At 67.5% G+C, this 51038-nt stretch carries 44 protein-coding genes, 1 rRNA gene and 1 pseudogene (1 of these 46 running past the window's edge); 29 read left to right on the top strand and 17 right to left on the bottom strand.

Going from position 1 to position 51038, the window contains the following annotated elements:
* Positions 1-2 precede the first annotated feature (2 nt).
* From rrf to NOV65_RS08950, 12 genes are all read left to right on the top strand, one after another.
* A 5S ribosomal RNA gene (gene rrf / locus NOV65_RS09005) occupies positions 3-118 on the top strand.
* Positions 119-197: 79 nt separating this feature from the next.
* Positions 198-2111 (top strand): threonine--tRNA ligase, encoded by a 1914-nt coding sequence (gene thrS, locus NOV65_RS09000; RefSeq protein WP_257305992.1) that lies wholly within the window; start codon positions 198-200, stop codon positions 2109-2111.
* 74 nt (positions 2112-2185) lie between these two features.
* A complete protein-coding gene (gene infC / locus NOV65_RS08995) occupies positions 2186-2770 on the top strand; it encodes a translation initiation factor IF-3 (protein ID WP_341849962.1) in 585 nt (194 codons plus the stop codon).
* A gap of 10 nt (positions 2771-2780) precedes the next feature.
* Positions 2781-2984: a 50S ribosomal protein L35 gene (gene rpmI, locus NOV65_RS08990; RefSeq protein ID WP_257305990.1), complete on the top strand. Its 204-nt coding sequence runs from the start codon at positions 2781-2783 to the stop codon at positions 2982-2984.
* Positions 2985-3172: 188 nt separating this feature from the next.
* Positions 3173-3520 carry a 50S ribosomal protein L20 gene (gene rplT, locus NOV65_RS08985; protein ID WP_026853513.1) on the top strand — a complete coding sequence of 116 codons (348 nt, stop codon included), beginning with the start codon at positions 3173-3175 and terminating at the stop codon, positions 3518-3520.
* Positions 3521-3603: 83 nt separating this feature from the next.
* Positions 3604-4674 carry a phenylalanine--tRNA ligase subunit alpha gene (locus tag NOV65_RS08980; protein ID WP_257305987.1) on the top strand — a complete coding sequence of 357 codons (1071 nt, stop codon included), beginning with the start codon at positions 3604-3606 and terminating at the stop codon, positions 4672-4674.
* Positions 4674-6596 (top strand): phenylalanine--tRNA ligase subunit beta, encoded by a 1923-nt coding sequence (locus NOV65_RS08975; protein ID WP_257305985.1) that lies wholly within the window; start codon positions 4674-4676, stop codon positions 6594-6596. Before NOV65_RS08980 ends, NOV65_RS08975 begins: the two co-directional genes overlap by 1 nt.
* A gap of 34 nt (positions 6597-6630) precedes the next feature.
* A complete protein-coding gene (gene zapB / locus NOV65_RS08970; RefSeq protein WP_257305983.1) occupies positions 6631-6867 on the top strand; it encodes a cell division protein ZapB in 237 nt (78 codons plus the stop codon).
* Positions 6864-7223: a cell division protein ZapA gene (gene zapA / locus NOV65_RS08965; RefSeq protein WP_257305981.1), complete on the top strand. Its 360-nt coding sequence runs from the start codon at positions 6864-6866 to the stop codon at positions 7221-7223. Before zapB ends, zapA begins: the two co-directional genes overlap by 4 nt.
* 232 nt (positions 7224-7455) lie before the next feature.
* Positions 7456-9090, top strand: coding sequence for a ribonuclease Y (gene rny, locus NOV65_RS08960; RefSeq protein ID WP_425250847.1), 1635 nt, complete (start codon positions 7456-7458; stop codon positions 9088-9090).
* Positions 9091-9145: 55 nt separating this feature from the next.
* The gene (locus NOV65_RS08955; protein ID WP_257305976.1) at positions 9146-11797 is read left to right on the top strand and encodes a hybrid sensor histidine kinase/response regulator; all 2652 of its coding nucleotides are present in this window, start codon (positions 9146-9148) and stop codon (positions 11795-11797) included.
* A 3-nt stretch (positions 11798-11800) separates the two neighbouring features.
* On the top strand, positions 11801-12130 hold the full coding sequence (locus tag NOV65_RS08950) for a DMT family protein (protein WP_257305974.1): 330 nt from the start codon (positions 11801-11803) through the stop codon (positions 12128-12130).
* A gap of 22 nt (positions 12131-12152) precedes the next feature.
* Here the strand turns inward: NOV65_RS08950 and NOV65_RS08945 are convergent, their stop codons facing one another.
* Together NOV65_RS08945 and NOV65_RS08940 are read right to left on the bottom strand one after the other, a co-directional pair.
* The gene (locus NOV65_RS08945; RefSeq protein ID WP_257305973.1) at positions 12153-12797 is read right to left on the bottom strand and encodes a response regulator; all 645 of its coding nucleotides are present in this window, start codon (positions 12795-12797) and stop codon (positions 12153-12155) included.
* On the bottom strand, positions 12794-15778 hold the full coding sequence (locus NOV65_RS08940) for a sensor histidine kinase (RefSeq protein ID WP_257305971.1): 2985 nt from the start codon (positions 15776-15778) through the stop codon (positions 12794-12796). Before NOV65_RS08940 ends, NOV65_RS08945 begins: the two co-directional genes overlap by 4 nt.
* Positions 15779-16118: 340 nt before the next feature.
* Here NOV65_RS08940 and NOV65_RS08935 point away from each other — a divergent pair, with 340 nt between their 5' ends.
* The 4 genes from NOV65_RS08935 to NOV65_RS08920 are packed head-to-tail and all read left to right on the top strand — an operon-like array spanning position 16119 to position 20295.
* Positions 16119-18032 (top strand): CxxxxCH/CxxCH domain-containing protein, encoded by a 1914-nt coding sequence (locus tag NOV65_RS08935; RefSeq protein ID WP_257305969.1) that lies wholly within the window; start codon positions 16119-16121, stop codon positions 18030-18032.
* A gap of 42 nt (positions 18033-18074) precedes the next feature.
* Positions 18075-18428: a c-type cytochrome gene (locus NOV65_RS08930; protein ID WP_257305967.1), complete on the top strand. Its 354-nt coding sequence runs from the start codon at positions 18075-18077 to the stop codon at positions 18426-18428.
* A 13-nt stretch (positions 18429-18441) separates the two neighbouring features.
* Positions 18442-19311: a DUF5777 family beta-barrel protein gene (locus tag NOV65_RS08925; RefSeq protein ID WP_257305965.1), complete on the top strand. Its 870-nt coding sequence runs from the start codon at positions 18442-18444 to the stop codon at positions 19309-19311.
* 12 nt (positions 19312-19323) lie between these two features.
* A complete protein-coding gene (locus tag NOV65_RS08920; RefSeq protein WP_257305963.1) occupies positions 19324-20295 on the top strand; it encodes a DUF2231 domain-containing protein in 972 nt (323 codons plus the stop codon).
* Positions 20296-20319: 24 nt separating this feature from the next.
* Here the strand turns inward: NOV65_RS08920 and NOV65_RS08915 are convergent, their stop codons facing one another.
* The 3 genes from NOV65_RS08915 to purH form a co-directional block, all read right to left on the bottom strand.
* Positions 20320-22656 carry a hybrid sensor histidine kinase/response regulator gene (locus tag NOV65_RS08915; protein ID WP_257305961.1) on the bottom strand — a complete coding sequence of 779 codons (2337 nt, stop codon included), beginning with the start codon at positions 22654-22656 and terminating at the stop codon, positions 20320-20322.
* Positions 22657-22731: 75 nt separating this feature from the next.
* Complete coding sequence (gene alaS / locus NOV65_RS08910) at positions 22732-25353, bottom strand: alanine--tRNA ligase (protein ID WP_257305959.1); 2622 nt, start codon at positions 25351-25353, stop codon at positions 22732-22734.
* Positions 25354-25449: 96 nt separating this feature from the next.
* The gene (gene purH / locus NOV65_RS08905) at positions 25450-26994 is read right to left on the bottom strand and encodes a bifunctional phosphoribosylaminoimidazolecarboxamide formyltransferase/IMP cyclohydrolase (protein ID WP_257305957.1); all 1545 of its coding nucleotides are present in this window, start codon (positions 26992-26994) and stop codon (positions 25450-25452) included.
* Positions 26995-27277: 283 nt separating this feature from the next.
* Here purH and NOV65_RS08900 point away from each other — a divergent pair, with 283 nt between their 5' ends.
* Positions 27278-28726: an NADH-quinone oxidoreductase subunit G gene (locus tag NOV65_RS08900; RefSeq protein ID WP_257305955.1), complete on the top strand. Its 1449-nt coding sequence runs from the start codon at positions 27278-27280 to the stop codon at positions 28724-28726.
* A 19-nt stretch (positions 28727-28745) separates the two neighbouring features.
* A complete protein-coding gene (locus tag NOV65_RS08895) occupies positions 28746-29522 on the top strand; it encodes a YiiX/YebB-like N1pC/P60 family cysteine hydrolase (protein ID WP_257305954.1) in 777 nt (258 codons plus the stop codon).
* 10 nt (positions 29523-29532) lie between these two features.
* Here NOV65_RS08895 and NOV65_RS08890 read toward each other — a convergent pair whose 3' ends face one another.
* From NOV65_RS08890 to efp, 4 genes are all read right to left on the bottom strand, one after another.
* Positions 29533-30282, bottom strand: a complete 750-nt coding sequence (locus NOV65_RS08890) for a hypothetical protein (protein WP_257305952.1) — start codon at positions 30280-30282, stop codon at positions 29533-29535.
* Between the two features lie 103 nt (positions 30283-30385).
* Complete coding sequence (locus NOV65_RS08885; protein ID WP_257305950.1) at positions 30386-31330, bottom strand: lysophospholipid acyltransferase family protein; 945 nt, start codon at positions 31328-31330, stop codon at positions 30386-30388.
* 324 nt (positions 31331-31654) lie between these two features.
* On the bottom strand, positions 31655-32794 hold the full coding sequence (gene rsgA, locus NOV65_RS08880) for a ribosome small subunit-dependent GTPase A (RefSeq protein WP_257305948.1): 1140 nt from the start codon (positions 32792-32794) through the stop codon (positions 31655-31657).
* A gap of 16 nt (positions 32795-32810) precedes the next feature.
* A complete protein-coding gene (gene efp / locus NOV65_RS08875) occupies positions 32811-33386 on the bottom strand; it encodes an elongation factor P (protein ID WP_257305946.1) in 576 nt (191 codons plus the stop codon).
* A gap of 75 nt (positions 33387-33461) precedes the next feature.
* On the opposite strand from efp, the gene NOV65_RS08870 reads away from it, so the two are divergent.
* Positions 33462-34676: a serine/threonine-protein kinase gene (locus tag NOV65_RS08870; RefSeq protein ID WP_257305944.1), complete on the top strand. Its 1215-nt coding sequence runs from the start codon at positions 33462-33464 to the stop codon at positions 34674-34676.
* Between the two features lie 25 nt (positions 34677-34701).
* Here NOV65_RS08870 and NOV65_RS08865 read toward each other — a convergent pair whose 3' ends face one another.
* Together NOV65_RS08865 and NOV65_RS08860 are read right to left on the bottom strand one after the other, a co-directional pair.
* Positions 34702-36048 (bottom strand): type II CAAX endopeptidase family protein, encoded by a 1347-nt coding sequence (locus NOV65_RS08865; RefSeq protein ID WP_257305942.1) that lies wholly within the window; start codon positions 36046-36048, stop codon positions 34702-34704.
* 9 nt (positions 36049-36057) lie between these two features.
* Positions 36058-36426, bottom strand: coding sequence for a thiol-disulfide oxidoreductase DCC family protein (locus tag NOV65_RS08860; RefSeq protein WP_257305940.1), 369 nt, complete (start codon positions 36424-36426; stop codon positions 36058-36060).
* Positions 36427-36478: 52 nt separating this feature from the next.
* Between NOV65_RS08860 and NOV65_RS08855 the strand changes: the two genes are divergently transcribed.
* The 3 genes from NOV65_RS08855 to NOV65_RS08845 all read left to right on the top strand — a co-directional run bounded on the left by NOV65_RS08855 (position 36479) and on the right by NOV65_RS08845 (position 38154).
* Positions 36479-36874, top strand: coding sequence for an acyl-CoA thioesterase (locus tag NOV65_RS08855; protein ID WP_257305938.1), 396 nt, complete (start codon positions 36479-36481; stop codon positions 36872-36874).
* A 4-nt stretch (positions 36875-36878) separates the two neighbouring features.
* Positions 36879-37628, top strand: a complete 750-nt coding sequence (locus NOV65_RS08850) for a hypothetical protein (RefSeq protein WP_257305937.1) — start codon at positions 36879-36881, stop codon at positions 37626-37628.
* Between the two features lie 79 nt (positions 37629-37707).
* Positions 37708-38154 (top strand): SRPBCC family protein, encoded by a 447-nt coding sequence (locus NOV65_RS08845; protein ID WP_257305935.1) that lies wholly within the window; start codon positions 37708-37710, stop codon positions 38152-38154.
* A gap of 2 nt (positions 38155-38156) precedes the next feature.
* On the opposite strand, the gene NOV65_RS08840 is transcribed toward NOV65_RS08845, so the two are convergent.
* From NOV65_RS08840 to nadA, 4 genes are all read right to left on the bottom strand, one after another.
* Positions 38157-39485, bottom strand: coding sequence for a class II 3-deoxy-7-phosphoheptulonate synthase (locus NOV65_RS08840; protein WP_257305933.1), 1329 nt, complete (start codon positions 39483-39485; stop codon positions 38157-38159).
* A gap of 24 nt (positions 39486-39509) precedes the next feature.
* Positions 39510-40220 carry a response regulator transcription factor gene (locus NOV65_RS15555; RefSeq protein ID WP_257305931.1) on the bottom strand — a complete coding sequence of 237 codons (711 nt, stop codon included), beginning with the start codon at positions 40218-40220 and terminating at the stop codon, positions 39510-39512.
* A gap of 91 nt (positions 40221-40311) precedes the next feature.
* On the bottom strand, positions 40312-41880 hold the full coding sequence (locus NOV65_RS08830) for a sensor histidine kinase (protein WP_257305930.1): 1569 nt from the start codon (positions 41878-41880) through the stop codon (positions 40312-40314).
* A 51-nt stretch (positions 41881-41931) separates the two neighbouring features.
* Positions 41932-42900: a quinolinate synthase NadA gene (gene nadA / locus NOV65_RS08825; RefSeq protein ID WP_257305928.1), complete on the bottom strand. Its 969-nt coding sequence runs from the start codon at positions 42898-42900 to the stop codon at positions 41932-41934.
* Positions 42901-43218: 318 nt separating this feature from the next.
* On the opposite strand from nadA, the gene NOV65_RS08820 reads away from it, so the two are divergent.
* Complete coding sequence (locus NOV65_RS08820) at positions 43219-45378, top strand: glutamine synthetase III family protein (protein WP_257305926.1); 2160 nt, start codon at positions 43219-43221, stop codon at positions 45376-45378.
* A 63-nt stretch (positions 45379-45441) separates the two neighbouring features.
* Here NOV65_RS08820 and NOV65_RS08815 read toward each other — a convergent pair whose 3' ends face one another.
* Positions 45442-46017, bottom strand: a complete 576-nt coding sequence (locus NOV65_RS08815) for a porin family protein (protein ID WP_257305924.1) — start codon at positions 46015-46017, stop codon at positions 45442-45444.
* A gap of 83 nt (positions 46018-46100) precedes the next feature.
* Positions 46101-46523: pseudogene (rfaE2, locus tag NOV65_RS08810) on the bottom strand (D-glycero-beta-D-manno-heptose 1-phosphate adenylyltransferase); the annotation flags it as partial.
* A 131-nt stretch (positions 46524-46654) separates the two neighbouring features.
* Here rfaE2 and NOV65_RS08805 point away from each other — a divergent pair.
* From NOV65_RS08805 to rplC, 6 genes are all read left to right on the top strand, one after another.
* Positions 46655-46918 (top strand): FmdB family zinc ribbon protein, encoded by a 264-nt coding sequence (locus tag NOV65_RS08805; protein WP_257305921.1) that lies wholly within the window; start codon positions 46655-46657, stop codon positions 46916-46918.
* Between the two features lie 179 nt (positions 46919-47097).
* A complete protein-coding gene (rpsL, locus tag NOV65_RS08800; protein ID WP_243303169.1) occupies positions 47098-47496 on the top strand; it encodes a 30S ribosomal protein S12 in 399 nt (132 codons plus the stop codon).
* Positions 47497-47508: 12 nt separating this feature from the next.
* Positions 47509-47979, top strand: a complete 471-nt coding sequence (rpsG, locus tag NOV65_RS08795; RefSeq protein ID WP_243303170.1) for a 30S ribosomal protein S7 — start codon at positions 47509-47511, stop codon at positions 47977-47979.
* A 105-nt stretch (positions 47980-48084) separates the two neighbouring features.
* Positions 48085-50193 carry an elongation factor G gene (fusA, locus tag NOV65_RS08790; RefSeq protein ID WP_257305916.1) on the top strand — a complete coding sequence of 703 codons (2109 nt, stop codon included), beginning with the start codon at positions 48085-48087 and terminating at the stop codon, positions 50191-50193.
* Positions 50194-50546: 353 nt separating this feature from the next.
* On the top strand, positions 50547-50873 hold the full coding sequence (rpsJ, locus tag NOV65_RS08785; protein ID WP_043483643.1) for a 30S ribosomal protein S10: 327 nt from the start codon (positions 50547-50549) through the stop codon (positions 50871-50873).
* Between the two features lie 14 nt (positions 50874-50887).
* Positions 50888-51038: the beginning of a 50S ribosomal protein L3 gene (rplC, locus tag NOV65_RS08780; protein ID WP_257305912.1), read on the top strand. Its footprint extends 476 nt past the window's final position; only the first 151 of its 627 coding nucleotides appear in the window; the start codon lies at positions 50888-50890; the stop codon falls past the right edge of the window.

Here is a 51038-nt window from a genome sequence, read left to right as displayed (position 1 = left end):
TTCGTCGTGGCTTTTCCCCAAGGGTCACACCCGTTCCCATCCCGAACACGGCAGTTAAGACTTGGAGGGCCGATGATACTGCTCCTCACAGGAGTGGAAAAGTAGGTCGCTGCGACGTTAAATCCCCTCCGGGCCATCACATTTGATGGCCCGGAGCTGTTTTACTGATAAAATTCTTCTCCTATTTCGAGGAATCCATGCCCATCGAGGTCCGACTTCCCGACGACTCCCTCCGGCAGCTGGCCGAGGGTGCCACCGGAACCGACCTGGCGGCCGGTATTGGGGCTCGACTCCTGGAGGCGGCCCTGGCCGTCAAGGTGGATGGCCACCTGGCGGATCTGAAGGCCCCCCTGGCGAATGGGGCCAAAGTCGAAATCGTCACCAGCAAGACGCCGGAAAGCCTGGAATTGATCCGGCATTCCACGGCCCACCTGCTGGCCCACGCAGTGAAGCGCCTCTACCCGTACGCCCGGGTGGGCATCGGTCCGACCATCGAGGACGGTTTCTACTACGATTTCTGGGTGGAGAAACCCTTCACACCCGAGGATCTGCCGGTCATCGAGGCCGAGATGCGGAAGATCGTGGCCGAGGGCGTCGAGGTCGAACGGGAGGACCTGACGCGGGATGCCGCCGTAGCGCGGTTCCAGGCCATGGGCGAACCCCTGAAGGTCGAGGTCGTGTCGGGCATCCCGGCCGGCGACACCATCAGCGGCTACAAGCAGGGGGACTTCTACGACCTCTGCCGCGGCCCCCACGTGCCCAACACCTCGAAGCTGAAGGCCTTCAAGCTGCTCAGCATCGCGGGCGCCTATTGGAAGGGTGACGAGAAGAACCAGATGCTCAGCCGCATCTACGGCACCGCCTTCCATACCCAGAAGGAATTGGACGAGCACCTGAAGCGCCTTGAGGAGGCCAAGGCCCGCGACCACCGCAAGCTGGGCAAGGAGCTGGGGCTCTTCTCCTTCCATCCGGAGGCGCCGGCCTCCCCCTTCTTCCACCCCAAGGGCACCCAGGTCTACAACGAGCTGGTGACCTACATCCGCGAGCTGTACTTCAAGTACGGCTACGACGAAGTGATTACCCCCCAGATCCTGGATGTGGCCCTATGGAAGACCAGCGGTCACTACGAGAATTACGCTGAGAACATGTACTTCACCACCGCCGAGGAACGCGAATACGCGGTGAAGCCCATGAACTGCCCCGGCCACTGCCTCATGTTCGGCGCCCAGAAGCACAGCTACCGCGACCTGCCCATCCGCTACGCGGACTTCGGTCGCCTGCACCGCTACGAGCGCAGTGGCGTCACCCACGGGCTGACGCGCGTCCGCACGTTCTGCCAGGACGATGCCCATATCTACTGCACCCCCGACCAGATCAAGACCGAGATGGCCGCCTTCCTGGCCCTGCTGAAGGAGGTCTACGACACCTTCGGCTTCGAGGGCATGCGCGTGGCCCTCTCGACCCGCCCGGAGAAACGCCTGGGTTCGGACGAGATCTGGGATGCGGCCGAAGGCGCCCTGGGCGAGGCTCTGGACGAGGCCGGCATGCCCTATACCCTGAATCCGGGTGAAGGCGCCTTCTACGGGCCCAAGATCGAGTTCCAGATCCTGGACGCCCTCAAGCGCCCTTGGCAGCTGGGCACCCTCCAGGTGGACTACATGCTGCCCGAGCGCTTCGACCTGAACTACACCAAGGCCGACGGCACCGAGGGGCGCCCCGTCATGCTGCACCGGGCGATCCTGGGCAGCCTGGAGCGCTTCATGGGCATCCTGGTGGAGCACACCGGAGGGGCTTTCCCGGCCTGGCTCGCGCCCACGCAGGTGGCCATCCTGCCCATCACCGATCGGGCCAATGCCTTTGCCACTGAAGTCGCCGCCCGCGCGAAGGCCCTGGGGCTCCGGGCCGAGTTGGACCAGCGCAACGAAAGCCTGAAGGCCAAGATACGCGATGCCCAGTTGGCCAAGGTGCCCTACATGCTGGTGATCGGGGATCGCGAGGCCGAGGCGGGCACGGTGTCCGTCCGGCACCGGCACCGGGGTGACCTGGGCGTGCAGCCCCTGGACGGGTTCCTGACGGCCCTCGCGACCGAAGTGCAGGGACGGCAGCGTTGAACCTGTTTTCCTTGCTTGGCGAGAATCCATCCAAGTGGTAGACTTTTTGTCCTTGTGCAACTAGGGGAGGAACCATTCGTCCTAACGAGACCCGCATCAACGACGGCATCCGGGCCCCCGAGGTCCGCGTCATCTCCGAAGATGGCGAACAGCTCGGCTTGATGCCCCCCAACCAGGCCATCCGGATCGCAGAAGAACGTGGTTTGGATCTGGTGGAAGTGGCCGGAAATGCCAACCCGCCCGTCTGCAGGATCATGGACTACGGCAAGTACAAGTTCATGGAAGCGAAGCGGGAACACGCTGCCCGGGCCAAGCAGAAGAACATTGTGGTCAAGGAAGTGAAGTTCCGCCCCAAGACCGATGACCACGACTTCGACTTCAAGGTGAAGCACATCCTGCGGTTCCTGGAGGAAGAAGACAAAGTCAAGGTGGTGGTCATGTTCCGCGGACGCGAAGTCGTCCATCGCGACATCGGCTACCGGATCATTGAGGAAGTCATCCAGCGAGTCGGGGACAAGGCCATCGTCGAAAAGGGCGCCGGCATTGATGGACGCGACATGCACGCCATCCTCGCTCCCCGGATCATCGAAGTCCCCAAGGCGCCCAAGAAACCCAAGCCTGCCACACCCGAAACGCCAGCCACCGAAGCTCAAATCTAGCGAGGAACCCATGAGCGGTTACAAGATCAAGACCCACAAGGGCGCCCAGAAGCGCTTCAAGAAGACCGCCGGCGGCAAGTTTAAGCGCGGCTGCTCGCACCAGCGCCACATCCTGACCAAGAAGACCGCGAAGCGGAAGCGTCAGCTGGACATGGGCGCGATGGTGGCCAAGGCCGACCAGAAGGCCGTCGCCGCGATGCTGCCGTACGCGTGATGTCGTTTGGGGGTTCCGCGCTGCGCGCACACCCCCAAGCCCCCGCGCGCCGCGCAGGCATAGCCTGCTTCGCGCTTGTTCTCCCCAGCCACCGGTCCTAGAATCAGTGGTTCAACCCGGTGGCTGAGGCCACCCCCGATGAGGCCTTCAAACGCTCGTTCTGAGCTGCCTCGAGGAAAGGAAAGCACATGACTCGTGTAAAACGCGGTTTCAAGCGTGCCCAGCGCCGCAAGCGCATGATGAAGTTCGCCAAGGGCTTCTACGGCGCCAAGTCCCGCCTGTACCGGTCCGCCAAGGAAGCCGTCGAGAAGGCCCTCGGCTACGGCTACCGGGACCGCAAGGTCAAGAAGCGCGACTTCCGCCGTCTCTGGGTGGTGCGCATCAGCGCCGCCTGCACGCAGAACGGCACCAGCTACTCCAAGTTCATGGGCGGCCTGAAGAAGGCCTCCGTGGATCTCGACCGCAAGATCCTCGCGGATCTGGCCGTGCGCAATCCTGAAGCGTTTACCAAGCTCGTGGCCGTGGCCAAGGGCTGATCGCGAACGCAGCACATCGCAGACACCCGAAAGGCCGCGTGAGCGGCCTTTCTTTGTTTCGAGACACCTGCTCAGAGGGATCCATGGACCACCTGCTCCCAGTCGAGATTCTCGAGGCGGGCCACGCCTTTCCACAGGCCCTGGCTGCCTGTGGCGACCTGGATGCCCTGCTGCGCCTGAAGGGTGCCTACGTGGGCCGGGAGGGCAGCCATGCGGCCCGCCTGATGGAGCTGCTGAAGGGCGCGCCCAAGGAGCAGAAGCGGGACCTGGGTGCGGCCATCAACGCCCTCAAGCAGCAGTGGGAGGAGGGCCTCAAGGCCCGCCAGGCGGAGCTGGAGGCGGCGAAGAAGAACCTGAACGCGCTGGCCTCAAGCTGGGACCCTTCGCTGCCTCCGCCGGTGCCGGCCCGCGGCGCGCTCCATCCCCTGAACCGCCTCATGGACCGGCTGGTGGAGGTCTTCCGCCCCCTGGGTTTCCATGTGGAGGAGGGCCCGGAGATCGAGACCGAGGCTCACAACTTCGACGGCCTGAACATCCCCGAGGATCATCCGGCCAAGGCTTCGTCAGACACCTTCTACCTCGCTGCCCATCCGGAGCTGCTGCTCCGCACACACACCAGTCCCGTGCAGGTGCGCACCCTCCTGCGCGTGGCGCCGAGCCTGGAACGGCACGGTGGCATCCGGTTTTTGGCACCGGGCCGCGTCTACCGCAAGGATGAGATCGACCCCACCCACAGCCCCATGTTCCACCAGGTGGAGGGCATGCTTGTGGGCCACGACATCGGCATGCAGCACCTCAAGGGCACGCTGGAATACGCCCTGCGCGCGCTGTTCGGCCCCCACACGGAGATCCGCCTGCGGCCTTCGTACTTCCCCTTCGTGGAACCAGGCTGCGAGGTGGACGTGAGCTGCCCGCTGTGTGACGCCAAGGGCTGCCGCGTGTGCAAGGGCTCCGGCTGGGTCGAGATTCTGGGTGCGGGTCTCCTCCACCCGAACGTGCTCCGGTATGCCGGCATCGACCCCGAGGAGTGGTCCGGCTGGGCCTTCGGCATGGGCGTGGAGCGCATGGCCATGATGTTGAGCCAGACACCGGACCTGCGCCTGTTCTTCGAGAACGACCAGCGCTTTCTCAAGGCCATGGGAGGGCTCGACTGATGTGGATCGAACGCAAGGCCCTCGCCGCTGAAATCCCCGCCGCCGCGGCCCTGGACACCCGCCAGCTCTGCGAGCTGCTGGCCGCCCTGGGCTTCCCCGTGGATGGCGTCGCGTCCCGGGAAGGCACCGAGGTGGTGGATGTGGATATCACCGCCAATCGTGGCGACGCCATGTCCCACCGCGGCATGGCCCGCGAAGTGGCCGCGAAGCTCCAGCAACCCCTGGCACCCGTGGCCCCGCCCTCGGTGCACGAGGGTGCGCCCAGGGTTCCCGTGCGCCTGGAAAGCCCCGCCTGTCCCCTCTACGCCACGGCCCTGCTGAGCCTCGGGAAGGGCACCACCCCACTGGAGGCCCAGGCCTTCCTGCGGGCCCTGGAATCGTCTCCGAAATGCCTCCCCGCGGTGGACGCGTCCAATGAGCTGCTGCACCGCTACGGGCATCCCACCCACGCCTTCGATGCGGACCGCATCCAAGGCGCGGTGTCCGTGCGCTGGGCTAAGGCCGGAGAAACCCTGGTGACGCTGGATGGCGTGACCCGCTCGCTGGCAGCCCAGGATCTCGTCATCGCCGACGAGGCCGGCCCCATCGCCCTGGCTGGCGTCATGGGCGGCGAGGGCACCAAGGTGACAGAAACCACCCGCCGCGTGCTGCTGGAGAGCGCCTGGTTCGACCCGAAGACCGTGCGCGCCACGGCCCGCCGCCACAACCTGCATACGGACGCCTCCCATCGCTTCGGTCGGGGCGCGGATCCCGGCATGGCCGTGGTGGCCCGGGACCTCCTGGTGGATCGCCTCCAGACCTGGGCTGGCGCCACCCTGGAAGGAGCCTGGACCGCGGGTTCCCTGCCCGCGCCCGATGCCTCCGTGCTGCTGCCAGAGGCCATGTTCATGCGCGTGGCGGGCGAGCCATTGACCCTGGCCGAAGCCTCCGGAATCCTGCGCCGCCTGGGCTGCGAGGTGACGGTGAAGGCCGGGGCCCTGATCGTCCAGCCGCCCACCTGGCGCCACGACCTGACCATCCCGGATGATCTGGCGGAAGAGGTGCTGCGCCTCCGTGGTTACGAGCACATTCCTTCGGTGCTCCCGGCCCTGGAGGGTCCCCCCCGGCCCCTCGCCGCGGGGTACCTCCAGCGGCAGGCGCTGGCCCGTCGTCTGGCGCACCTGGGCTTCCACCAGACCGTGACCTACGGCTTCATCAGCCCGGAGGCAGACGCCGCCTTTGCGGCGCAGGACAACGCCCCCGAAGGGCGCACCCTGGCCAATCCCCTCGGGCAGGAGTATTCGGTGATGCGGGGGACCCTGCTGTCCAGCCTCCGGGCGACGGCGGAGCAGAACCTCCGCCAGGGCGCTCGGGAAGTCCGCCTCTTCGAGGTGGCCCCCACCTACACCAGTGGCCCGGAGGGGCCCACCGAGCGGTATACCCTGGGCCTCGCCTGGGGCGGCACCCTGGGGGGCGAGGACTACCTGAGCCCCGCCCGGCCCGTGCGGGAAGCCGACCTCGTCGGCATGGCTCTCGATCTGGGTCTGACCTCGCGGCCCGAGGTGCGCTCCCTGGGCGAAGGCCTGTTCGGGTTCGAGCTCCCCGTGTCGGATCTGCCCCAAGCCGGGGCGCGGATCATCCCTACCTTCCGCCCCTTCAGCCGCTTCCCTGCCGTGGAGCGCGACTTGTCCCTCCTGGTGGACCTGGGCCAGTCCCACGAGGCCCTGGCGGCGGCCATGCGGGCGGCCGTGCCGGGGGACACGCTCCAGGATCTCCGCTGCGTGGACGTGTTCCGGCACAAGAGCCTGCCCGAAGGCCGTCAGGCCTGGCTGATGCGCCTGCGCTTCCAGGCGGACCGGACGCTGGTCGGAGGCGAGGTGGACGAGTGGATGGCCTCGGCCCTGGCTGCGGCGGAATCCCTCGGCGCCAAGCTGCGGGCCTAGGGGTTGCGGGCGTAGAATCCCCAGAGAGGCATCCATGGACCTGCTGAAACAACTCGAATCGAAGATGCAATCCCTCGTCCAACAGCGTAACCAGCTGAAGGAAGAGCTAGATGCACTGAAAGCCGCCGGGGCGGCCGGAGACCAGGAATTGCAGTCCCTCCGGGCCCGGTTGGAGGAGGCCTTGGCCGAGAAGACGGCCCTGGAGAAGGACCGCGAGGCGGTGAAGACGCAGGTGGCCGCCATCCTGCAGGCCCTGGAGGCCCTGGGATGAAATCCCAGCCGCCCCTGCCGGGCGTCCAGACCGCCTCGGTGTCGGTCCTGGGGCGGGAGCTCCAGGTCCAGACGGAGCGGCCCGAGACCCTGGCGGCCGCCGTCCGGATCCTGGAAGAGACCTTCCGCGACATGGATTCGCAATGCCAGTTAAGATGGGGGAGCGTCCCGAAGGGCCTCGACACCCCGTCCTGGTACCTCCTGGGCGCCCTGAACTTGGCGCACCGCGTGGCGCGCCTGGAACAGGAAGCCAACCAGCACAACCAGAACCTGGAACAGACTCTTTCGAAGTTGCTGAACGATGTTCCGGACGAACCTTCCGCCCCCGTGCCATTCCTCGACGAGGACGGAGACTGATTTTCCCTGCGAGGCCCGTGATCATGGCCAAGCGCTTGTTCCGTAAGTCGACCTGGGAGACCTTCCCCCTGTCCTGTGCGTTCCGCGCGTCGGCGCGCCTTAGCCAGGGATTCTGGTCTCCCCCCTACTAACTAGGGAACTCGGCAAGCCTCCACGACTGAGCGGGGATTTTCTTTCACATTCTGATGCTGGTGGCTCTTCGGATCCTCATTCCCTGGAGTCGCCCATGAACCTGATCAGCTGGATTTTTCTCCTCCTCTTCTTCGCCGCGGCCGGCGTCGGCCTGCTGATGGCCCTGCGGGCGCAGAAGGCCACGGTGGACGCCTCCCAGGCCCAGGCCCGCGCCGAAGCCGACGTCAAGGTCCAGCGCGAGAAGCTGCTGGAAGAGGCCAAGCGCGAGGCCCAGCGGCTTCGGGAGCGGGGCGAGCAGGAGGCGGAGGCCCTCCGCAAGGAATCCGATCTGAAGGCCAAGGAGCAGGCGCTCCATGCCCGGCAGGAGGCCGAGAAGCTGCTGGCCGAACGCCAGTCCAATCTGGAAAAGCAGGAGCAGCGGCTCCAATCGAAGGAAACCGGCCTCCAATCCAAGGAAGAGGGCCTGGACAAGAAGCTTCAGCAGGTGGAGCAGAAGGCCAAGGATCTCGAGACCCTGGCCGAGAAGCGCAAGGCCGAACTCGAGAAGCTGGAAGCTCAGCAGGCGGAGGCGAAACTGCTCGTGGAGGCCCAGGCGAAGCGCCTCGAGGAGGTGGCTGGTCTCACCCGCGAGGACGCCAAGAAGGAACTGATCAGCCAGCTCGAATACGCCGCGAAGATGGATGCCGCCAAGCTGGTGCGGCGCATCGACGAGGAGGCTCAGGAGGAGGCCGCCAAGAAGGCGCGCTGGACCATCGGCGCCGCCATCCAGCGCGTGGCCTCGGATGTGGTGGCAGAGCAGTCTGTGAGCTCGGTCCAGCTGCCCAGCGACGACCTCAAGGGTCGCATCATCGGCCGCGAGGGCCGCAACATCCGCGCCCTGGAGAAGGCCACGGGCTGCGACCTCATCGTGGATGACACGCCGGAGAGCATCGTCGTCTCCAGCTTCGACCCCATCCGCCGAGAAGTGGCCCGGCAGGCCATCCTCAAGCTGCTGGCCGATGGCCGCATCCACCCCGCCCGCATCGAGGAGGTGGTGGAGAAGGTCAAGGTGGACATGGACCAGCACCTGAAGGAGATCGGCGAGGCCGCCTGCATCGAGCTGGGCTTCCCGGATGTCCACCCCAAGATGCACAAGCTGGTGGGCCGCCTGAACTACCGCACGTCGTACGGCCAGAACGTGCTGGAGCACACCAAGGAAGTCGCCCGCATCGCCGAGTACATGGCCGGCGAGATGGGCGCGGATGCCCGGCTGGCCCGGCGCGCAGGGCTCTTCCACGACATCGGCAAGGCCATTGACCGCGAGGTGGAGGGCACCCACATCGAGATCGGCATGCAGCTGATGCAGCGCTATGGCGAGAAGGAAGAGGTCATCCACGCCATGAGCTGCCACCACGGGGACTTCGAACCCCGCACGGTGGAGGCCATGCTCATCACGGCCGCCGACGCCCTCAGCGCCGCCCGCCCCGGGGCCCGCCGCGAGATGCTGGAGACCTACGTCAAGCGCCTCGAGAAGCTCGAGGAGATCGCCGGCAGCTACAAGGGCGTGCAGAAGAGCTACGCCATGCAGGCCGGGCGCGAGATCCGCATCCTGGTGGACGCCGGCTCCGTCAACGACGACCAGGCCTACTGGATCGCCAAGGATGTCAGCCGCCGCATCGAATCCGAGATGCAGTACCCCGGCCAGATCAAGGTCACGGTCATGCGGGAACTCCGGGCGGTGGAAATCGCACGATAGGGATGGGACGCGTCTGATAGAGTCCTGACAGACATCTCCTGTCGGTCAGCCGCCCGTGGACGCCACCCCGCCCCAGCCCCCTGATTCCACCCCTTCCGGTGAGGCTGCGGGTGCGGCGGAACTGAGGCGACACCACGCGGAGGGAATCTATTCCCTGGGCCTCGCCCGCACCCGCGAGGAGGTCTCCCGGGTGCTTCTCGGCCGCGCGTCGGAGATCCTGCCGGGCGCCCATTGGTTCCTGGGCAGGGTCGACGAACGCGAGGACCGGAGAGTCTTGGACCTGGCCGCTCTCACCCCGGTCCTGAAGGCACGCCTCGGGCCGGTGCTCCAGGCCTCCGGCCTCTCCCTCCTCGACACGGGGCTGGTGCGGGAGATCTGCGATCACCATCGGCTGGGCTGGGTCACGGACGCCCTGGCCTCGCCGGGAATGGTGCCGCCGCCCCTGGTAGAGGCCACAGCCCTTCGGAGCCTGCTCGGCGTGCCCCTGGTCTTCGAGGGGCGCCTCACGGGGGTGCTCTTCGCGGCCACCTTCCAGGAGGAAGGGGCCTTCTTCCCGGACGAGGAAATGCGGGCCGTCCTCCAGAGCCTCGCCCGGATCAGCGCCCTGGTCCTGGAGCGCATCCAGGCGGAGGCCCGTCTCGCGGAAACGGCCCTCCTGTTCCGGGATCTGGCCCGGGCCGTGCACGATCTGGCCGAGGCGGCAGACGAGGACGTCCTGGTCGCCCAGCTGTTCCAATGGGCCAGAAAACTCGCCCCCCTGCCGGAGTGGTGGTTCAACCGGTACGATCCCTCGACCCGCACCTGCCGCACCACCCATTGGACCCCCGGCCTGGAAGCCTTTGGCACGGTCGAAGCCATCCGGAGGCCCGATCCCGTGGATGGAGATCCCATCCTCGAGCGGGTCCACCTCCGGCAGAAGGCGGTCCACATCCGCCGCTGGGAGGATCTCCCGGCCCGGCCGGGTTGGCAGGCTTGGCCGGGGCCCCTCCGCACCTGGGTGGGGCTGCCCCTGGCCCATGAGCACACCGTGGTCGGATCGCTCAGCGGGGGATCCTACGGAGATCAGGGCCACGTGGCGATCTCTGAAGAGCAGTTCGAGGCCATTCAGGGCCTGGCGGAAACCGCCGGCCTGGTGCTGAACCGTCTCCACGCCCTGAAGGCCTTGGAGGCGCAGGAGAACCGATTCCGACTGCTGTTCGAGCAATCGCCGGACCCCACGGCCCTCCTGGCCCGGGGCCTGATCCTGGACGTGAACAAGGCCGCCGAGGATCTGCTCGGGCACCGGAGGCAGGCCCTGATGGGGCTCGATCCCATCCACCTGAGCCCGGCCCTGCAACCCGCGGGGGCGCCCAGCCGAGAGGCGGCCCTGGCCTTCCTGGCGGAAGTGAAGACGGGACTCCGCAACCGGTTCGAGTGGACCTTCCTTCATGCGAGTGGCCGCGAGATCCCCTGCGAGGTGGCCATCACCCAGTACCTCCTGGATTCTGAGCGCATCTACCACGCCGTGTTCCGCGACCTCACGGAGCAGAAGCGGACCGAGGCGGAGCGCGCCCTCCTTGAGCGGCAGCTGTTCCAGGCCCAAAAGATGGAAAGCCTGGGGGTCCTGGCGGGGGGCATCGCCCACGACTTCAACAACCTGCTCATGGGCGTCCTGGGGCATGCAGGCCTGGCGCTGGAGCAGCTCAACCCCCTCCACCCCGTCAAACGCAACCTGGAGGCCATCCAGAAGGCGGGCCAGCGGGCCGCGGACTTGACCCGCCAGATGTTGGCCTATTCGGGCCGCGGGCGGTTCGAGGTGCGGAATCTGGACCTCACGGTCCAGGTGGAGGAGATGCTCCACCTGCTGGAGGTGAGCCTCCCGAAGACCGTGGTGCTCAACCTCAGACTGCAGAAGGGGCTGCCCGCGGTATCAGCGGATGCCTCCCAGATCCAGCAAGTGATCATGAACCTGGTCATCAATGCCGCGGAGGCCATCGGCGAGGCCTCTGGGTCGATCACCCTCACCACCGGGGCCCAGCGCGTGAACGAGGTCGCGGCCCAGACCATGCTCGTAGGCCAGGACGTGGTCCCGGGCATCTACGTGTATCTGGAGGTGGCGGATACCGGCTGCGGCATGGACCAGGACACCTTGAGCCGCATCTTCGAACCGTTCTTCACCACCAAGTTCACGGGCCGGGGCCTGGGTCTCTCCGCCATCATGGGCATCGTCCGGGGCCACAAGGGGGCTCTGCGCGTGTACTCGGAGCCGGGCCACGGAACCACCTTCAAGGTGCTCCTGCCGGCCCTGGGCATGGGCACCGAGGGCGAGGCCGCCCAGATGGAGGAATCGCAGTGGACGGGCAGCGGCCTGGTCTTGGTGGTGGATGACGACGAGACCGTGCGGGCCGTGGCCAGGCAGACCCTGGAGATGAAGGGCTTCCAGGTGCTGGAGGCCCAGGATGGCCAGGAGGCTGTGGACCTGGTGCGGGCCCGGGGGTCGGCCATCGGTGTCGTCCTCCTGGACATGACCATGCCCCGGATGGGCGGCGAGGAGGCCTTCCGCGAGATGCGGCTGCTCCAGCCCGACCTCCGCGTGGTCCTGAGCTCGGGCTACAACGAAGTCGAGTCCATGGGCCGCTTCCGGGGCAAGGGACTGAAGGGATTCATCCAGAAGCCCTATGGCCCCAGGGAACTGCTGGCCAAGATCCAGGACATCCTGGAAAGTTGATCCATGCGCACGGTCCTGCTGCTCGTCCTCAGCAATGTATTTATGACCTTCGCCTGGTACGGGCATCTGAAGCACCATCGGGACAGCCCGCTGTGGTTGGCGATCCTGGCCAGCTGGGGCATTGCCTTCTTTGAATACTGCCTCATGGTCCCCGCGAACCGCGTGGGCTTCGGACGCTTCACCCTTCCGCAGCTGAAGGTGATCCAGGAGGTGGTGACGCTCCTGGTGTTCGCCGTGTTTGCGGTGGCATGGATGCGGGAGCGGCTGCACCTCAACCATCTCTGGGCGGGGCTCTGCCTGGTGGGCGCCGTGTTCTTCATGTTCCGGAAGTAGCCAGAAGCAGCGGACCCCCCCTTCATGGCTCCATGTGGATGATGCCCCGCCGAAGGGCGACCATGGTGGCCTCGGTGCGGTCCTTCACCTGGAGTTTCCGCAGCAGGTTGTTCACGTGGATTTTCACCGTGGGTTCCGCGAGGCCGAGTTCGTCGGCGATCTCGCGGTTCCTTTGCCCCTGGGCGAGGAGGCGCAGAACATCCAGTTCCCGGGCGGTGAGCCGCTCGGATTCCATCCCCTCCACCAGCCGCGCGGCAGTGGCGGGCGGCAGGTACCGCTGCCCTGCGGCCACGGCGCGGACGGCCTCGATGAGGGTGCCCCGCCGCATGTTCTTCAGCAGGTAGCCCCGGGCCCCGGCTTCCAGGGCGCGCTGGATGTCGGCGTCACCATCGAAAGTGGTCAGCACCAGGACGCGCGCGTCCGGGTCCTCCCGCCGGATGGCGGTGATGGCCTCTACACCCGTCTGCCCGGGCAGTTGGAGATCCATGATGGTGACCGTGGGACGCAGGGTGCGCCAGGCCGTCACGGCCTCCTTGCCGTCGCCCGCCTCGCCGACCACTTCGAGGTCGGGTTCCGCCTGATGGAGGATGGCGACGAGGCCATCACGCACCACCGGGTGGTCGTCCACGATGAGCAGACGAATCGGAGCGGAAGGGATCGTGGTCATGGGCGCCACCTCCGAAGGGGCAGGATGATGGTGATGCGAGTTCCCCGGCCGAGTCCACTGTCGATATCGATGTGGCCGTGGAGCTGCTTCAGGGTTTCACGAATGCTGCGAAGGCCATAGCCCGCAGCGCCAGCGGCGGGGTCGAAGCCCCGGCCGTCGTCCTCGATGCGGAGGCCCACCTGGCGCGCCCCGTGCTGGACGGTGACGCGCACCCACTGCGCCTTGCCATGGCGGAGGGCATTGGTGAGGGCCTCCTGGGCCATGCGCAGCAGTTCCTCTTCCAGGCGGGAATCCAGGCGCCTCGGTTCCCCCGACTGGGCCAGTTCCACCCGGATGCCCGTGCCTGCGAGCAGGCGATCGGAAAGGATGCGGATGGACTCCAGCAGGTCGGTGCCTTCGGGCTTGCGGGGGCTCAGGGCCATCACGGAGCGGCGGGCCTCCTGGAGGCTGGCGGCAGCCAGTTCGCGGGCATGGCCGATGCGCGTGAGCACCGGCTCGGGGTCGCCTTCCATGCGGGCCAGCCTGGCTTCGGCGGCCTCGAGTTGCAGCAGGACGCCCGTGAAACCCTGGGCCAGATGGTCGTGGATCTCCCGGGCCATGCGGTTGCGTTCATCCAGGACGGCAGAGCGGGCCTCGACCTGCTGGAGGCGGAGGCGCAGCAACCACCACCCGAAGAGCCCGGCGCCGGCGGCGCACAGGACCCAGAATACCGGGCGCTGGTGGAAGAAGGGCTGGACCGCGACCTCCAGGGACACCTCCTGGGCGGGGGCGAGTTCGCCCGGCCGCCAGGCCTGGAGGAGGAAGCGGCGCTTGCCCGGGGGCAGGTTCGAGTACACCGCGAACCGGCGGTCCCCGACTTCGTTCCAGCCCGGGTCGATCCCCTCCATGCGGTATCGGAATCGCACTTTCTCGGCGCCCGTGAGGCTGATGCCCGTGTAGTGGATCTCCAGCCGGTGGCTGCCCGGCGCCAGGTTCAGGGGGCCTTGGACCGGAAGCGCCGATTCGTCGCTCAGCACTTTCACCAGGCGCAAGCGGAGGGGTGGAGAAGCAGGGGGCAGATCGTGGCAATCGGCGTGGGCCATGCCCCGGCTGGTGGGCACCCAGATCTCCCCCTCCTGCGTGAGCCAGGCGGCAGGCTGGGGACCCCCGTGCGTTTCCCGGGCCGGCAGGCCGTCCCAATGATCAAAGGCGGCGAGGGGAGAGGGGCCGGAGGCCGGGAGGCCCTGGATCAGGGCGGATCGCGACACCCGCAGCACCCCCTGGCTGGTGCTGAGCCAGAGGTTCTGATCCGCGTCCTCCAGAATGGCGTGGATGCTGGTCTTCAGCAGTCCCTCCGGGCTGGCGAACCCACGGAACGAGTCGTTCTGAAAGAGGCGCAGGCCGTCCGCGGTGCCCACCCAGAGGGCGCCCGCGGCATCCAGATGCAGCGCCTGGACCCCGGCGGATCCCAGCCCCTGAGCTGGCCCGAACCAGTGCAGCCCTTCGTCGTCCAGGATCCCGAGACCCTGCGAAGGGCTGGCCAGATAGAGGGGGACGGCACCGCCGCCAGCCATGGCGGCCACGCCCCGGGCCAGGGGAAAGATCCGCGGGGCCCCGTTGGGCGGAAGCTTCAGCAGGCCCTGGCGGGGTGTGGCGATCCACAGGAGGCCGGCAGGATCTTCGTAAAGGGAGAGGATCCCATCGGGCCGGGGCCCGTCTTGCCAGGCCACGGCCTGGGCCTTCCCGCGCTCCAGGAAGAACAGCCCACCGCCTTGGGTGCCCAGCCAGAGGCCCCCGCTTCGGCGGGGCCACAGGGCGGAGATGGGGCCGGGGCCCGGCATTCCGGCGATGTTGACCGGCTCGATGTGACCCTCGCGGACTTGGCCGAGGGACTGGTCCCCCGTGAGGCACCACACCGTGCCAGCCGAGTCCTGGCAGACCATCCGGGCCGCCGCCTCAGGTTCCGGACCCTTCACCGGCACCGCTTTGAACGGCACGGCAAAGGTGGCGCGAAGGCCGCGGTCCTCGCTCCCCACCCACAGCGTGCCCGCCCGGTCCTCCAGCAGGCAGAGCACGGTCCAACGAACCTGCGGTCCGTCGGGAGCCGCCTCCACCCGGCCGTCGCGGGTCCGGTGGAACAGGCCCGCATGCTCCGTCCCGATCCACAGGCCTCCGCCCCGGTCGGCCCGGAGAGTGGTGATGGATCTGGCGGGCAGGGCTCCGTTTCCAGCCGAGGGCTCCAGATGGCCCTCCACGAGGGTGAGCAGCCCCTGAGTCCGGGTTCCCACCCACACGGTTCCGCTGGCATCCAATTCCAGGGCCGTGATGTCCCCGGCGGACAGGGTGACGAGTTCCAGCCGCCGGTTGCGGAAGCGCCAAAGCCCAGAACCGGCGGCGCCGATCCAGAGATTGCCCTCGCGGTCGGCGGCCATGGCCTGGATCCGCAGCTGGGCGGCATCGCACGGGACCGGCTCGAACCGTTCACCGGTCAGACGCAGGAGCGGGCCCTCCGCCGGGGCCGCCCAGACGGTGCCCTTGGAGTCGGCAAGCAGGTGGAGGATGGGGCGCTCGGGCAGACCTTCCGCCGAACCGAGTGCGATGAAGGTGCCGTTCTTCAGGCGGAAGAGCCCCGGTTCCGAGGTCCCGATCCACAGGCTGCCATCCGGGGTTTCAGCCAGCCCTCGCACATCATCGTGGGAAAAGACGGGTGCCTCGGTTCGGGAGAAGCGGTCGAACCGGGCCCCATCGAACCGGAACAGGCCGTCCTCGGTGCCGATCCACAGGTACCCGTCGCGGCCTTCCAGCAGGGTCGTGACGGTGTCCTGCGCCAGGCCCGCCTCGCCGCGCCAGATCCGATGGATCTGCCCCTGGGGCCGGGGTGGGATCGAAGCCAAGGCGATGAGCGGGCCGGATAGGGTGCTCCAAAGCGACAGGGCGACGGCAAAGTGCCATCCAGCCCAGCCCCGGCGGAGGCGGTGGAAGTCGGCCCATATGATGGTCATGGAAGCAGCAGGTTAGGCCATCCAGCGCCCGTGGGCAATGAGGATCTCTTAGGCAGAAAGGTTTAAGAACAAGGTTCATTCGGTGTATCGACAAGTGGCGTACCCCTGGGAGATCGTGTCTTTCAACCCCCACCAGTCCACAGCTCCTGCAGCTCAGGGACGTTGAGGTACCAAAACCCCATCTCGGTCGCTTGACGCCTTTTCCTAGGTGCTCAAGCATGCGTGGATTCGTGCGGATAACCCGGCCGCCTCTCACGCCGATCCCGAGCTCCCTCGCTCCGCCAGCTCCCCGCCCCCAACGCCCCGCCCCAGGGGCCAACTGTCTTCCCGAGGTGCCGCCATGAACAGGACCTCCGCTTGGCTGACTGGATGGTCTGGCCTTCTTCTCGCCGCCTTCGCCTTGGCGGTGGCCCTGGTCGGGTGCGGGAGGGGAAAGGGTGCCTCCGGCGCGGTGCAGTACTACGGGAACTATCACCTCGCCGGTTGGGTGGATGTGCACGGCGGGAAGGCCCTGGCCGATCTAGCCAGCTGCACGACGTGCCACGAACTGACGGTCCTAAAGGTCGGCAGCGGCGTGCCCTCGTGCATGACGTCGGCCTGCCACCATGGGACCCAGCCCGGCTGGGCGAACGCGGATATCCACGGGCTCCGGGCGAAGGCGGCGGCGGGGCCTTCCGGCGGGAGCTTCGCCTCCTGCCAGATCTGCCATGGGAAGGACTTCTCGGGCGGCGGTTCGGCGAACGCCTGCGCGACCTGCCACGGCGTCCAGGCGCCGCATCCCCCCAAACCCTGGCGCCTCTCCGCGGGATCGTCCCACACGCACACCACGGCGGACCCCTCCAATGCGGCGGTCTGCGCCCAGTGCCACTATCCAGGCTCCCCCAACAACCCCGTTGGGCATCCTTCCACACCGGCCCCGGCGGGCACGCAACCCGGCTGCTACAACGCGACGCTGTGCCACGCCAACGCCGGTGCCCCCCACCCGCTCGGTCCCATCTGGACAGACGCCACCAGCACCGCTTTCCATGGCATTGAGGCCAAGAAGGATCTGCTCTATTGCCAGAGCTGCCATGGCGCGCCCGGCACTCCGAAGTTCGATGGTGGCACGGCCGCAACGGCCTGCTCCACCTGCCACACGGCGGCCTTCGCCCACTCCACGACCTGGTACCAGGACCCGGTCCAGACCTTCCCAGGCTATGTGCCCTCCCACCGCAACGCGGGCAACCTGGGTGCCTGCGGGACTTGCCACGACGGTCTCACTAAGGGCCGGACGGCGCCCCTGCCTGCGGCTCCAAGCTGCTACTCAGCCTCGTACGACAACGGTGTTCACGGCACGGTCGGCTGCCACTCGAATGGTCCCGCCGCTGCCAACCACCCGATTCCCTTCACCGACGCCAATCACACCACCGTGACCCAGGCGCAGTTCACTGCGAACTGCGCCTCGTGCCATGCCGTATCCGGCACCTCCCCGGTGGGCGCGGCCCCTGCCTGCGCCATCTGCCACCAGGCGGCCTCGCCCCTGGCTGCGGGCAGTGGCCCGGGAACGTGCCTCTCGTGCCACACCGGACCCGCGGGACTCCCCGCCGGTCCCACCGGCACCGCCTTCCCCAGCATCGCCGGGGCCCATGCCAAGCACCTGGGGCTGCCCACGGCCCTGACCTGCAATACCTGCCACAACGGCGTCGGTGCGGGCAGCCTTACGCACTACAACAGCGCCAACGCCCGGGTCGCTCTGCCCACCTCCCCGGCCCCAGTCGCCATCTCGGCCACCTTCAACGCCATGTCCGGTGCCGCCGGGTTCAGCACCACTGCGCTCACCTGCTCCAACGTGAGCTGCCATGGTGGGCAGACAACCCCCAGCTGGCAGACCGGCAAACTCGCGGTGAACGCCACGACCTACTGTCTGGCCTGCCACCAGATCACGTCCACGGCCACCCAGTACAACGACGCCATCGGCCGCCACAACAACCCGAACGACCACAACCAGACCTGCGACTACTGCCACGACATGACGCTGGCCAAGCCTGGCGCGCAAAACCACTTCAAGTACCTGAACACCACGGCTGTCAGCGGGGCCCCCACGGGCACGCCTTCGGACCAGTTCCCCAGCGACACCATCAAGTTCGGAGGTGGCGCCACCCCGGCCACGGGCGCGCTCACTTACACCGTCACGGCCTCCACCCAGGGCCTCGGCGGCTGTGCCCTCACCTGTCACGGGACCACCCACACCACCGCCAACAACACCTGGAACTGACGGTTCCATCCGACGGCCACCATCACCCCCACAGGAGGTTTCATGCGTCGCTTCACCCTTCCCGCCCTGCTGCTCGTCGGCGCCACCCTCAGCGCCGGAGATCCCGCCAAGGACCTTCCCAAGTTCCAGGGTGATCTCCAGAAGTACTGGATGGACGCCTGCGCCCGCTGCCATGGCGTCAATGGCAACGGCCGGGACAACAACGGCAAACCGCTCCCCGACGCGGGCTTCGACTTCACGGACAGCCGCAAGGCCAACAAGAAGAAGGACAGCGACTGGGTGAAGGTCACGATGCAGGGCAAGGACAAGATGCCGGCCTTCAAGGACAAGATGACCGAGGCCGACGCCCAGAAGATGCTCACCGAGATCGTCCGCAAGTTCGCGGCCAAGCGTTGATCCGGGAGGTCCGATGCCACGGAAGACCAGCTCCACCCTCGTTTGCGCCCTCCTGGCTGGGGGGGCGCTCCGGGCCGAATCCTCCGAGTATCCCCTGGTCGTGAACCTCCCCACGGCCGAGCGGATGCAGTATTGGGACATCGGCCTTGCCTTCACCCATCGCTTTGTCACGCCCGTGAAAGACCATGGCAAGGACGTCTACGGCCTGGACGGCTACACCTACGCCGGGCTCGGGTTGATGTTCGGGATCAAGCCGGTTCCGGGCCTGAACGCCTTCATCTACCGCACGGCAGACAACAAGACCTTCACCTTCGGCCTGCAGCAGCAGGTCCTGGACCTGGATCGCGTGCGCATGGCCATCCGGGCGGAGCGCTTCGATGAGGTGGTGACAGCGACCACGACGGTCATCGGGAAGGTGGGCGTCACCGGCGCGGTCTTCCAGGTCCCTACGGAAATCTTCATCACGGATGACGTCATCTTCTCGGTGGTGCCGGCCTACATCACGAAGACCACCACCACCGATACGATCTTGGCGGTGCCGCCCGGGGCCCAACCCAACACCTCCCCCAACACGGGCGGCGTGTTCAACGTCGGCCTGGGGCTGCGCATCAGCTTCACGGAGAAGTTCTCCTTCGTGAGCGAGTACTACCCGCGACCCTCCAAATTCTCCAAGGCCGCGCCGGGGGGCGTGACGGACGGGACCACCTACCATCAGGGGTTTTCGGCCGGGGTGTCCTACAAGACCTTCAAACACCGCTTCACGGTCGTCGGCACCAACGTCCCGGGTACCACGGCGAACCAGGTCCTGAGCGGGGACTATGGCGGCGGACCCCGCCCCTCCTCCCAGTGGTCGCTCGGCTTCAACGTCACCCGCGTGTTCTGAGGCCGCCCACCCGTGACCACCGCACCCCTCCTTGAATTCATCGCCCGCGAACACCCGGCCTTCGTCCACATCCCCCTCGGCCTGGTCGCCGTGCTGCCCCTGGCGATGCTCGCCTCCTTCCATCCCAGGCATGTCCGCCTCTGGACGGGGACCTCGTTCTTCCTGGCCCTCGTGGGGTGGCTGGGGAGCACCGTGGCCCTGGCCAGCGGCCTGCTGTGGGGGCGTCAGATCGCCCTCATCCCACCCAAGGCGTACCTTCCAGTGGTGGCCACCGAGAAGCAGGTGCTGCAGCGGATCCTGCAAGTCCACGAGCTGGCGGCGCTCAGCGGCTTTGTCATCGGCGGGTTCTGCGTCTGGCTCCTGTGGCGCTCCTGGCGCCAGATGGATGCCCCCGAAGGCACCCGGCGCCGAAGGCATGGGGGGCGCCGGTTCTGGGAGCGAGGAGTGGGCGCGGGCCCCCTCCTGGTGGCCATCCTCTGGCTGGGGTGCTGGGGCCTCAGCGGAAAGCTGGGTGGCATCATGGTCTTCGGTAACGAGGAGACCAACCGGGCCGCCGCGGAGGCGGACGCCGCCAAACGGGCGGATGTCGAGGCTGACCTGCCCATCCGGGCCCTGGACTACGCAAGCCTGGAGCCCATCACCCGGGTGCCGGTGCAGAGCAGGGCCCATGGGAACCGCTGGCAACGCATCTGGGTCACGGCCTCGGGGGCCGATGCCTACCAGGCGGGCAGGCCGCTTCCGCCGGGCGCCTACGCCGTGCTCTCCACCTTCGAGGATGACAAGGGCCGGCCGAGCCATGAACCGGGCCCTCTCTACATGAAAGAGGTGAAGGCCGACGGCAGCCAGGCCTTCGTCTTCTACTGGCCCCGCGTGCCCGAGGCCCAACGTGGGGAGGTCGGAGGCCAGGACAGTGCCTACTGGCGGAGCCCCGATCCCCACTTGGCGACCTGCACGGGCTGCCACGAGAAGGTCGGCAGACCTTGAGATAGGGCTCCTCGCGGCTCTATCTCAAGGCCTTGGGCCAGGATCTTTCTGCTCACCCAGCATCTCAGCCATGAGGGCGAGGAGCCGGGACAGTTCGAAGGGCTTGGGCAGGAGCCGCACCCGGGGCACCTTGGCCAGGGTCGCCTCCATGCCCTCCAGTCCCTGACCGCTCACCAGGATGAAAGGCACCTCCGAGCCCGAGGTGCGGATCCGCTCCAGCAGCTCGAGCCCCGTGCAGTCGGGCATGCGATGGTCGCTCAACACCAGATCGAAAGTGCCCGTCTGCCAGGCCCGCCAGGCCACGTCTCCGTCGGACGCGGCCGTGACCTGGGCCCGCGCGAGGGTCAGGGCGTCCGCGAGCATGTCGCGCAACAGGGCCTCATCTTCCGCCAGGAGAATCCGCCGCCCGGCGAGGATGCTTTCCTCATTGGAAGCATCAGCCTGGAGCGGAGTCTCCAGCGGTTCTTCCGGGCGGGCAGGCGGGAGGCTCACGAGGAACCGGGCTCCGCCGCCCAGCCGATTCTCCGCGCGGACCTGTCCCTGGTGTGCCTTCACGATGCCGAACACCATGGCCAGCCCCAGCCCCGTGCCCTTCGCGAAGTCCTTGGTGGTGACAAAGGGTTCGAAGATGTGCGGCAGGAGGTTTTCGGGGATGCCAGTACCCGTGTCCTGGACTTCCAGGCAGACCTGGCCGTCCGCATCCCGGAAGGTGCGGAGGCTGAGGCTGCCCCCGCTCGGCATGGCGTCCCGGGCATTCACGGCCAGGTTCATGAGGACCTGCTCCAGCTGCACCGAATCGCCGGAAACCCGCGGGAGGTCCGGTTGCAGAGATAGACGGAGACGGATGAGGCCCCCGAGCAGGCGGTCCAGGATATTGGCCGTCTCGGTGACGAGCGCGTTCAGATCGAGAGGCTTGAGTTCGGGCCGCGACTGGTGACTGAAGGAGAGCAGGGCCTTGGTGGTCTGGGCGCAGCGCCTGGTGGCCTCCTCGGCGCGGAGGATCCGGCTCAAGACGGGATGCCCCTCGGGCAGCAGTTCCCGGCTGAGGTGGAGCTGGCCCAGGATCGCGGCCAGCTGGTTGTTGACGTCATGGGCGATGCCCCCCGCCAGGGTCCCCACGGTCTCCATGCGCTGACTGTGCTCCAGCTGGCTCTGCAGGCGGGCCCGGTCTGAAAGGCTCTCATCCGCCTGGAGCAGGACCCGCTCCAGACTCCGGATCTCCTGGATGTCCGAGTGGATGGCTGGGGCAGCCGTACCCTGCCCGAGGGTCTCGGCGAGAGCCCCGAGGGCGGTGATGGGCTCCGCCACCCGTCTGGCGATGCGCTGGATGCGCCAGGCCGCCAGACCGAGTCCGAGCAGGGCCAGCCCCAGCATGCTCGCCACCCGGAACCTGACCGGCCCGAGCAGGTCCGCCTCCGGAATGCTGAGGATCATGTGCCAGTGCAGGCCCGGAAGCCCCTCGAAGGTCCGGGACAGCCCCATGGCCGCCTTGCCCTGCGAGGTGACTCGACGCGGAAGGCCCCCCCGCGCGTCATCGCCGAGTCGGCTGGTCTCTGGGCTCAGGAACCGGGCCTCCAGGGGTTTCAGGAAGGCCTGACGGCGGCCTTCGGGGGTTTCGAAAGCCGGATCCCGCGGAAGGATGAGGGCCCGTCCTCGGGCATCCACCACGAGGGATTGGCTTCCGGGCGTGGGTTGGGCGGACCAGACTCGACTGGTGAGGTCATCCAGCATGAAATCCAGGGCCGCCACCCCCCGGAGGCCTGAAGCATCGCGGATGGGCACCGTGTAGGTGATGCCGGGATCATGGGTGGTGTAGAACGCGTAGGGCTCGGTCCAGATCGGGGCCGTGGCGGCGGCGCCGGTCGCATACCAGGGCCGGGCGCGGGGATCATAGGCCATGGGCGCCCAGGGTTCGTAGGACAGGGCCTGTCCGTTCGAATCCAGATGCAGCCAGCGGATCCGGGCCTCAGGACCGGCCTTCTCCAGCTCCCGCAGGGACCAGGCCCCCCCGGACTGCAGGAAGAGGAGGGAGCGGCCATCGGCCTGGGCTAGGTTGAGGCTGGTGATGCTGTGCTGGGCGATCAGCAGGGGCATGATCAGGCGGGTGGCCTGCTCGGGCTGGGTGGGATCCAGGACTCCCTCCAGCCACCAGTCGCGAATGACACCACCCAGGGATTGGGAAGCCTCGAGATCGATCCGGAGCGCTTCGTCGAGGTGTCGCAGCGCGGTCTGGGCCCGGGCTCCCGCCTGGCGTTGCAGGGCCTGCTGCTGACCCCACCAGGACAGACCGAGGAGCAGCGCCGAGAGCCCGGCCATGAGGATCAGGAGATCCCGCAACAGCAGCCGGCGGATGGGAAGCATGGGGCAGGCGTCTCCAGGGAGGTTCACCCACCATCTTGTCGGAAACCATCGGCGGAAGATGATCCCTGAACTGATTTACAGCGCGGAACGCAGGGCCGCGAAGGCTTCGGGCAGGCCGGCAGGGTTGGTGCCGCCGCCCTGGGCCAGGTCCTTCTTGCCGCCACCCCGGCCATTCAGGGCCGGCAGCATGGTCTTGAAGAGGGCGCCGGCATCGTAGGCCAGGTCCGGCGACACGGAGACCAGGGCGGCCACCTTGTCCTCGGCGGCCTTGGAGGCCAGGACGATGACGGCGCTGTGGTGGCGGGTGCGGACCTGGTCCATGAACTCGCGCAGGGCATTGCCTTCCAGTCCTTCCACGGCGGCCGTGACCAGGGAGATGCCCTTCACCTGTTCAACCTGCTCGGCGCTGCCGCCGCCGCTGGCGGCCTTGAGCTTGGCCTCCTTCAGGTCACGCTCGAGCTGGGCGATGCGCTGCTCTCTGGTCGAGAGCAGGTCGGGCAGGATCTCGCGGCCGGCGTTCGCCTGCCGGGACAGCCCGTGGAGCATGGCCTCGTCCGCCTGGAGCAGCTCGAGGGCCAATTCGCCCGCCACGGCCTCGATGCGCCGCACCCCGGCGCTGACGGCGCCTTCGGAGAGGATCTTCACCACGCCGATCTCGCCGGTGTTCGCCACATGGGTGCCGCCGCACAGCTCGGTGGAGAAGCCGGGGACCTGCACGACGCGCACCACGTCACCGTACTTTTCGCCGAAGAGGGCCATGGCCCCGGAGGCCAGGGCCTCTTCGATATCCATCTCGTTGACGCGGGTAGGCACTGATTTTAGGGCCTGACGGGTCGCCAGGCGCTCGATCTCCGCGATCTGTTCGGGCTCCAGGGGAGCGAAGTGGGTGAAGTCGAAGCGCAGCCGGTTCTCATCCACCACGCTGCCCGCCTGCTTCACGTGGGTGCCGAGGACTTCGCGCAGGGCCGCGTGCAGCAGGTGGGTGGCCGTGTGATGGGCCCGGACGCGCCGGCGGCGGATGGGGTGGACCAGTGCATTGACGGGCGTGTTCTCCAGCAGGATGCCCGTCACCGCGACCTTGTGGAGGTGGCGTTTCTGGGCCGGGGCGGTGCAGTCCAGCACCTCGGCGTGGCCGCCCTCAAAGCGGAGCTGGCCGGTGTCGCCCACCTGGCCACCGGACTGGGCGTAGAAGGGAGTTCGGTCCAGCAGCACGTAGCCCTCGCCACTGAGTTGCTGGACTCGGTGGTAGGCCGCATCGAAGAGCGCCACCACGTGGGCTTGGCTATCGAGGTGGTCGTAGCCCGTAAAGGTGGTGGGGGGCAGGTCCGCCAGCACAGCCAAGTCGCCCGCCAGCCGCAGGTCATGGGACTTCATGGCCGCCCGGGCGCGGGTGCGCTGGGCGCTCAACTCCTGCTGGAACCCGTCCAGGTCCGGGGTGATACCCCGCTCGCGGCACCAGTCCTCCACGAGGTCCACGGGGAAACCGTAGGTGTCATAGAGGCGGAAGATATCGGCGCCGGCGAGTTTTCCGGCGGTGACTTCGCTGGCTTCGAGGAGCTTCAGGCCTGTGGACAAGGTCTGGCTGAACTGCCGTTCCTCGCGGTGGAGGGACTTCTGGATGCGGCTCAGCTCTCCCGGCAGTTCGGGGTACTGATCGCTCATGGCCTGGGCCACGGCCGGCGCCAGGTCGGCGAAGAAGAGCCCCTCGATACCGAGCTTGCGGCCGAAGCGCAGGGCGCGGCGCACGATCTTGCGCAGCACGTAGCCGCGGCCCTCGTTGCCGGGCACCACACCGTCGTAGCACATGAAGGTGGCGGCGCGGATGTGATCGGCGATGACCTGGGAAGCGGTCCGGTTCGTGTGCTCGCGACGCTCCTCTGGCTTGACCTTGGCCACCTTCCAGATGGCCTCGAAGATCGGTTCGAACAGGTCGATCTCGTAGTTGGTGTCCACGCCCTGGAGAATGCTGGCCGTGCGCTCCAGACCCATGCCCGTGTCGATGCTGGGCCGGGGCAGCGGGGCGAGCACCCCCTTGGCATCGCGCTCGTACTGCATGAAGACGAGATTCCAGATCTCCATGACTCGGTCGCCGTCGCCATTCGGCGTGGCATCGCCGGGGATGTGGGCGCCGCGGTCGTAGTGCATCTCCGAGCAGGGACCGCAGGGGCCCGTATCCCCCATCTGCCAGAAGTTGTCCTTCTTGCCGAAACGCATGATGCGGTCGGGCCGTACGCCGGCGGCCTTCCACAGCTCCTCGGCCTCGGTATCCGCAGGCACGCCATCGGCGCCCTCGAACACGGTGATCCACAGCTTGGAAGGATCCAGGCCCAGGTTGCCCTGCTCCACGGGCCCGGTGACGAACTCCCAGGCGAAGCGGATGGCGTCGGCCTTGAAGTAGTCGCCGAAGCTGAAGTTGCCCAGCATCTCGAAGAAGGTGTGGTGGCGGGCCGTGAAGCCCACCTGATCCAGGTCGTTGTGCTTGCCGCCGGCCCGCAGGCACTTCTGGCTGGTGGTGGCCCGGCTGTAGTCGCGCTTCTCCTTGCCCAGGAAGACATCCTTGAACTGGATCATCCCCGAGTTCGTCCACATCACCGTGGGATCGTCCGCCGGCCCGATCACCGCACTGGAAGCCACCCGCCGGTGCCCCTGGCGCTCGAAGTACTGCAGGAATCGCTGGCGGAGTTCAGAGGTCTTCATAGGGATACCTGAAAAGAAAATGCGGACCACCAAGGCACCAAGACACCAAGAAAACCAAGCAGTTCTTGGTGTCTTGGTGTCTTGGTGGTGAATCAGTTAGTGCCTGAAGTGTCTCATACCCGTGAAGAAGAGCCAGACACCGAGTTTCTGGGCGGCGGCGATGACTTCGTTGTCGCGGAGGCTGCCGCCGGGTTCCACGAAGGCGGTCACGCCGTGGCTGGCGGCCAGTTCGAGGCCGTCGGCGAAGGGGAAGAACGCATCACTGCCCAGCACGGAACCGCGGGCCCGGGTTCCGGCCTTGCGGCAGGCGATCTCCACGGAATCCACGCGACTCATCTGGCCGGCGCCGATGCCCACCGTGGCGCCGTCCTTCACCAGCACAATGGCGTTGGACTTGACGGCCTTGGCCACCCGCTGCGCCAGCATCAGATCCTCGGCGCGGGGCTTGGCGCCGGGGCCGGTGGCCTTCACCTCCCAATCCTCGAACGGAACGAAGCCGTCGTCCGCCCGCTGCACCAGGTAGCCGCCCCCGATGGAGCGGGCGTCCAGGCCCTCGGCGCTCTGGGGCCAGTGGTCCGGGGTCTGGAGGATGCGCAGTTGCTTCTTGGCCGCGAAGACCTCCAGGGCCTCGCCGGTGAAGGCGGGGGCCAGGATCACCTCCCAGAAGTTCTGGGCCATCACGCGGGCCACCTCCACGCCCACGGGCCGGTTGAAGGCCACGATGCCACCGAAGGCGCTGACCGGATCGCCGGCCTGGGCGCGCATGAAGGCCTCCAGCGCATGGGGGCCCTGCCCCACACCGCAGGGGTTGTTGTGCTTGACGATGACGCAGGCCGGGGCCGGGAACTGCCAGACCATACGGGCGCAGGCATCGGCATCCAGCAGGTTGTTGAAGCTGAGCTCTTTGCCCTGATGCTGGTGGCAGGCGGCCATGCCCTCCACCTTGCGGCCGGGTTCGACGAAGAAGGCGGCGGCCTGGTGGGGGTTCTCGCCGTATCTCAGCCCCTGTTTCTGAACCAGGTTCAGGCAGAGGTGGTGGGGCAGCTCGGCGGACTTGCCCGGAGCCAGCTCCCGTTCCATCCAACCGGAAATGGCGGCATCGTAGGCGGCGGTGCGCCGGAAGGCCTCCAGGGCGCAGCGTCGACGATCCTCCAGGCCCCAGGAGCCGGCCTTGAGCTTGTCGAGGAAGGGGCCGTACTGATCGGGACTGGTCAGCACCGTGACCGACGCATGGTTCTTGGAGGCGCTGCGGATCATGCTGGGGCCGCCGATATCGATCTGCTCGATGGCTTCGGCGGCGGTGACGCCTTCCCGGGCGATGGTGGCCTCGAAGGGATAGAGGTTGATCACCACCAGATCGATGGGCTCGATGCCCTGGGTCTTGGCGTCTTTCACGTGTTCCGGCAGGTCGCGCCGGTAGAGGAGGCCGCCGTGGATGCGGGGGTGCAGGGTCTTCACCCGGCCGTCGAAGCACTCGGGGGCGCCCGTATAGGCCGCCACTTCCTGGGCCTCCAGCTTCGCCTCCTGCAGGGCACGCAGGGTTCCACCCGTGGCCAGCAGCCGCCAGCCCTGGGCCAGCAGACCCTTGGCCAGGGGCATGAGCCCCGTTTTGTCGTACACCGAGATCAATGCCGTCGGCATGTCCGCCCCCTGAACCCTTGATTTTCCCATGCTGTAGAGCCTTTCGGAAGGGCTGGATGTCCGGATCCGGCTTCGGCGCGGGCCCGTGGCGATGGGCAGGTTCATGAAAGCCCGTCGCCGTCTCGAATGTGATCCCCGCCACAGGGGGCCGGGACTCGCCGGATCTGGCGGATTCCCTGGACTTCGGGGTTTCCCGCGGGGCTCGAGCCAGCGGAAGGGGCTGAGGCGTCCACCTTTACCTCCAGCGCCCCAAGCCCCATCCTGGAAAGCCTGGAGTGGGCCCATGCCGACGATCAAGATCAACGATGTCGAACTGAGCGTGAACCCCGGCACCCTGGTGCTGGATGCCTGCCGCACCGTGGGCATCGACATCCCGCACTACTGCTACCACCCGGCGCTCACGCCCGTGGCCACCTGCCGCATGTGCCTCGTGGAGATCAAGGGCCAGCCCAAGCTCGCCACCAGCTGCACGACGACCGTTCCGCCTGCGCCCAAGGACAACCCCGAGGCCGTGGTGATGGAGGTCTTCACCAACACGCCCGCCGTGGCTGATGCCCGGGCCGGCGTGATGGAATTCCTTCTCATGAACCACCCGCTGGACTGCCCCATCTGCGACCAGGCGGGCGAGTGCAAGCTCCAGGATTACTCCTACCAGTACGGCAGCGGCGATTCCCGCATGGCCGAGGTGAAACGGCGCTACCGCTACGAAGACCTGGGCGCCAAGATCGTCATCGACAAGAACCGCTGCATCCACTGCACCCGCTGCGTGCGCTTCACCCGCGAGATCAGCGGCGGCAGCGAACTCATCGTGGCCCAGCGCGGCGCGCACCTGGAAGTCACCACGTACACCGGCAAGTCCATGGACCAGAACCCGTACGCCGGCAACGTGGTGGACCTCTGCCCCGTGGGGGCCCTCACCAGTCGCGACTTCCGCTTCCGCAAGCGCGTCTGGTACCTCAAGAACACGCCTTCCATCAGCCGCCACTCGGCCCTGGGCAACCCCATCTGGATCGACCACGAGGGCAACCAGATCCACCGCTTCCGGCCCCGCCCCCTGGAGGGCAAGGAGACCACGCACTTCATCAGCGACGCGGAGCGCTACGCCTACTCGCACTACAACCGCTCGGGCCAGGTCCCTGCGCCTTCCCTGAAGGGTGCACCGGCTTCCCTGGATGCCATCCGCGAGTCCCTTCAGGCCGCCGGTCCCGTGGCCGTCATCGGCCAGGGCACCTTCGGCTGCGACACCGCCCAGCGCCTGGGCGAGCTGGCCACCTCGCCGGACCTGCGCTATGGCAGCGGCGACAAGACCATCCCCGTGGTGCTGCCCAAGTACCAGACCAGCGAAGACGGCATCCTGAACCGCCGGGGCTTCACGGAGCGGGGCTTCCGCTTTGGCGCCCTGGAGGAGCTGCTGGCCAAGATGCAGAAGGGCGAGGTCAAGGCGGTGGTGGTGCTCCACGATGCCGCCTTCACGAGCCCGAAGGAGACGGAGTTGCTGGGCCAGATCCTCAAGGCCGCGACCTTCAGTCTGGCGTTCGAGGCGGAACCCTCGGATCTGGGTCGCGCCGCCACGGCCTGGCTGCCCATCACCAACTACGCCGAAGAGAGCGATTTCATCGTCAACCACGAAGGCGAGCTCCGTCGCTACCAGAAGGCCCTGCAGGCGCCCAAGGGCGTCCGCACCGTCCCCGCCTGGGTGAAGGACCTGGCCGCCGTCCCCGCCGCCGTCTAGCGGAGAACGGGAGGGACCCATGTTCCTCCATGACGCACTGACCCGTGGGCTGGTGGGCTACCTCACGGCCGAGCTGCCCAGCTACCAGCGGCGCGTACCCAACGACGTGGAGCGGCTCCGGGCCGGACTGCGGCCTGGCGACGTGGTGCTGGTGGAAGGCAAATCCCGCGTCAGCCGCATGATCATGACCCTCAGCCAGAGTTCCTGGAGCCACGCCGGAATGTATATCGGCGACGCCTTGCTGCGCTGGGGCGGGCCCCATGCGGAAGCGGCGCTGGAGCAGTTCGGACCGGAGGCGCCTCACCTGGTCCTGGAGAGCGACATGGCCGAGGGCGTGCAGGTCAAGCCGGTGGCCTGGTACGCGGACCACAACCTGCGGGTCTGCCGTCCCCTGGGCCTGTCCACCGGAGAACTGGAGCAGGTGGTGGCCGAGATGCTGCGCCATCTGGGTCTGCGCTATGACCGGCGCAACATCTTCGACCTGGGGCGCTACCTCACCCCCGTGCATCTGCTGCCGGCCCGCTGGCGGCGACGCCCCCTGTACCTGGGCAGCTCCAGCAGCCGCGAGGTCATCTGCTCGGCCCTCATCGCGAAGGCCTTCTACCGGGTGGGCTTCCCCGTGCAGCCCCTGGTCAACGAGGCCGCCGAGGTGGGTGCGCATCCCGTGATTGCCCGGCACCCGAGCTACATCATGCCGAGGGACTTCGACCTCAGCGCCAACTTCGAGGTGTTGAAGGTGAACCTGGCCCCGCCCAAAAAAGCGGGCGCCTGGGGGCGCCCGCTGTCGGAAGCTTGAGGCTGGAGGCCTACTTCTTCACCAACTTGGCGTCCTCGACGAGGACGGCATAGGAGTAGCCGGAACCGAAATCCTTGTCCGTGCGCACCACGCCCGTGACTGTGACGGTATCGCCCTTGGCGGCCCCGTCGTTGCTGGTGACGGTGATGTCGTTGGTGCCGGCCTTCGCATCGCCGCTGCCGTCCTGCAGGTGCAGCCAGTTCTTGCCCATGATGCCGGCGTTGTACTTCACGACCTTGCCGCGCACGGTGACGGTCTTCCCCTTGAGGCTGCCCTTCTGGGCCCAGACTTCGGCCACGGTGCGCGCGTCCGCTCCGGAAGCCTTCTCGACCTTGCCCACTTCCACGGCGGCGGGCTGACTTGCGGAAGCATGGGGATCACTGGCCGGGGCGGCCGCTGGTCCACTGCCGGCCAGGGTGCCGAAATAGATCTCGGCGAAGGTCCGCTTCAGGGTCTTGGATTCGAAGTCCCGCATGATCATGGCGCCGGTCACCGTGACTTCGGCGCCCTTCTCGACCTTGGTTTCGGGCACGGCGGCCCAGATTTCGCCCTGGGCGGTCTGGATTCGCAGGTAGGAGTACGGGGTGGCGGCGATGCGTTCCAGGAGCTTGCCGGAGACGGACAGCCCTGTGGAAGGCGCGGCGGTCGGCGCGGCGGCCTGGCCCTGGACAGGGGCGGCCACCACGGGAGCCTGGGACTTGTTGGAATTGCAGCCGATGATGGCCGCGGCGATGAGCAGGACGGGGAGGGCGCTGCGCATGGGTGGGACTCCTTGTAGGGACCGGGAACAGGCCACGGGACCCTGAAGCTTAAGGTCAAACGCCTATGACCGTCGACAAAGGCCCCACCGGGGTGGTTTTTCCCTAGCCTCGGGAGGCGGGCTCCCGCGCGGGGTCGTCCCAGAAGGGGTAGAAGCAGTACCACTGGCTGGGATGGCGGCGGATCAGGGCCTCCAGATCGGCCACATAGGACCGCATTCCGGCTTCGATGGCCGCCATCCGCTCCCCGCGCCCCCCCTGGACATGGAGGGGCTTTCCGAAGTGGGCATGGAAGCGCCGGGCTTCATCCGTATAGAAGAAGCTGGTGACGATGGGGGCGCCGGTCATGGCCGTGAGTTCCCAGGGCCCTCGGGGGAAGGGGACCTCCCGGCCGAAGAAGGGCATGGGCACGCCGTTCAGGCTGAAATCCCGGTCCCCCTGCATGCCCACCAGCTGCCCTTCGCGGAGGAGCTTCACCAGGGGCAGGGTGGAGAAGCCCACGCCATCCACGGGCAGGCCCACCACGCCCCCCTGGGCCCGCAGGCGCTCCCGCAGGCGCTCCACCGCTTCGAAGCGGTCGGGCTTGTAGACCGCGTGGACCTTCAGGTTCCTGGCCTTCAGCAGCAGCCCGCCCAGCTCGTAGTTGCCGGCGTGGGCCGTGAGGAGGATGACGCCCCGGCCCTCCGCCATGGCTGCATCCATGTGCTCCAGGCCTTCGATGGTCGCGAACTGGGCCAAAGCCTCCTTCACGGGCCGCTGGCCGTACCAGAAGAAGTCCACCCAGGCGCGGGCGTGCTGGCGGACCATCTCCCGGGCGGTGCGGTCCACCTCGGGGTGGGATTCGCGCAGGCTCAGCACCCGTGCCGTATTGCCGAGGATGGCTTCCAGGTACTTGGGCCGGAGTTCCATGAAGGCATTGGCGATCTGGTCCGCGATCTCGTGACCCCGCTCCCGGCGGGCGAAGGATCTCGCGGCGAAGAAGAAGAGCGGGAACAGCGAACCGAAGACGGCCCCATAGACGAAGCCGAGGAGCCGCGACTCGCTCTGCATGCGGTCCTGCATTAGGAGTGTGTCCGAGCAATGGGTGGGGGCTGCACTGGGGCGCCAGCCGAGGGAGGCAAGAAAGGTGACGAAGGCCTTGGCGGTTTCAAGGACGAGGAGCCTGACGCAGCATCCCGACGGCTGCCGCCCCAGCCCGAAGGGTCGATGGCAAAGGGCCCCCATGCGGCGTCAGCGGGCTTGAACGGTGAACCCGCACCGCCCTGCGCCCCCTTCCTTCTCGGTATCGCCAGAGGCGATACGCGAGACGAACTGATATCTGCCTGGAGCCCCTTTGCCATCAATGCAGCCCCGATCGATTGCTCGGACACACTCCTACCTCCACACGTTCTGGTTGGGGTTGCGGCTCTCCATCTCCAGCCATAGGCGCTGGAGGCTCTGCAGGCGCTCGGGGTACTCAAGATCCAGGCGATCCAGGGTCGCCTCGTCCTCGGCGTCGAAGGCACAGGGATCTTCCAGGACTTTCGCGGGGAATTCGGGGAACACGGTGGCCAGGAGGGTGCGATCGAAACCGCGGACGCTAAGGGTGCGGATGCCGGGCGTGTCCACCAGGGTGCCGCCGGAGGCCAGAGCCAGCCAACGGGCCGCGGTGGTGGTCTGCTTGCCCGTGCCGAACTTGGTGAGGCCGCCAGTCTTCAGGGCCATCTCGGGCTGGAGGGCATTCAGCAGGGTGCTCTTGCCCACGCCGCTGTGGCCGAGCAGCACCACCACCTTGCCCTGGACGAGCCCGCGCAAGGGATCCAGGCCCTCTCCTTTCAGGGCCGAGGTTTCGTGGATGGGGATGCCCTGTTCGCGGAGGGGATCCAGCTCCGGCAGGGTGTCCTTCTTCGAGGCCCGATCGCGCTTGGTGATGAGGATGCGGAAGGTGAGGCCCGCATCCAGGGCGAGCACCTGGGCCCGCTCCAGCAGGCCGGGGCGCAGGGGCGGATCCACTACCGCGGCGCAGATCCAGAGCTCGTCGGCGTTGGCGCAGATGAGCTGCCAGGGCTCGCGATCGTCGATGCCGCCCCGCTTGAGCAGGCTCTTCCGCGGCATCACGGCCACCACCTGGGCCTCGGGAGAGCCCCCATCGCCCCGGACCGGCAGGGGGGTGGGCAGGCTGGGATCATCCGGTTCGACGGGAACGGCGGAATAGCGCACCCGGTCGCCGCATACGAGGCGCACGCCTTTGAGCTTGCCGCCCAGGGTGGCCCGCATCACGGTGCGGTCGGCCAGTTCCAGGTCCACCCACTGGCTATGCCGCTGGATGAGGGTGGCCTCGGGCAGGTGCATCCAAGGCGCGGGATCCGGCAGGCGCAGGAGCGAATCGGCGTCGTGGGACTCGATGCCGGTCTCCAGCCGCTCGGCATGGCGCTGCCGCCGCTTGCTGTCCGCCGCCCGCTCGCGGGAGTAGGCCTCGCGGTGGTCCAGGTCCTGGGCCTCCCGGCTCTGGCCGAGGCGGTACTTGCGGGTCATGCGGCAGCTCGCGGCATCAGGCCCGTCCAGCGAACTCGCCGGTCTCGGTGCTGACCTTCACCTTCTCGCCCTCCTTGATGAAGAGGGGCACCTTGATCTCGATGCCGGTCTCCAGCTTGGCGGGCTTGGTGACGTTGCCGCTGGCCGTGTCCCCCCGGGCGCCGGGTTCCGTGTAGGTGACGGCCAGCTCCACCTGGCTGGGCATCTGCAGGCCGATGGGATTGCCGTTGAACTTCTGGATCTGCACGATGAGGCCCTCGGTCAGGTAGTCGAGGGCATCACCCATGAGGCCGGTGCCCAGGGTGTGGGTCTCGTAGGTCTCCTGATCCATGAAGTGGGAACCGTCGCCGTCGCTGTAGAGGTAGCTGGCGGGGCTGAGGACGAGATCGGGTTCCTTGAACTTGTCGCCGGCCTTGAAGGTCTTGTCGAAGACGGCGCGGGTGAGGAGATTGCGCATCTTGATGCGGACCAGGGTCTGGCCGCCGCGCGCCGTGGGCGTTGAAATCTCCACATCCAGGCAGTGAAAAGGCGTGTCTTCGAGTTCGAAGAACATCTTGCGCTTGATTTCGATGGCTTCGAGAAGGGCGGCCATGGGAACTCCAGAATGTCGAATCCTCCATTCTAGCCCGGCTTGGGATGGGGATCTCGTGGTTAGAATTTCAGTTCCATGGCGGATCCCAGAACCATCGGCAGGTACCAGGTCGTGCGGCCCATCGGACAGGGCGGCATGGGGACTGTCTATCTGGCCGAGGATCCGCTGCTCAAGCGCCGGGTGGCCATCAAGGTGGTGCGGGTCACGGGGGCTGCGCGGCACCAGGCCATGCTGCGATTCCGGCGCGAGGCGGAGATCAGCGCCCAGCTTAACCATCCGAACCTGGTGACGGTCTTCGACGTGGGCGTGGAAGAAGACCTGGGGCCCTTCCTGGCCATGGAATACGTGGAAGGCAAGAGCCTCGGCCGGCATATCAAGGACCGGGACCTGGACACGGAAACCAGCGCCCGTGTGCTGATCCAGGCCATGCGTGCCCTGCGCGCCGCCCACCGCCGCGCCATCGTCCACCGTGACGTGAAACCGGACAACATCCTGCTCAGCGAAGAGGGGCGAGCCAAGCTCATGGACTTCGGCATCGCCCGGACCCTGGGCCACATGAGCCTCAGCCCCGAACAGTCCCTGGACCTGGCCCTTATGGACGAGGATGGGACGGCCCTGGCCCAGACGCTGGCCCTCCGCCTGACCTCCTCCGGCGACTTCCTGGGTTCCCCTGCCTACGCGCCCCCGGAGGTGCTACGGGGCGGCGAGGGCACGCCGGCCTCGGACCGCTACAGCTTCGCCGCCACGGCCTTTGAACTGCTCACAGGGAAGCTGCCCCATCCCGGCGGCGGCCTCACGGAGATCATCCTCCACATCCTCCAGGAGCCCGTGGCCCTTCCGGCGGATCTGCCTCCCCGCATGGCGGCCGTGTTCAAGCGGGCCCTGGCGACGGACCCGGATGACCGCCACACCACGCTCCCCGAGTTCATGGAGGAGCTGATCGACGCGCTGCCCGGCCCTGTCAGCATGCGCGCCCGGCTCTTCACCTTCCTGGGCCAGGACGAGGACGGCACCGGCAGCGTGTCGGCGGCCCGGTTCCGTCAGGCCGAACCGGCACCGGCGGGAGAATCCGGAGCGCATGACACCCGCGTCCGCCGCACCGCCCCCGTGAAGATCACCCTGGCCGAAGATCCCGTGGAGACCTACCTGACCACCCGGAAGCCCACGCGGCACCAGCCGCGCACGGGAGGCACGGACTGGGCCCAGGTCCTGAAGTGGGTCGTCCTGGCCTTCCTGGTGCTCCAACTGTTCTGGTGGTTGGCACCCGCGCTGTCCCGCCTTCAGTTCTAGGCCGGACCTCGGGCTGGGATCCGGGTCAGGCGAAGGCGCGCATCAGCAGGAAGAGCGAGCCGTTCCAGCAGGCGTGGACGAGGACGGCGGGCCATAGGCTTCCTGTCTGCCGCACGGCGAGGGCCAGCACCAGGCCCAGGGTGCCGAGGATGGGCAGGCCCGCAGGCTGCAGATGAATGGCCCCGAAGAGCAGGGCGGATGCGAACAGGGCGAACGTGATATGGCCCCGGCGGGCCAGCACGGGGAACAGGAAGCCCCGGAACAGCAGTTCCTCGAAGAGAGGGGCCAGGCCCGCCACCACGACGAACATGACCAGGCTGGGGCCCCAGCCGGATAGCCCACGCAGAAGCTCTTGGAGGTCCCGCTGGGGGCTCTGGTCGGGCTTCATCACCAGACTCGTGGCCATGGCCACGGCCAGCACCAGGAACACGGCCAGGGCGAGGAAGGCCAGGCCCCAGGCGAGGTTCTTCCGCGTGGGGCCCGGCGCCACCCGATGCCACAGCTCAGGGAAGGTCAGTCCCTCCGTCCAGCAGAGGAGCCGCACCCCGATGCCAGCGTGGAAGAGGGTGCCCAGGGGTACCACGGCCCAGCGGAGGGCGGGCCAGGGCATGAGGAACAGCGATGCGAGGTTGCCCGCGGCGAAGAAGGCCATGAACCAGCCGAGAAAGAGCAGGGTCGCCGCCCGGCCCGACAGGCCCCAGGCGGGCAGGGGCCGAACCGGCGGCTGCCGGCGGATGACCCAGAGGTAGATCCCCATGACGAGCCCGCCGACCGCGAAGGCCATCACCAGCAGCCCCAGGCCGCCGAGGGCCGCCAGGCGGGTCAGGAGGACCCCGCGGGCCTGGGCGCGCAGAACATCCCCGGAGGCCGGGCCGCCCTCGCGGTCCCGGAGCCTGGCTTCCAGCAGGATGGCCGTGTAGCTGTTTCCGAGCCGCCGGCCCACATCCGCGCGGGTGGCGGAGTCCGGGACGGGATCCTGGCCGTAGGCTGCCGCGAAAGCTTTCCGGAAGTGTTCACCACCGATCCCGGCCGGAGTGCCCTCTGCGACGAGCTCCTGGGCTTCCGCCGGGTCGCCCAGTTCCGCCATGAGCACTGCGAGCAGGGCCCGGTCCCAGGGATCCGTCAGCTGGGCTCGCGCCCGGGCCCATTCCTTCGGGGCGACCTTGGCGCTGCTCACCAGACGGGGGCCCGCCAGGGCTGCCTCCAGCATCTGCCCCTGGAGGCTGGTCCGCCCGGAGGGCCGGTGGTTGCCCTCCTGGCGGGCCCGGAGGGTGAAACCCGCGGCCGTCAGGGCGATGAGGGCCAGGAAGGCGATGAGGGGATCCGCCCAGCGGCGGTCGGGGTGCCAGGGGCTCGGAGCGATGGAATCCATGGACCCAGGCTACGCGAAGGGCGGCCGCCCGGTGCGCCGGAAGCGCCGGACGGCCACCCATAGGTACACCGCGTTCAGCAGTCGGGGCAGGCCGGGGAGGGCCAGCAGGGGGGCCGCCCACCGCCAGGCCGGCAGCCGGCGGGCGATGGGTCGAAGGAGGTCTACCCCGGCCCAGACCTTCCGCGTGCCCAGGTCGAGGCCGTGGATCTCCTTCTCGATCGGCTTCCCGGCCAGCTCGGGAGCCAGGGCCAGCAGGTCGGGATCCCTGAGAGAAACCAGGTGCAGCAGCCCCCGCCGGTCCCGCCGCGCCAACCACAGGGCCATGCGGCAGCAGAGGGTGCAGGCCGGGTCGTAGGCGAGGAGGAGGGGCGCGGGCATCGGGAGGCATGATGCCACGGGAAGGCGGTAAGGTTGAGGATCCGGAGGCCCCATGCCCTTTTCCCATCCCATCGAGGTGCGGTTCAGCGACCTGGACGCCATGGGCCACGTGAACAACGCGGTGGTGGTGAGCTTCATGGAGCAAGGGCGTTTCCAGTGGTGGCGCAGTTTCCTGGGCGGTCGGAAGTTCCAGGAAGAGGGTTTCCTCATCGCCCGCATCGAGGTGGACTACCGGATGCCGATCCTCCTGGGCGACGACGTGCGTGTCGAACTGCACTGCACCAAGGTAGGCAACAGTTCCTTCGACCTGAGCTACCGGCTCACCCGGGGGCTGGGCGGCGAGGTGTTCGCCGAGGGGAGGTCCGTGCAGGTGATGCTGGACTTCGCCACCAATCGCCCCAAGCCGCTCGTCCCTGCCACCCGCGAGTGGCTGGAAGCGCAGGCCTGATCCCATGCTGCTGGGAACCGCCGCCTGGTCCGAGGGCCCCGTGGAGCGCCGCGCCCTGGTAGGGCGCCTGGCTTCCGGCCGGCTGGCGGACCTGAATCGCATCGAGGCTATCCGCCTGCGCAAGCTGGGTGAGGGCGACCCCGAACGGCTGGCGGAGGCCCTGGTGCCGTCCAGCCTCCGACGGCTGCTGGAAGGCGGGCCCCGGGCCCTGGCCCGGGCAAAGCAGACTCTGGCCTACGCCGAGAAGTGGGACCGGCGGGACACCCTGCCGGCTTCCCTGGCCCCCCTCCCGGACTTCGTGGACCTGCTGCCCTGCCTCCCCCGGCCCTCGGCCCTGCACCGGGCCGACGGGGCCGCCCTCGACCGCCTCGCGGTGCGGGGACCGGGCGCGGAGCTTGCGGAACTGCCCCGTCCCGGGCTGGCGGTCCTGGGTCTGGCAGGCGGGGGGGTCGCGGGCTTCTGCCTGGCTCTCGAGGAGGGCGGTGGTGCCCTGCTGGGAGCCTGGATGGTGGACGCCTGGCCGGAAGGGAACCTGGAGCTGAGGGCCGGCGCCGCCCGCCGCAGCACGCCCCTCGGGGCCTGGGAGGGGCTGGAACTGCCGGTCCTCCGTCCCGGGGAGGTCCTGCTGCTTCCCGCCCCCAAGCTCAAGCCCCTCCAGGAGCTGCTGCCGGGGGCCGAGGTCCGCGTGGCGGTCGCCTTCGAAACCCTGGTCCTCCGGGCCGGGCCCGAGGGGATCCACCCCACGGTGCACTGAAGCGGTAGGTGTCACGACAGCTCCGGCAGTGCTATCGTGCAGGCTCGCGGGATCCCCCCACTCTGAAAGGGGCCTGGCCATGCCGACCAACACCATCCATCTCCATCGCGTGCTGCGGGCCACGCCCGACCGGATCTACCGGGCCTTCCTGGATCCCGACGCCATGACCAAGTGGCTTCCGCCGCATGGTTTCACGGGCCGGGTCCACCATCTGGAGGCCAAGGTCGGCGGCACCTACCGGATGTCGTTCACGAACTTCAGCACGGGCCACGGCCACACGTTCGGCGGCGAGTACCTCGAGCTGGTCCCCGGAGAATGCATCCGGCACACGGACAAGTTCGATGATCCGAACCTGCCCGGGGAGATGCACACGACCATCTCCCTGAAGGCCGTGTCCTGCGGCACCGAGGTGACCATCGTCCAGGAGGGGATCCCCGAGGTCATCCCGCCGGAGGCCTGCCATCTCGGCTGGCAGGAGTCGCTCCTGCTGCTGGCCCAGCTGGTCGAACCCGAGATCCCCGACTGAACCTAGCCTCTCATCATCTCCGCGATGAGGAAGGCCATCTCCAGGCTTTGGGTGCCGTTGAGGCGGGGATCGCAGCCGGTTTCGTAGGACTTGGCGAGGTCGGCCTCGGAGAGTCCCTCGGTGCCGCCGGTGCACTCGGTGACGGCTTCGCCGGTGAGCTCGATGTGGACGCCCCCCAGGTGCGAGGCGTGGCCGCGGTGGATCTCGAAGGCCTGGCGCAGCTCGGAGAGGATGGCCCCGAAGTCCCGGGTCTTGAGCCCGCTGGCGCTCTCGACGCCGTTGCCGTGCATGGGGTCGCAGCTCCAGAGCACGGGATGGTCCGTGGCCTGGACGGCTTTCAGCAGGGGAGGGAGGGCGGCCTGGATCTTCGTGGCGCCGAAGCGGGAGATGAGTGTGATGCGGCCCGACTCGCGACCGGGATCGAGGCGGTCCAGCAACTCCACCAGGTGCTCGGGGGTGGCGCTGGGGCCCACCTTCACCCCGATGGGATTGCGGAGGCCGCGGAGGTACTCGATGTGGGCACCGTCCAGCTGGCGAGTACGCTCGCCCACCCAGAGGGTGTGGGCACCCAGGTTGTAGTAGGCCGAGCTGTCGCCGACCCAGCGGGTGAGCGCCTCTTCGTAAGGGAGCAGCAAGGCCTCGTGACTGGTGAAGAAATCGATGCGCTCCAGGACGTCCCGCTGGACTCCGCCAAGCGCTTCGAGGAAATCCAGGGACTCCCGCACCTGATCCAGGGTGCGCCGGTATTCGGGTACCTGGTCGGTCCCCCCGGGCAGCTCCCAGCGCTCGGGATGATGCAGGTCCGCGAAGCCTCCGGCCGTGAGGGCCCGCAGGTGGTTCAAGGTGGCGGAGGCATGGAAGTAGGCCTCCAGCATGCGGCCGGGATCGGGCCGGCGCGCGGCCTCCTCGGCTTCGAGGCCATTGATGAGGTCACCCCGGTAGCTGGGCAGTTCGCGGCCACGGATCACTTCCGTGGGCTTGCTGCGGGGCTTGGCGAACTGGCCGGCGATGCGCCCCACGCGCACCACGGGTCGCCGCCCACCGTGGGTGAGAGCCACCGACATCTGCAGGAGCACGCGCAGCTTGCCTTCAATGGACGCAGGTGTGCAGTCCTTGAACTGCTCCGCGCAGTCGCCACCCTGGAGGAGGAAGCGCCGACCCGCGGCGGCCTCGGCCAGCAGGTCCCGGAGCCGGTCGACTTCCTGGGGGACCACCAGGGGGGGCAGGCGCCGCAGGCGGGCCAGCACGGCCTCCAGCTCCGAGGGATCGACATAGTCCGGCTGTTGCATCGCGGGGAAGCGCTGCCAGCTGTGGGGATTCCAGGGTGCCATCGGACCTCGGGGCGAGGATTCAGTCTACCCGCTGGGCCGGGTCCCCCGTTCCGGTTCGACCGGCGTGATCCAGCGGTAGCCTTCCCCGCCCACGGTGGTGATCCAGGAGGCGCCCAGTTCTTCACCCAGCTTGCGGCGCAGGTTCGCGATGTGGACGTCCACGGTGCGGGCGCTGGGGCGGGCATCGGGCTCCCAGGCCAGTTGCAGCAGCTCCCGGCGGCTGTGGGTGCGGCCGGCATGGGTGATGAGAATCTCCAGCAGCCGGAACTCGCGGGGGGTCAGCTCCAACGGCCTGCCATCCCGCCGGGCCTCCAGGCGGGGCAGGTCGAAGCGGAAAGGGCCGGAGCAGAGGACGGGGGGGCGGTCCATGGGCCGGGAACGGCGGAGAATGGCCTTCACCCGGGCCATGAGCTCCAGCACGGAGAAGGGCTTCACCAGGTAGTCGTCCGCGCCCAGGCTCAGGCCCTTCACGCGATCGGCCTCCTCTCCCCGGGCGGTGAGGAGAAGCACCGGGACCTGGTCCTTGCGCTCCCGCAGGGTGCGGAGAACCTCGAAACCATCCAGCTGGGGCAGCATCAGGTCCAGCACGATGAGGTCCGCCCGCCGGGCCGTATGGGCTGCCAGGGCGGGCACACCGTCCCCCACCGCCTCGACGGAGTAGCCTTCGAAGCCCAGGTTGTTGACGAGGAGCTGGCAGAGGGAGGACTCGTCCTCTACCACGAGGATGTGGATCACGGGGTCTCACTCAAGGATCGGATGTTCCCAAGATGCACGCGTTGGCTTGGAAGGGCAAGCAGGATTGGCTGCAATTTCCAAGTTGGAAGGCTCATGCGGCAGGGATTTCCAGGAGGGCGGAAAACCCTTCACCGGGGCCCGAGGCAAAGGTGAGGCCCCAGCCTTCCTGGGCGGCCACCTGCACGAGGAGGCTCAGGCCGAGCCCCTGCCCTTCCCGCAGGAACCCCTCCTTGCCCGATTCCCGGATGCGCTGGAAGGGCTTGCCGAGGACCTTGAGATGGTGGGGTTCGAGACTGCCCTCGTCACTCACCTGGATGCAGAACCGGCGGCGGGCCCGCCAGGTCTCCAGGGTGACCCGCCCCTTCCCGTGGGCCAGGGCGTTCTCCACCAGGGTGAGCACGGCCGCGCGCAGGGAGGACAGGGGCGCATGGCCCGCCTCTGGCGCGAGTTTCAGGTCGAGGGGGCGGTCTTCCGCGTCGAAGCCGGGTCGCAGGTCGTCCATCACCTCCTGGAACCAGGCCCGGTTGGCCTGGCCCCGGGGCCCGGGGGCTCCGCCGCCGCGGATCACGCGGAGGCCGGTTTCGATGATGGTGGTGAGGTGATCCACCTCCTCACTGATCTTCAGCAGTTCCTCATCGGCCCGGTCTGGATCGAGGCGGCCCAGCCGCAGGGAGTCGCAGCGGAACTTGAGGATGGCCAGGGGGGTCTTGAGGCTGTGGGTCATGGAGGCCATGCGGTCGGCGTCGAGCACGGCCTTCTTCCGGGTGCGGTACCGGAGCCAGAGGCCCAGGAGGATGGTCAGCGCCACCAGGGCCGCGATGCCCGAAACCCCCCAGTACTGCCGTTTCAGGCTCGACCGGAAGGCCTGCTGCTGGGCGTCGAAGCCCACACCCCCCAGGTTCCAGCCATCCCCGAAGGCATTGGTCTTGGTGGCGGTGCCCAGGGGGAGGGTGGCGATGCGTCGGGGATCGGCCTGGAGGTTGGGTTCCGCGCCCCAGGGCTGGAGCACCAGATCTCTCCGGTCGTAGTCCGACTCCCGGATGAGTCCCATGCGGAGGGCCCGATTGGGCGCCAGGGCCGCCTCGAGTTCCCGCTCGACCTCGGGGGAGCCTGGGCGCCACCGCTTGACCACCAGCCAGCGATCCGACAAGAGGACCACCGTGGCCACCTTCCCGAAATCGGGGTCCTGCTCCCGGGGCGGGTTCCACTCGAAGCGCTGGGCGGTCTCGGCATGGGTCATCCAACCCAGGTACTGCTGGGTCAGGGCCGGGTCTGCCGGCGGAACCAGGCGGTCACCCTGCCGTATCCACAGCCTGCGGCCTTCGAACCGGTCCAGCAGGGCCACCACCAGGGGCTGGTTCGACAGGAACCGGCGCACGTCCGGCTCGTCGCCCCGCCGCAGCGACTGGAGGATGGGCAGGCTCTTCCAGTGGCGCTCGACGGCCTCGAAGTCCACCCAGTGGGCTTCCATGTAGGCGGTCCGGCCCTTGTCCAGCTGGTCCAGGCGGTAGTAGCGCGGCACGGCGAGGAGCAGGGCCGACAGGACCAGCCCGGCCAGCCCCAGCAGGGCGATGCCGCTGCGCTGCTGGAGGTGCTGCCAGCGCGAAAGGCCTAGGCTGGGATGGAGGAGGCGGAACCGGGAGGTGCGGTGGCGGTACATGGGGGCTCGATGGAAGAGAACCTCCAGATTAGCGCCGGTCCCGGCGTTTCATCACCCCAAGGCCAGCATCCGCTCCAGGGGCTGGAGGGCCTTTCTCCGCACCGTCTCGTCCAGGCGGATCTCGGGCTGGAGATCCCGCAGGCAGAGGTAGAGCTTCTCCAGGTTGTTCAGCTTCATGTACGGGCAGAGGCTGCAGTTGCAGCCGCTGTCGGCCGGTGCGGGGATCAGCTCGGCGTCCGGTCGCCGCTGGCGCATCTGGTGGAGGATGCCCGCCTCGGTGGCCACGATGAAGGCCTTGGCGCTGTCCTTGGCCACGAAGTTGAGCAGGGCCGCCGTCGAGCCCACGAAGTCCGCCAGCTGACTCACGGTGGCATCGCACTCGGGGTGGGCGATGAGCCTGGCCTCGGGGTGCTGGGCCTTGAGGGCCGCCACGCGCTTGGCCGTGAACTGCTCGTGGACGATGCAGAAACCCGGGAACAGCACCATGTCGCGGCCCGTCTGCTTCATCACCCACTTGCCCAGGTGGCGGTCGGGGGCGAAGACGATCTTGCGGTCCTTCGGCAGGCTCTCGACCACGCGCACGGCGTTGCTGCTGGTGCAGATGACCGTGCTAAGGGCCTTCACGCCCGCGGAGCAGTTGATGTAGCTGACGACGTCATGATCCGGGTACTGCTTCAGCCATTGTTCGAAGTAGTCCGCCGGACACCGGTCCGCCAGGCTGCAGCCGGCGTCCATGTCGGGGATGACCACGGTCTTGCCGGGATTGAGGATCTTGGCGGTCTCGGCCATGAAGTGGACGCCGCAGAAGGCGATGACGTCGGCATCGGCCTTGGCGGCCTGCTGGCTGAGCTGGAGGCTGTCGCCCACGAAGTCGGCCAGGTCCTGGATCTCGGGCTCCTGGTAGTAGTGGGCGAGCAGGACGGCCCGGCGCTCGGTCTTCAGCCGCCGGATCTCGGTGGGCAGGTCGATCCCCGCGGGGATGCTTTCGAGGTCGGGGACGTAGGGGGCGGTCAGGTCCATGGGCCTATTCTAAGGCTTCTCGAGGAACCCGCGGATGCGCTCGCCCGGCCCGTCATGGTCGAACACCTCGGCGAAAGCCGCCCGCTCCCAGGCCAGGGCGCCGGAGCGGGGCATCCTCGCCTGGTGGCGCTGGAGGGCCCCGAGGAGGGAAAGCGCGCGTTCCGGAACGGAAACCCCTGTTGTCACAAGCGGGTTTCCTGTATCCTGTGCTTGGATCGCAGGATCCAATTGGATGTGGGAATCCGATGGCTGCCCCCGAGGGGCGGACATCGGTTTATTTTTATTTACATTCATCGTTCAACGTCCAAGGGGGGACACATGGCCAAGGCGCAGGCGCCAGACACTTCCAGCATCTCACGGCTGGATCAGCTCAAGATCAGCCAGTACTTCGGCTGCAACACGTTCAGCGAGCGCACCATGCGCGACCGGTTGCAGAAGGATGTCTACAAGGCCTACCGCCAGGCGCTCAAGCGCGGCGAGGCCCTGTCGCCCGAAGTGGCCAAGAGTGTCGCCCAGGCCATGAAGGATTGGGCCCTGGAGCAGGGCTGCACCCACTTCACCCACTGGTTCCTGCCCATGACCGGCGCCACGGCCGAGAAGCACGATGCCTTCATCTCCTGGGATGAGCCGGGCCAGGTCATCGAGCGCTTCAGCGGCGGCCAGCTCATCCAGGGCGAGCCCGACGCCAGCTCGTTCCCCAGCGGCGGTCTGCGCGCCACCTTCGAGGCCCGCGGTTACACGGCCTGGGATCCCGCCAGCCCGGCCTTCCTCATGGAAGGGCCCCTGGGCAAGACGCTCTGCATCCCCACCGCCTTCGTTGGGTACCACGGCGAGGCCCTGGACCACAAAGTGCCCCTGCTGCGCTCCATGGACGTCCTGTCCCGGCAGGCCGTCGAGGGCCTGGCCCACTTCGGCGTGAAGACAGATTCCGTCATCGCGCAGTGCGGTCCCGAGCAGGAATACTTCGCGGTGGACCTGGAACTGGCCCAGCAGCGGCCGGACCTCATGTTCGCCAACCGCACGCTCCAGGGCGCCAAGCCCCCCAAGGGCCAGGAGCTGGAGGACCACTACTTCGGCAGCATCAAGGAACGCGTCCTCGGCTTCATGCAGGAGGTCGAACTGGAGTGCTTCAAGCTGGGCATTCCCGCCAAGACCCGCCACAACGAGGTGGCCCCCAACCAGTTCGAGATCGCGCCCATCTACGAGGCCGCCAACATCGCCAGCGACCACAACCAGCTGCTCATGGAACTGCTCAAGTCTGTGGGTGAGCGGCACGGCCTGGCCATCCTGCTCCACGAGAAGCCCTTCGCCGGCGTCAACGGCAGCGGCAAGCACGTGAACTGGAGCCTGGCCACGGACGAGGGCCAGAACCTGCTGGAGCCCGGGCAGACGCCCGAGGAGAACCTGCAGTTCCTCTACTTCCTCAGCGCCACCCTGAAGGCCATCCACACCCACGGCGGCCTGCTCCGCGCCGCCATCGCCAGCGCCGGCAACGACCACCGCCTGGGCGCCAACGAGGCCCCGCCGGCCATCATGTCCGCCTTCCTCGGCGCCCAGCTCAGCCACATCCTCGACGCCATCGAAAAGGGCGCCGCGGCCGACGCCTCCACCCAGCGCATCCTCGACCTGGGCATCGGCAACCTGCCGCGCATCGAGAAGGACGCCACGGACCGCAACCGGACCAGCCCCTTCGCCTTCACAGGGAACAAGTTCGAGTTCCGCGCCGTGGGCTCCAGCCAGCCCATCGCCCTGCCGCTGACGGTGATCAACGCCGCCGTGGCCGAGGCCCTGGAGGGCCTGAACGCCAAGCTCGATACGGAGATCAAGGCCGGCAAGGAGCACAAGGCCGCGGTGCTGTCTGTGGTGCGCCAGGCCATCATCGAGACCAAGGCCATCCGCTTCGAAGGCAACGGTTATTCGGATGAGTGGAAGGTCGAGGCCGAGCGCCGCGGCCTCCCCCACGCCAAGGACACCGTGGCCGCCCTCCACATCTGGGAGAGCGCCGCCGCGAGGGCCGTGTTCTCCAAGCCCGGCATCCTCTCCGAGGGCGAGCTGGAATCCCGCGTCCACATCCGCCACGAGCAGTACCAGAAGGCCATCGCCATCGAGACCCAGGTCCTGCGCGAGATGGCCGAGACCCAGATCCTACCCTCCATCACCGCCGATCTCGGCGCCCGCGCCAAGAGCCTTGGCAGGCTCGCCGCCGCCGGCATCACGGTGCCCGAGACCCTGAAGGTCGCCCTCCAGGCCCAGGCCACGCTGGCGGGAGAGGCGCAGGCCCGCCTCTCCGCCATGAAGAATGCCTTGGCGGCCGCCGATGCCGTGGAAGACAACCACGCCCGCACCGAGGCCTTCGGCAAGCAGGTCAACGAGGCCAAGCACGCTCTGCGCGAAGTCCTGGATCACCTGGAAGAAGCCTGCGACGCCGACCTCTGGCCCCTGCCGAAGTACTGGCAGCTCCTGTCCCCGCTGCTCTAGCTATTGGGCGGGCACAAAAAACGGGCCGCGATCGCGGCCCGTTTTTTGTGGGTGTCGCCGAGCCTATCGGCCGAAGCGGAACACGGCGCTCACCTGGGCCCAGGTGGCGGTGTCGAAGCCGAAGCCGTCATTGCCGTTCTTGTCCACGAAGACCTGGTTCAGCGTGCCTTCGAGGGAGAACATCCTGTTGAAGGTGTACCCACCGCCGCCGCGGACGCCGAATTTGCCGCTCTGGCTGGCGCTGCCGCTGAAGCCGTTGCCGCTGTAGTCGTCCTTGACGCTGTTGATGGAGGCGCCGGCAATGGTGTACCAGCCCTGGTCGGGGCTCTGGAAGTTGTAGACCCAGTCGGCACCGACCTGCAGGATCTTGAAATCGTTCTGGACATCAGCGGGGCCACCCCAGCCGGAACCCGGGAGGCTGTGGTAGGTCAGCTGGGCGCGGACCTGGTGGTGAGAGGTGATGTTGAAGTCGAGGTGGCCGCCGATGTGGGCGCCGAAGAACTGGTTGGTGCCGAAATCGGTCTTGTCCTTCAAGTCCCCGACCGGCAGGGACAGACCCGTCTGCAAACCACCGGCGATGTCCTGGGCAGCGAGGGGCAAGCCCAGAAGGGCGAGGGAAAGGGCAATGCGATGGCGCATGAAACCTCCGACAATAACGGGCCCCAAAGCGAGGCCGCCCCCAGCCTAGCGGGTAACTGTCACAACTGGATCATCCGAACGGTCTATCCGCGCGGCTCGAGCGTGACGCCGCGCCCGCTGAGGATCCGCTGCTCGATGCGCGAAGTGCTATGTCCGGGAAGGAAGGGAAGGAGGACGAGCTTGCCGCCTCGACCCTCCACGACTTCGCGGCCCACCACGGTGTCGGGGGTGTAGTCGCCGCCTTTCACCAGCACGTCGGGCTGGAGGACGCGAATGAGCTCCAGTGGTGTGTCCTCGTCGAAGCGGATGACCGCGTCCACGCTACGGAGACCCAGCAGGATGGCCGCCCGGGCGGCCTCGTCCTGGAGCGGGCGGCTCGGCCCCTTGAGCCGCGCCACCGAGGCGTCGCTGTTGAGGCCCACCACGAGGAAGTCCCCCAGGGCGCGGGCCTCGGCGAGGTACTGCACATGACCAGGGTGGATCAGGTCGAAACAGCCATTCGTGAAGCAGAGGATCCCCGGCCGGGGAACGGCCGCGAGAAAGGCTTCAGGGCTCTGGAAGAAACGGGTCGGTGTCGGCATCACAGGAATCGGGATAAAATGATCGGTTCAGGGAGAAGTCCCGGGAGAAGTCTGCCATGCCCCTCTACGAATACCGTTGTGAAGCTTGCGGCCAGCCGGAGGAGAAGCTGGAGAGCCTGTCCGCGCCCGACACGCATGCCTGCCCGGCCTGCGGGGCGGATGGGGGCATGAAGCGCCAGGTGTCTGTGTCGGCTTTCACCCTGGCCGGAGGCGGATGGTACAAGAGCGCGGCATCAGAACCGGCGACCTCGGCCCCGGAATCCCCCAAGAGCGGCCATGGCTGTGCCGCCGGAGGTTGCGGCTGCCCCCTGGCCGGGTGATGCCGGCCTGTTGTTTTCGCTTGGTGCGTTGACTTTCCAAGCCTTTCCGTTAGCCTAGATGGTTCCGGCCCCGTGGGCCGGCGCAGGATTTCATCCGTCCGACGTTCTCCGATGACTTTGTGTTGGCGAACCTCTCGGGCCCAGGCCCGGAAAACCCGGTGCCTTCCTTGGAGGATGGTGTGCCTACCATCAATCAGTTGATCCGCATTGGGCGGAAGACGTTCCAGAACAAGACCAAGAGCCCCGCGCTCGACGCCTGCCCGCAGAAGCGTGGCGTGTGCACCCGCGTGTTCACCACCACCCCGAAGAAGCCGAACTCCGCGCTTCGCAAGGTGGCCCGTGTGCGCCTCACCAACGGCATCGAGTGCACGACCTACATCCCGGGCGTGGGCCACAACCTGCAGGAGCACAGCATCGTGCTCATCCGCGGTGGCCGCGTGAAGGATCTGCCGGGCGTGCGCTATCACGTGGTGCGCGGCACCCTGGACGCCACCGGCGTCGCGGGCCGCAACCAGTCCCGCTCCAAGTACGGCGCCAAGCGCCCCAAGGCTGGCGCCGCGCCGGCCAAGAAGAAGTAGGGGAGGTAGGCCATGGCCCGTCGTTCCGCACCCGCCAAGCGTGAGATCCTCCCGGATCCCGTATATAACAGCCTCACCGTCTCCAAGTTCGTGAACATCCTCATGGAGCGCGGCAAGAAGGCCACCGCCGAGCGCATCCTCTACGGTGCACTGGAGATCGTCGCCAAGAAGTCCGGCGAAGAGGCCCTTGAGGCCTTCCAGAAGGCCCTGAACAACATCAAGCCCTCGGTGGAAGTCAAGTCCCGCCGCGTGGGCGGCGCCACCTACCAGGTGCCTGTGGAGGTTCCCCAGAACCGCCGCCAGTCCCTGGCCATGCGCTGGCTCAAGACCTACTCCGCCTCCCGCGGCGAGCGCACCATGCGCGACAAGCTGGCCGGCGAGATCCTGGACGCCATGAACTTCCGTGGCGCCGCCATCAAGAAGAAGGACGACGTCCACAAGATGGCCGAGGCCAACAAGGCCTTCGCGCACTTCCGCTGGTAGCAGCCCATCCGACCGGAAGGAGCCGCCAACCCGGCGGCTCCTTCCGCGAAGGTCTTTGAAGCACCCCCGATTCCGATTCTGTCTTTACCCTTTCAGGAGGCCGCCGTGGCCCGCCAGACCCCCCTCGAGCGCTACCGGAACATCGGCATCATGGCGCACATCGATGCCGGCAAGACCACCACGACGGAGCGCATCCTCTACTACACCGGCAAGATCCACAAGATCGGCGAGGTGCATGAAGGTGCGGCCACCACCGATTGGATGGTGCAGGAGCAGGAGCGGGGCATCACCATCACTTCCGCCGCCATCACGGCCGCCTGGACCCCCCAGACGGGCCAGCTGAAGGACGTGGAGCACCGCATCAACATCATCGACACCCCCGGCCACGTGGACTTCACGGCCGAGGTGGAGCGCTCCCTGCGCGTGCTGGACGGGGCCTGCGCCGTGTTCTGCGCGGTGGGCGGCGTCGAGCCCCAGTCCGAGACCGTGTGGCGCCAGGCTGACAAGTACGGCGTGCCCCGCATGGCCTTCGTCAACAAGATGGATCGCCCCGGCGCGGACTTCTTCCGCGTGGTGGAGATGATGAAGACGCGCCTCAAGGCGCGGCCCATGCCCATCCAGATTCCCATCGGCGCCGAGGAGAACTTCCGGGGCGTGGTGGATCTTGTGCTCATGAAGGGCCTCACCTTCGATGAGGGCGACAAGGGTTTCAAGGTCATCTACGGCGAGATTCCCGCGGAGCTGGTGGATACCGCCAAGGAGTGGCGCGAGAAGATGATCGAGATGGTCGCCGAGACCGACGACTCGCTCATGGACAAGTACCTCGCCGGCGAAGAGCTGTCCGAGGACGAGATCCGCACGGGCATCCGCAAGGGCTGCATCAGCCTCGTCTTCACGCCGATGATGTGCGGCTCCGCCTTCAAGAACAAGGGCGTCCAGCCCATGCTCGACGCGGTCGTGAGCTACATGCCCTCGCCCCTCGACATCGCCGCCATCAAGGGTGTCGACGCCGATGGCAACGAGACCGAGCGCAAGGCTGAGGACAAGGAGCCCTTCTCGGCCCTCATCTTCAAGATCATGGCGGATCCCTTCGTGGGTTCGCTGGCCTTCATCCGTGTGTATTCCGGCGTCCTCGCCGCGGGCTCGGGCGTCTACAACGCCGCCAAGGGCCGCCGCGAGCGCATCGGCCGTCTGCTGCAGATGCACGCGAACAAGCGCGAGGACATCGAGGAAGTCCGCACGGGCGACATCGCCGCCGCCGTGGGCCTCAAGGATGTGCTCACCGGCCAGACCATCTGCGACGAGAACCACCCGGTGATCCTCGAGTCCATGGACTTCCCGGATCCTGTCATCCAGGTGGCCATCGAGCCCAAGACCAAGGCCGACCAGGAGAAGATGGGCGTCGCCCTGAGCCGCCTGGCCCAGGAAGATCCCACCTTCAAGGTCAAGTCCGATCCCGAGACCAACCAGACCATCATCGCCGGCATGGGCGAGCTGCACCTTGAGATCATCGTCGATCGCATGATGCGCGAGTTCAAGGTCGAAGCCAACGTGGGCAAGCCCATGGTGGCCTACCGGGAAACCATCCGGAAGCGCGTGGACGCCGAAGGCAAGTTCGTCCGTCAGTCCGGCGGCCGCGGCCAGTACGGTCACGTGAAGATGTATGTCGAGCCGAACGAAGCCGGCAAGGGCTACGAGTTCATCAACGACATCAAGGGCGGGGTGATCCCCAAGGAATACATCAAGCCCATCGACCAGGGCATCCAGGAGGCCATGCAGTCCGGCGTCCTCGCGGGCTATCCCTGCGTCGACATCAAGATCACCATCTACGACGGCAGCTACCACGACGTGGACTCCAACGAAATGGCGTTCAAGATCGCCGGCTCCATGGGCTTCAAGGCGGGCTGCGAGAAGGCCTCCCCCGTGATCCTCGAGCCCATCATGGGCGTCGAGGTCGTGGTTCCCGAGGACTACATGGGCGATGTCATCGGCAACCTGAACAGCCGCCGTGGCCGCATCGAGAACATGGAGGATCGGGCCGGCGTCAAGGTGGTCACCGCCAAGGTGCCCCTGGCCGAGATGTTCGCCTACTCCACCACCCTGCGCGGCATGACCCAGGGTCGCGGCAACTACACCATGCAGTTCTCGCACTACGAGGAAGCGCCCCGGAACGTGGCCGAAGAGATTGTGGCTAAGGTCAAGGGCGCCAAGTAATACCGCGGGGGTCCCGCGCTCCGCTTCGCTACGCGCACACCCCCGCACCCCCGCAACTCGGTCCGGCGAAGCCGGTCCTCATTGCCCTGCAACACCAGCAACGGTAACCAAGTCTTAGTTTTACCTGCTTTTTAAGCCCCTCTCGGGGTGAGGTCGTTACTCGAACCGCCAGGTTGCCGGGCCTCTTGATCCACCGCTTCCTCCTCCGGGAGGTCGTGCGTTCTCTCAAATAGCCGTTGAATTTCCAGCGGCTTTTGTTATGCTGATCAGCCCTGTCCCTGTCGTTGGGACGGATTTACATGGGCGGTCAGCGCCCCACGTCTATGGACGGTTTCCGTCCCAATGGAGTGAGCATGAAAGACAACATCCGCATCCGTTTGCGTGCCTTCGACCACCGTCTGCTCGATCAGAGCACCCGGGAGATCGTGGACACCGCCAAGCGCACGGGCGCCCAGGTGGCCGGGCCCATTCCCCTGCCCACCCGGACGAACAAGTACACCGTGAACCGTTCCCCCCACGTGGACAAGAAGAGCCGGGACCAGTTCGAGATCCGCACGCACAAGCGGCTGCTCGACATCCTGAACCCGACTCAGAACACCGTGGACACTCTCATGCGCCTGGACCTGCCCGCTGGCGTCGACGTGGAGATCAAGGTCTTCAGCCGTCAGGGCAACCGGTAGAGGGGGGAGAAAACATGTCCAAGGGAATCATCGGAAAGAAGCTGGGGATGACCCAGATCTTCAATGAGCAGGGCCAGATCGTCCCCGTGACGGTCATCCAGGCCGGCCCCTGCGTGATCGTGCAGCGCAAGACCTCCGCCAAGGATGGCTACGAGGCCGTCCAGA

This window comes from Geothrix campi (assembly GCF_024609265.1).
In the GTDB taxonomy this organism is placed as follows: domain Bacteria; phylum Acidobacteriota; class Holophagae; order Holophagales; family Holophagaceae; genus Geothrix; species Geothrix campi.
Note: the sequence above shows the minus strand (reverse complement) of the source record. Positions and strands in the feature narration are given on the sequence as shown.

Coding starts and splice junctions, on each gene's coding strand:
- thrS (WP_257305992.1), top strand. CDS start 198: ATGCCCATCGAGGTCCGACTTCCCGACGACTCCCTCCGGCAGCTGGCC.
- rpmI (WP_257305990.1), top strand. CDS start 2,781: ATGAGCGGTTACAAGATCAAGACCCACAAGGGCGCCCAGAAGCGCTTC.
- rplT (WP_026853513.1), top strand. CDS start 3,173: ATGACTCGTGTAAAACGCGGTTTCAAGCGTGCCCAGCGCCGCAAGCGC.
- NOV65_RS08980 (WP_257305987.1), top strand. CDS start 3,604: ATGGACCACCTGCTCCCAGTCGAGATTCTCGAGGCGGGCCACGCCTTT.
- NOV65_RS08975 (WP_257305985.1), top strand. CDS start 4,674: ATGTGGATCGAACGCAAGGCCCTCGCCGCTGAAATCCCCGCCGCCGCG.
- zapB (WP_257305983.1), top strand. CDS start 6,631: ATGGACCTGCTGAAACAACTCGAATCGAAGATGCAATCCCTCGTCCAA.
- zapA (WP_257305981.1), top strand. CDS start 6,864: ATGAAATCCCAGCCGCCCCTGCCGGGCGTCCAGACCGCCTCGGTGTCG.
- NOV65_RS08950 (WP_257305974.1), top strand. CDS start 11,801: ATGCGCACGGTCCTGCTGCTCGTCCTCAGCAATGTATTTATGACCTTC.
- NOV65_RS08945 (WP_257305973.1), bottom strand. CDS start 12,797: ATGACCACGATCCCTTCCGCTCCGATTCGTCTGCTCATCGTGGACGAC.
- NOV65_RS08940 (WP_257305971.1), bottom strand. CDS start 15,778: ATGACCATCATATGGGCCGACTTCCACCGCCTCCGCCGGGGCTGGGCT.
- NOV65_RS08935 (WP_257305969.1), top strand. CDS start 16,119: ATGAACAGGACCTCCGCTTGGCTGACTGGATGGTCTGGCCTTCTTCTC.
- NOV65_RS08930 (WP_257305967.1), top strand. CDS start 18,075: ATGCGTCGCTTCACCCTTCCCGCCCTGCTGCTCGTCGGCGCCACCCTC.
- NOV65_RS08925 (WP_257305965.1), top strand. CDS start 18,442: ATGCCACGGAAGACCAGCTCCACCCTCGTTTGCGCCCTCCTGGCTGGG.
- NOV65_RS08915 (WP_257305961.1), bottom strand. CDS start 22,656: ATGCTTCCCATCCGCCGGCTGCTGTTGCGGGATCTCCTGATCCTCATG.
- alaS (WP_257305959.1), bottom strand. CDS start 25,353: ATGAAGACCTCTGAACTCCGCCAGCGATTCCTGCAGTACTTCGAGCGC.
- purH (WP_257305957.1), bottom strand. CDS start 26,994: ATGCCGACGGCATTGATCTCGGTGTACGACAAAACGGGGCTCATGCCC.
- NOV65_RS08900 (WP_257305955.1), top strand. CDS start 27,278: ATGCCGACGATCAAGATCAACGATGTCGAACTGAGCGTGAACCCCGGC.
- NOV65_RS08895 (WP_257305954.1), top strand. CDS start 28,746: ATGTTCCTCCATGACGCACTGACCCGTGGGCTGGTGGGCTACCTCACG.
- NOV65_RS08890 (WP_257305952.1), bottom strand. CDS start 30,282: ATGCGCAGCGCCCTCCCCGTCCTGCTCATCGCCGCGGCCATCATCGGC.
- NOV65_RS08885 (WP_257305950.1), bottom strand. CDS start 31,330: ATGCAGAGCGAGTCGCGGCTCCTCGGCTTCGTCTATGGGGCCGTCTTC.
- rsgA (WP_257305948.1), bottom strand. CDS start 32,794: ATGACCCGCAAGTACCGCCTCGGCCAGAGCCGGGAGGCCCAGGACCTG.
- efp (WP_257305946.1), bottom strand. CDS start 33,386: ATGGCCGCCCTTCTCGAAGCCATCGAAATCAAGCGCAAGATGTTCTTC.
- NOV65_RS08870 (WP_257305944.1), top strand. CDS start 33,462: ATGGCGGATCCCAGAACCATCGGCAGGTACCAGGTCGTGCGGCCCATC.
- NOV65_RS08865 (WP_257305942.1), bottom strand. CDS start 36,048: ATGGATTCCATCGCTCCGAGCCCCTGGCACCCCGACCGCCGCTGGGCG.
- NOV65_RS08860 (WP_257305940.1), bottom strand. CDS start 36,426: ATGCCCGCGCCCCTCCTCCTCGCCTACGACCCGGCCTGCACCCTCTGC.
- NOV65_RS08855 (WP_257305938.1), top strand. CDS start 36,479: ATGCCCTTTTCCCATCCCATCGAGGTGCGGTTCAGCGACCTGGACGCC.
- NOV65_RS08850 (WP_257305937.1), top strand. CDS start 36,879: ATGCTGCTGGGAACCGCCGCCTGGTCCGAGGGCCCCGTGGAGCGCCGC.
- NOV65_RS08845 (WP_257305935.1), top strand. CDS start 37,708: ATGCCGACCAACACCATCCATCTCCATCGCGTGCTGCGGGCCACGCCC.
- NOV65_RS08840 (WP_257305933.1), bottom strand. CDS start 39,485: ATGGCACCCTGGAATCCCCACAGCTGGCAGCGCTTCCCCGCGATGCAA.
- NOV65_RS08830 (WP_257305930.1), bottom strand. CDS start 41,880: ATGTACCGCCACCGCACCTCCCGGTTCCGCCTCCTCCATCCCAGCCTA.
- nadA (WP_257305928.1), bottom strand. CDS start 42,900: ATGGACCTGACCGCCCCCTACGTCCCCGACCTCGAAAGCATCCCCGCG.
- NOV65_RS08820 (WP_257305926.1), top strand. CDS start 43,219: ATGGCCAAGGCGCAGGCGCCAGACACTTCCAGCATCTCACGGCTGGAT.
- NOV65_RS08815 (WP_257305924.1), bottom strand. CDS start 46,017: ATGCGCCATCGCATTGCCCTTTCCCTCGCCCTTCTGGGCTTGCCCCTC.
- NOV65_RS08805 (WP_257305921.1), top strand. CDS start 46,655: ATGCCCCTCTACGAATACCGTTGTGAAGCTTGCGGCCAGCCGGAGGAG.
- rpsG (WP_243303170.1), top strand. CDS start 47,509: ATGGCCCGTCGTTCCGCACCCGCCAAGCGTGAGATCCTCCCGGATCCC.
- rpsJ (WP_043483643.1), top strand. CDS start 50,547: ATGAAAGACAACATCCGCATCCGTTTGCGTGCCTTCGACCACCGTCTG.